Genomic DNA, 57,671 nt, shown 5'->3' on the forward strand with positions numbered 1-57,671 from the left:
GATAAGGCAGGAACCGGACAGCGTGAGAGAACTGGATATTGAAGAGGCGCGGGCCGGGCTGGCCGGGAATTACAGGAATATCGTGTATGTGTATTAACAATATTCCTGGGGATCCCTCAGCCCTACGATTGCCTGAGCGGGTTTTGTTGGACGCGCTACGCTGCAAAACGGCGTAGATTTGTGTATCCTTTGCCTGTTTTCCTTAACGAGTTTTCCCCCAATGAAAGAACAAGAAAAAGCCGAGATCAAACTTCTCAGCGATCAGCTAGATGCACTCAACCGCAAAGAAGCGCCGTTATTAGCGTCTGGCGATGCCGAAAAGCTCGGTGAACTGCTGCGTGAAAAAGAGAAGCTGGAGCTGGAAATTGAGCGCCTGCGCGGTGTGCGCACCGAAAAGCTGAGCAAAGAAGCGCAACAGTTACAGAAGCTGGGCTTTAGCCGCGAAATTACCAAGAAAGAACAGGCCAACATGGGCGCATTCAAGAAAAGCGTGCGCGGCCTGGTTGTGGTGCACCCAATGACCGCGCTCGGACGTGAGATGGGACTGAAAGTGATGACCGGCTACGCGAAGCAGCCGTTCTGATCCTGGGTTACGCGGCGTGTGAGACGTCGCGTATGATGCCCGCCGCCTGATGAACTTGTTCATTCAGACTGTCCAGCAAGGCATAGCGACGGCGATATTCGGCGCGCTTCTTGCTGGCAATCTCTTCCAAATCTTTACGCTCCGCGCGTAACGGCAACGCAAACAGCTCATCAGCACGCGCCATGCCCCCTAACGACAACCAGAATTCGCTGTAGCTGGCAAAGAACTTGTCACTTTTGCTGTGACGATAGCGCAGGCTGCGGAATACGTGCGTGGTATCGCCAACGGCGGTTATCGCCTCCACGCCACACAGTTGCGCCAGATTAAATACCGCTTCCATTAACAGACGTTTCGGGAATATGCCGTGTGCGGCTTTCGTGGCATCGCGAATCACATCGTTGGAAATATGTTTACGCGGCCCCTGCAATCCACCAATTAATAACGTGCGTTTCTGCTGTTCCTGAATAATCGAAAAGGAAAGTGAAGCAATTAACTGCGCTTCATAATGCAATTCCAGAGTAATTTCGCCTTCACGGTCAAAACGGCCTGGACAGCAGTGAATGACAAATGACTCATCATTTTTGCCGCTCAAAATAGCCAGCAGATTATCGCCCGGACTCTGCAATAAGTGGCGCAAAGCCGCACTATCCAGCCGGTCCATCAAGGTGTAGTGATCGATGATCGCCTGCGCGCGCTGTGCCACGCTGAAGCCTGCACGCAGGTAGGGGCGATGCGGTTTTGCTGGCAGCAAACCCTGAATGGTTAACAGCTGCGGCAGCGCAGACAATTGCGCTAACTGCTGCAGATAATTAAAGGTAGTAACCGGAAATACCAGCGACCTTAAGGCAAATTTCGCGCGAAATCTCCCGCTATTCCATAACTTATTTGGTCTGAACTTTCCGCTTATTAATGGCAAAAACAGTGGCGCAGACGAATCATTATTCGTCACAGAAGTCGTGATAGTAGACATGGTTATTTAGGCTATGCGAGACAAATTAGCGCTACTATATGCCCCAAATTATCAACGGAAAGTTAATAGCTTTCGCTGCGTAATCATCATGCCTAAAAATATTCTGGTCGTTTAGCCAGGGTTTATAAAGGCGAAAAAAAACCGGTGAGCAAGTCACCGGTTAGCCAGGTTGTGGACTTTTGCCTGAGCTTACTTAGCAGAAGCGAAACGCGCTGCTGCTTCGTCCCAGTTCACCACGTTCCAGAAAGCTTTGATGTAATCAGGACGTTTGTTCTGATACTTCAGGTAGTAAGCGTGTTCCCAAACGTCCAGACCGATAATCGGGAAGCCTGAAACGCCTGCAACAGCTTCACCCATCAGCGGGCTGTCCTGGTTTGCGGTTGAAACCACAGCCAGTTTGTCGCCTTTTTTCACCAGCCACGCCCAGCCTGAGCCGAAACGAGTGGTGGCAGCTTTCTCAAACTCAGCCTGGAAAGCTTCAACGCTACCGAAATCTTTTTCGATGGCCGCTTTCAGGTCGCCCTGCAGCGAGGTGCCCAGCTTCAGGCCTTTCCAGAAGAAGCTGTGGTTGGCGTGGCCGCCTGCGTTGTTACGCAGTGGACCTTTTTTGTCTGCTGGCAGCTGATCCAGTTTGGTGATCAGCTCTTCTACCGGCAGGTTTGCGAATTCGGTACCTTCCAGCGCGGCGTTAGCGTTGTTAACGTAGGTCTGGTGGTGTTTAGTGTGATGGATTTCCATCGTCTGCTTGTCGAAGTGCGGTTCCAGTGCGTCGTATGCATACGGCAGGGATGGCAGTGAATAACTCATGTTCATCTTCTCCATTTAGTGTTTTGCAGCACCACCTCACTGGGTGTGCCGCGTAAGCAGTCGGATCATTATAGTTAAAAACATGATCCGTAAAAGGGTTATCAATGCCTTAGAATTGATAAGGATTTGATGAATCTGGGAAAAGGTGCGCACATCGCGCTACACCTTGTGGGTGCTGGCGCGCAGTTTGAGCTGCACCGGTAGCTCATTGATGGCCGGCGGTTCATCACCCCTGAGCGCAGCCAGCAGACGTTTGCCCGCCATGCGCCCCATCTCTTCATACGGCAGCACAATGCTGGTAAGCGGCGGTGAACACACTGCGGCTAATGGGCCGCCACCGATGCTGGCAATCGCCAACTGGCTAGGAATGGCGATCCCCGCCGCATGGCACGCCATGATCGCGCCGCAGGCAACTTCATCGCTGGTGCAAATCAGCACATCCAGTTCCGGCCAGGTCAGGCGAATCTCCGCCAGCAGATTATGCCCTGCGGCAAAAGTCGGCATCCTCGGTGACGTCACCACGCGGTGCGGCGCCTGATTCATTGCCAACATGCCGCTGTGCCAACCATTTAGCAGCTGACGAAAGATGGTGTTGTTACTTTGGGTGCACAGCAACCCAGGATTACGATAGCCGCGCTCTACCAGGCTTTGCACCAGCTGGCGGATCGCTTTGGCGTAATCGACTCCAATGCTAATGCCTGCCGAATCCTGATGTACGCCGCCAATATCCATCACCGGCAGGCCGGAATTGCTCAGCAGACGATGCGCTTCCGCCGCGTTATCGAAATTGAAATGCACCATCGCCGCCGGATTATAGGAAAGCAGCATTTCGATCAGCTGGCTCTCTTCGGCGGCCGAATGGTTGGCTTCCGCCAGCATCATGTTGTAACCCTGCGGTCGCAGCACCTCTTGCAGCGCCTCCGACACAATCGCACTGCCCGGTGTGGCAAATGAAGGCACCACCATGGTAATCAGGCGTGATGTCGCCGACGCCAGATTACTGGCCTGCACGTTTGGCACATACGACAACTCAATAACCGCAGCATCAATTTTGGCGCGAATTTCAGGCGAAACCTTCTCCGGCATGCGCAGCGCGCGCGACGCGGTCATGGTGCTGACGCCCACCAAACGGGCAACATCGGCCAGGGTACTTTTGCCGGTACTGCGCCGTCGCTTCTCTGCCATTCCAGCTCCTATGTCTGCCCTTCATCATTCAAACTGCAGGTGCGTTGGCTGCGTTTCGAAGTATGAACGGCATTATTTATTACTTATGCTTTTTGCCAGGACGCAGCTTAAAACCAAATCTGTTAACGCGCCATGTGTAAAACCACAGATTCGGGCATCCCTTGCCCATAGATCTTTTCAGAATGGTTGAGCATGTCAGTTGCTTGCAACCAAGACAAACGCACAGCAAGGAAATGTTAGCGATAACACGTTTTTTAACAATAACTGTGTTAGCGCTAACTTTTGCGACAATCATCACAGAAAACGGGCGATAAAATAACCTACATTGCACTCCATCGACGTATAAACAGGAATTTCTGATGCTCACCCAATGGCTAACCCCACAACATATTCGTGTAGTCGAGCAAGTCAGTGACTGGCAGGAAGCCGTGCGTTTATCGGCAGAGCCCTTGCTGGCCGAAGGAGCGATCGGCCCGGCTTACCTCGATGCCATCTTCACCTCGCACGCAGAGCTTGGTCCTTATTACGTGCTGGCTCCGGGTCTGGCAATGCCGCATGCCCGCCCGGAACAGGGTGCGCGCAAAAACGGCCTGTCGCTGCTGCACGTTAAAAATGGCGTGAGTTTTCAGGCTGATGAAAACGACCCGGTTTATGTCGTCATCATGCTGTGTGCGGTATCTGGCGACGATCATATTCAGATGATCACCGCATTAGCGGACGTATTCAGTGACGAATCCCGCCTGCAGCAACTGCTGTCGGCTTCTACCCTGCCAGCGATTGAAGCTGTCATTCAAAGTTAATCACCAGAGAACCCTACGATGAAAAAAGTCCTGATTGTGTGTGGCAATGGTTTAGGTAGCAGCTTCATTGTTGAAATGAATGTGAAGAAGATTGTGGCGGAATTAGGTAAAGAAGCTGAAGTTGGCCACACTGATTTAACCTCAGCTAAATCTGAACATGCTGATTTAATTATTGCCGCGAAAGATATTGCCGATCAATTATCCGGGCACAGTGCGAAAGTGGTTGGCCTGACTAATTTGCTGGATAACGCAAAAATCAAAGAAATTCTGGCTGACAATATTTAAAACCCAAAGTCATTCGAGGCGCAGAAAGTGGCAAGGCTGTAAATCCTCGGGAGCTTACTTAAGTAAGTGACTGAGGTGAGAATATGCAGCCAACGCATCTGTAGCTGGAAGTATCAAGGGTATGCTCACCATGGAGTAAGTTATGCTGCAATTTATAATTAAGGATGTTCTTGGAACACCCGCTATACTTGTCGGCCTTTTTTCCCTGTTTGGTTTATTACTGCAAAAGAAACCGGTCTCTGATGTTATTTCCGGCACGCTTAAAACCATCATGGGTTTTGTTATTCTCATCGCCGGGGCCAATTTAATTGCGGCCACGCTGACCATCTTCAGCCAGCTGTTTGAGCACTCGTTTAATATTCAGGGTGTCGTGCCCAATACCGATGCGATGGCGGCGCTGGCGCAGAAAAGCTACGGCACCGAAACTGCGATGATCATGGTGTTCGGCATGCTGGTGAATATTCTGCTGGCGCGTATCACGCCGCTGAAATACATATTCCTCACCGGCCACCACACGCTGTATATGTCGGCGATGCTGGCGGTGATTCTGTCGGTAGGCGGCGTGCACGGCTTCTGGCTGGTGGTGATCGGTTCACTGATTCTCGGCACCATGATGGTGGTGTGCCCGGCGATTCTGCAGCCGTTCACCCGCAAAATCACCAACTCTGACGATCTGGCGCTTGGCCACTTCGGCTCCACCGGTTATCTGCTCTCCGCGCTGGTGGGTAAAGTGGTCGGTAAAGGCAGCCCGTCGATTGAAGAGCTGAAGGTGCCGAAAACCCTCAACTTCCTGCGCGACTCCTCGGTAGCGATTTCGCTGACCATGATGATTCTGTTCATCGCGCTGGTGTTGGTGGCGGGTAAAGCGTTTACCGAAAGCATCAGTGGCGGCCAGAACTACATTGTGTTCGCCATCATCCAGTCAATTACCTTTGCGGCGGGCGTTTACATTATCCTGGCCGGTGTACGCATGGTGATTGCGGAAATCGTGCCGGCCTTTAAAGGCATCGCCGATAAGCTGGTGCCCAACGCCAAACCGGCGCTGGATTGCCCAACCGTGTTCCCGTTCGCACCGAACGCGGTGATCATCGGATTCCTGTCGAGCTTCTCTGCCGGTTTGATCAGCATGTTCCTGTGCCCGCTGTTAGGTCTGAGCGTGATCGTTCCCGGCCTGGTGCCGCACTTCTTCTGCGGTGCTACCGCTGGCGTCTACGGCAACATTACCGGCGGACGTCGTGGTGCGGTGATCGGCGCCTTTGTGCAAGGCCTGCTGATCTCCTTCCTGCCAGCGATTCTGCTGCCGCTGATGGGCGACCTCGGCTTCGCCTCTACCACCTTCGGTGATGCGGACTTCGGCATTGTCGGTATCGTGCTCGGCCACATTATTTCGTTCTTCCATTGATGTCATCAACAGCGCCTGCGGGCGCTGTTTTTGTAATGAGGAAAAGTTATGAGAGCAAAATTTTCGCCGTCATTAATGTGTATGGATCTCACCCGCTTCCGCGAACAGGTTGAAGCGATGAATAGCACCGCTGCGTTTTATCATGTCGATATTATGGATGGCAGCTACGTCAAGAATATTACCCTGTCGCCCTTCTTCATTGAGAACCTGCGTAAAATTACCGATGTGCCGATTGACGTACATTTAATGGTGAATCATCCGGAAGATATTATTCCGATGTGCATTGAGGCGGGCGCAGACATTATCAGTTTCCATCCAGAAACCGCCAACAATAAAATATTTCGCCTGCTAACGCAGATTAAAGAAGCCGGTCGTCGCTGCGGCGTAGTTTTAAATCCGGCCACGCCGGCGGAAAGTATTCGTGAATATGCCCATCTGCTGGATAAAGTGACGGTGATGTCGGTGGACCCCGGTTTTGCCGGGCAGAAATTTATTCCAGAAACCTTAAATAAAATTCGCCAGCTGATCGCGATGCGTGCAGAGCACGGTTACCACTATCTGACCGAAATTGATGGTTCATGCAATGCGCGCACCTTCAGGCAGATTGCGGCATCGGGCGTAGATGTGTTTATCGTGGGGACGTCTGGATTATTTAATCTGGATGACGATGTAGCGCAGGCATGGCAGAAGATGGAGAGCATTTTCGCCGCAGAAACCGCTGCTTAAATACAAGCACATAACGTAGCGGCGCAATTTATTGCGCGATAAATCGCGCCGCTACAAAAATGTGCGCAATCTATGCTCAGCTATCGCCCCAGCTCACTCAGCGACTTATCCAGCGCACCCACCAGCCAATCGATATCCGCTTCCTGGAACGCCAATGGCGGACGCAGCTTCAGCACGTTGCCGTAAGGGCCTGCAACTGACGTCAGCACGCGGTGCTCACGCAGTTTCTCAATCAAATCCAGCGCCAGCGCTTTATCCGGCGTTTTGCTGGCGCGGTCTTGCACCAGTTCGAAACCAATAAACAGCCCGGCGCCGCGCACGTCGCCAATTGATTCATGACGATCCATCAGTTTCTGTAATTCGCTCAGCAGCTTAGCCCCGACTACGCGGCTGTGCTCCTGCAAGCCCTCTTCTTTAATCACCGTTAACACCGCCTGCGCTGCGGCCATCGCTACTGGATTACCGCCAAAGGTGTTGAAGTAAGGAATTTCATCGCTAAACGCGGCCAGCACATCACTTTTCGCCAGCAGGCCCGACACCGGAATGCCGTTGCCCATTGGTTTGCCGGTGGTGATCACATCGGGCACCACGCCGTGACGTGCAAAGCCCCAGAACGCATCGCCAGTACGACCAAAACCGGGCTGCACTTCATCGGCGATGAAAATCCCGCCGTTGGCATGTACCACATCGACGGCTTTCTGCAGGAAACCGCGCGGGTTCGGCAGCACGCCATCGGAAGAGAAGATGGAATCTGCGAGGAAGCCGGCAAACTTGATGCCGTGCGCTTTCATATCATTGATCTGCTGCTGGATTTCATTGGCAAACCATTCGCCGAGATCCGGTGCATTAACGCGATAAGCATCCGGCGGCGACACCAGACGCGTGGTCGCAGCTAATGGTTGTCCGCTGCCCAGCGCCGGCGAAACGCCCGACGTGAGATCGCTGGTGCCGTGATAAGCCTCTTGCGACACAATAATGCCGGTACCGCCGCTGAAGGCGCGCGCCACGCGGATCGCCAAATCGTTGGCTTCCGAACCGGTACACATGTACATCGCGCGGTCAATAGCCTCTGGCGTGGTGGCCAGCAGCTCTTCGGAGTAATCGAGAATGCGTTCGTGCAGATAGCGCGTATGGGTATTCAGCATCTTCATCTGCTGATTCACCGCCTCAATCACCGCCGGATGGCAGTGACCAATGCTGGCCACGTTGTTGTACACATCAAGGTATTTGTCGCCCGCGGCATCCCACAGATATTGCCCTTCGCCACGCACTAAATGCACCGGCTTGCGATAAAACAGGCGATACGACTCGCCCAACACTTTACTGCGCTTATCGGTTAGCTTGCGGGTCGCCGCATCCAGACCGTCGGCGTGCTCAGCACGAAAACTGTTGGTGTCCATGATGGTAGAACGTGTAGCCATGGTAACTCCCGTTGCGAAGGTGAAAGGGGTGCATGCGAAATCGCCGTTTGGCCCTATCATGCCTGCTTTAATAACAAATGCAACCAAATACACAAATACAACCAAATACACATGACGGCGTAATGACACTCAGGTAAGCTTAGGCCCAGGTTGAACACGCCACAGGGAAAAGTCATGCTGCAGGAAACTCGCTTACACCGCATTCGCGCGCTGCTGACCACGCAACATCAGGTCAGTACTGAACGCATCATCAAAGAGCTCGGTATTTCGCGAGAAACCGCACGGCGCGACATGATTGAACTGGAAGCGCAAGGATTTGCCCGCCGTGTGCATGGCGGTTTGGTGGCGGTCGATAGCCAGCCTGAGCCACCGCTGCAGGTACGTCGCAACGCGCAGGCGAAAGAGAAACGCGCGATTGCCGCCGCCGCGGCGCAACATCTGCAACCGGGCCAAACGCTGTTCCTGGATGCCGGCACCACTACCACCATGCTGGCGGAAGCACTGCGTAGCATGTCGGGTTTAACCATCATCACCAACAGCCTGCAGGCTGCACTGGCGCTCAGCGCAGCTGATGAGCATGAAACGTTGAATAATCAGGTTATTTTGCTGGGTGGCATGATGACGGCGGGCGCACAGCAAACGCGCGGAGAAATGACCATCGGCGAGATTTATCGCTATCGCGCCGATATAGCGCTGCTTTCGCCGGTCGGCATCGATGCCAAAAACGGTGCCAGTAGTTTTCATCCCCACGAAGCCGCGATTGCCCGCGCCATGGTGCATCAGGCGAACCGCACCTTTTTACTGGCGGATCACAGCAAGCTCGGTGTGATTAGCCGTTCGGTGTACGCACCGGTTGCAGAGGTCGATCTGCTGATTTGCGACGGCGGCCCGGCAAAACCCGGCGCGCTGGCAGCGCTGCAACAGGTATTGCCGCAGGTGCAGGTGGTTTAACGCAGACGCTGCGGATGGCTATACACCGTGGCGCGTCCCGGTTTACTGAAGCCAACCAAGGTTAAATTGCAACGCTCAGCCACCTCAACGGCGAGCTGGGTCGCAGCCGAAACCGCAAACAGAATCTCCACGCCGCACATGGCGGATTTCTGCACCATCTCATAGCTAGCGCGGCTGGAAACCAGCACCGCGCCCTGCTGCCACGGTTGTTGGCTACGATTGCCGAGCAGTTTATCCAGCGCCACGTGGCGGCCAACATCTTCGTAGCCGCCCTGCAGCTCACCCTGCGGCGACATCCATGCCGCCGCGTGCGTACAGCCGGTGAGGTTGCCGATCGGTTGATAGTCGCGCAGCTGCGCCAGGCCCTTATCAAGATTGGCCAAATCAAAAGTTTGCGTGAACGGCAGCGGCTGCAGCGGCTTGCCAATTTGATCGAGTTGCTCCACGCCACACACGCCGCAGCCGGTACGACCGGCCATCGCACGGCGCTGCTCTTTCAGCGCCATAAAGCGGCGGCTGGAGAGCTCAATCTGCACTTCAATGCCATTGCAACCTGGCACCACATCCATGCCGAAAATCTCGTTGGGCTTATCGATTATCCCTTCAGATAAAGAAAACCCCAGCGCAAACGCTTCGAGATCGTTGGGCGTCGCCATCATCACCACGTGCGAGATACCGTTATACACCAGCGCGATCGGCACTTCCTGCGCCAGCCAGTCACTTTCCGCGTCGTCGATAGTACCGCGTTGCCACACCTGCGATTGCACCGCACCTGAGATCTTATTCACACTCTCGTTACATTCTGGCTGATTAGCTTTCACTTTTTTCGTCTCGCGCAACAACCACATTAAAGCTGTGGTAATATTTGGCCGCTATTGTCACAAGTTTAGTCGGGTCATTCTTGCCCCATACATCGCAAGAATATAGAGGGATGATAATCCATGAATGTCAGCCGAAGAAAATTCTTCAAAGTATGTGCTGGCGGTATGGCAGGGACAACGGCAGCACTGCTCGGCTTTGCGCCGGAAGTGGCATTGGCGGAAACACGACAGTACAAACTGCTGCGTGCCCGCGAAACCCGTAATACCTGCACTTACTGTTCAGTCGGCTGTGGCTTGTTAATGTACAGCCTTGGTGACGGCGCGAAAAACGCCAAAGAGACCATTTTCCATATTGAAGGGGATCCGGACCATCCGGTGAGTCGCGGCGCATTGTGCCCAAAAGGCGCTGGCCTGCTCGACTTTGTCCACAGCGACAGCCGTCTGCAATTCCCGGAATATCGCGCGCCAGGCTCAAATAAATGGCAGCGCATTAGCTGGGACGATGCGTTTGATCGCATCGCAAAACTGATGAAAGCCGACCGCGATGCAAACTTTGTCGCGCAGAACGCCGCAGGCGTGACGGTAAACCGTTGGCTCTCGACCGGCATGTTGTGTGCTTCGGCATCCAGCAATGAAACCGGCTATTTAACCCAGAAATTTACCCGATCGCTCGGCATGTTAGCGGTCGACAACCAGGCACGCGTTTGACACGGACCAACGGTAGCAAGTCTTGCTCCAACATTTGGTCGCGGTGCGATGACCAATCACTGGGTCGACATCCGTAATGCCAATCTGATCGTTGTGATGGGCGGGAACGCGGCTGAAGCGCATCCTGTCGGTTTCCGCTGGGCAATGGAAGCCAAGATTCACAACAAAGCCAAACTGATCGTTATCGATCCGCGCTTTACGCGTACGGCATCGGTCGCTGATTTCTATACCCCGATTCGCTCGGGCACCGACATCACCTTCCTGTCGGGCGTACTGCTGTGGCTGCTGCAAAATGACAAAATCCAGCATGAATATGTGCAGGCGTATACCAATGCCAGCCTGATCGTGCGTGAGGATTATCATTTTGAAGATGGCTTGTTCAGCGGCTACGACGAAGAGAATCGCAAATACGACAAAACCAGCTGGAACTACGAGCTGGGCGATGACGGCTTCGCTAAGCGCGATACCACGCTCACCCATCCACGCTGCGTGTGGAACCTGCTCAAGCAGCATGTCAGCCGCTATACGCCGGAGATCGTCGAACGTATCTGCGGTACGCCAAAAGCGGACTTCCTGCACGTTTGCGAACTGATTGGCGAAACCAGCGCGCGCGACCGCACCACCTCGTTCCTGTATGCGCTCGGCTGGACGCAACACTCGGTAGGTGCGCAGAACATCCGCACCATGGCGATGATTCAGCTGCTGCTCGGCAACATGGGCATGATTGGCGGCGGCATCAATGCGCTGCGCGGCCACTCCAACATTCAGGGACTGACCGATCTTGGCCTGCTGTCGCAAAGCCTGCCGGGTTACATGACCTTGCCGTCGGAGAAACAAGCCGACCTGCAAACCTATCTGGCTGCCAATACGCCAAAAGCGCTGCTGCCGGATCAGGTGAACTACTGGAGCAACTACCCGAAATTCTTTGTCAGCCAGATGAAAGCCTTCTTCGGCGATAAAGCCCAGGCGGAAAACAGCTGGGGCTTCGACTGGTTGCCGAAGTGGGATAAAGGTTACGACGTGCTGCAGTACTTCGAGATGATGTCGCAAGGCAAGGTCAACGGCTATCTGTGTCAGGGCTTTAACCCGGTGGCGTCGTTCCCGAACAAGCGTAAAGTGATCGCTTCGTTATCGAAGCTGAAGTTCCTGGTCACCATCGACCCGCTCAACACCGAAACCGCCACCTTCTGGGAGAATCACGACGAGTTCAACGATGTCGATCCGTCGCAGATTCAAACTGAAGTGTTCCGCCTGCCGTCCACCTGCTTCGCCGAAGAGAACGGGTCGATCGTTAACTCCGGCCGCTGGCTGCAGTGGCACTGGAAAGGCCAGGATGCGCCGGGCGAAGCGCTGAATGATGGCGAAATCCTCTCGGGGATCTACCTGCGTCTGCGTGAAATGTATGCGCGCGAAGGCGGTGCGCTGCCAGAGCAGGTGCTGAACATGAGCTGGAACTACAAAACGCCGGACAATCCTGCGCCAGAAGAAGTGGCGATGGAGAACAACGGTAAAGCGCTGGCCGACGTGTTCGATGACAAAGGCACGCTGCTGGTGAAGAAGGGCCAACAGCTCAGCACCTTTGCCCATCTGAAAGATGACGGCAGCACCAGCAGTGGCTGCTGGATTTTCGCCGGTAGCTGGACGCCGGATGGCAACCAAATGGCGCGCCGTGACAACACTGACCCAACCGGACTTGGCAATACGCTGAACTGGAGCTGGGCGTGGCCGCTCAACCGCCGCATCCTCTACAACCGCGCCTCGGCGGACCCGCAAGGCAATCCGTGGGATGCGAAACGCCAGATCCTGAAGTGGGATGGCAGCAAATGGGGCGGCATGGATGTGCCGGATTACAGCGCCGCCGCGCCAGGCAGCGATGTCGGGCCGTTCATCATGCAGCCGGAAGGTCTCGGCCGCCTGTTTGCGCTCGACAAAATGGCCGAAGGTCCGTTCCCGGAGCACTACGAGCCGTTTGAAACGCCGATTGGCACCAATCCGCTGCATCCGAACGTGGTGTCCAATCCAGCGGCGCGCGTGTTCAAGGACGATTTGGCGTCGATGGGCCAGGCGGAGCAGTTCCCGTATGTCGGCACCACCTATCGTCTCACCGAGCATTTCCATTACTGGACCAAACACGCGCGGCTCAACGCCATCGCGCAGCCGGAACAGTTTATTGAGATCGGCGAGAAGCTGGCCAACAAGCTCGGCATCGCGCAGGGCGATACGGTGAAAGTGAGCTCCAATCGCGGCTATATCAAAGCCAAAGCGGTGGTCACCAAACGCATCCGTCCACTGAACGTCGACGGCAAAATCGTCGATACCATCGGCATTCCGATTCACTGGGGTTATCAGGGCGTGGCGAAAAAAGGCTTTATCGCCAACACCCTGACGCCATTTGTCGGTGATGCCAACACGCAAACGCCAGAATTTAAGGCGTTCCTGGTCAACGTCGAGAAGGTGTAAGGAGAACGAATATGGCTTATCAATCTCAAGACATTATCCGCCGCTCCGCGACCAATGGACTCACGCCTGCCCCGCAGGCGCGTAACCATCAGCAGGAAGTGGCGAAACTGATCGACGTGACCACCTGCATCGGCTGCAAGGCCTGTCAGGTGGCGTGTTCGGAGTGGAATGACATCCGCGACGAGGTGGGACATAACGTTGGGGTGTACGACAACCCCGCCGATTTAACCGCCAAATCCTGGACGGTGATGCGCTTCTCAGAAGTGGAGGAGAACGGCAAGTTAGAGTGGCTGATCCGCAAGGATGGCTGCATGCACTGCGCCGATCCCGGCTGCCTGAAAGCCTGTCCATCTGAAGGTGCGATCATTCAGTACGCCAACGGCATCGTCGATTTTCAGTCGGAACAGTGCATTGGCTGCGGCTACTGTATTGCGGGCTGTCCATTCGACGTGCCACGTATGAATAAAGACGACAACCGCGTGTATAAATGCACGCTGTGCGTCGATCGTGTCAATGTGGGCCAGGAACCAGCATGCGTGAAAACCTGCCCGACCGGTGCGATTCACTTCGGCAGTAAAAGCGATATGCAGGCGCTGGCGGGTGAACGCGTAGCCGAACTTAATACGCGCGGTTATGCCAATGCGGGCTTGTACGATCCAGCAGGCGTGGGCGGCACGCACGTGATGTACGTGCTGCACCATGCCGATAAACCGCAGCTCTATCACGGTTTGCCGGAGAACCCGAGCATCAGCCCAGCGGTGACTTTCTGGAAAGGTATCTGGAAACCGCTGGCAGCCATCGGCTTCGCCGCCACTTTCGCTGCCTCGGTGTTCCACTACGTCGGCGTAGGTCCAAACCGCGTGGAAGAGGATGAAGACGAGAACCTGCACGAAAAAGAGGAGCGCGAATAATGAAAAAACGCGATCGTCTGGTGCGCTACAGCGCACCGGAACGCATCAATCACTGGATTGTGGCGTTCTGTTTTGTCTTCGCCGCGTTAAGCGGACTGGGTTTCTTTTTCCCTTCGTTTAACTGGCTGATGCACGTCCTTGGCACGCCGCAGCTGGCGCGCATCCTGCATCCGTTTGTCGGTGTGGTGATGTTTGCCGCCTTTATCATCATGTTCTTACGTTATTGGAAACATAATCTGATTAATCGTGAAGACCTGGTGTGGGCGAAAAACATTCACAAAATCGTACAAAACGAAGAGGTCGGCGATACCGGCAAATACAACTTCGGGCAGAAGTGTGTGTTCTGGGCTGCTATCATCAGCTTAGTCTTGCTGCTGGTGAGCGGAATTGTTATCTGGCGCCCGTACTTTGCCGGGGCCTTTACCATTCCGCTGATTCGCATCGCGCTAGTGGTGCATTCGGTCTCAGCTGTGGCGCTGATCATGGTGATTATGGTGCACATCTACGCTGCGTTGTGGGTGAAAGGCACCATTACCGCCATGGTTGAGGGCTGGGTTCCGGCCGCGTGGGCGAAGAAACATCATCCACGCTGGTATCGCGAGCAGCGCCAACGCCAAACACAACAGGAAAAACGTCCCTGATGAGTATTCGCATCATCCCGCAGGACCAGCTGGAGAAAGGCGAAAAGCACACGGCGGAGCAGGTTCCGCCGTTACTTTTCCCCCGGCTGAAAAATCTGTATAGCCGCCGAGCGGCGCGTTTGCGCGATTTGGCCGCGAAGAATCCGCTGGGTGATTACCTGCGCTTTGCCGCGGTGATCGCCGAAGCGCAGGAGATCGTGCTGTATGACCATCCGCTGCAGCTTGATCTGCAGCAGCGGCTGGTGCAGAGCGCCGAACAGGGCAAACCGCCACTCGATATTCACACCTATCCGCGCGATGCGCACTGGCAACGTCTGCTGCATTCACTGATTGCCGAGCTAAAGCCCGAAATGAGCGGCCAGGCGCTGGCGGTGTTAGAGAATCTGGAGAAAGCCTCCACCAGCGAACTGGAAAGTCTGGCGCACGCGCTGCTGGAGGGCGATTTTGCGCAGGTCAGCAGTGATAAATCGCCGTTTATCTGGGCGGCATTATCGATTTACTGGGCGCAGATGGCGGCGTTGATTCCCGGCAAAGCGCGTGCGGAGTATGGCGAGCATCGCCAGTTCTGCCCGGTGTGCGCCAGCGTACCGGTCACCAGCGTGGTGCACATGAGCGTTGGCCAGCAGGGCTTGCGCTACTTGCACTGCAATCTGTGTGAAAGCGAATGGTATGTGGTGCGCAGCAAGTGCTCCAACTGCGAACAAACAGGCGATTTGCATTACTGGTCGCTGGACAGTGAAAAAGCGGCGGTGAAAGCAGAAAGCTGCGGCGACTGCGGCACCTACCTGAAGATGCTGTATCAGGAGAAGGATCCCGCCGTGGAGCCGGTCGCTGATGATTTGGCGTCGCTGGTGCTGGATGCCCGCATGGAGCAGGAAGGATTCGCACGCAGCAGTTTGAATCCGTTTATGTTTCCCGGCGATTAAACGTTCCGTTTGTAGGGTCGTCATTCATGGCGGCCTTCTCATGAATTCATTCAACACGGAGGCGAACGATGAAACTGATTGGCAGCTACACCAGCCCTTTTGTGCGCAAAATTTCAGTGATTTTGCTGGAAAAAGGCCTGGTCTTCGAATTCATCAACCAGTCACCGTGGACCGATGACAGTCACGTGCCGCAATACAATCCGCTGGGTAAAGTCCCGGCGTTGATTGATGACAATCAGCTCACCTGGTTCGACTCCTCCATCATTGCGCAGGTGATTGAACTGCGTGGCGATGCGCCAGCGTTACTGCCCACTGATGCCTTGCGCGCCTTACAAATCCGTCAGCTGGAAAAATTGGCCGACGGCATCAATGACGCAGCGGTGATGATCGTGCGCGAGCAAATGCGTCCTGGCGATCAGCAATCGGAAGAGGTGCTGCTACGCAATCGTGACAAAATCCAGCGCGGCCTTGATGCGCTGGAAACCGCCGCCGCGCAGGGCGAACTGCTGAATAGCGGTACGTTAAATCTGGCGGATATCGCCACCGGCTGCATGATTGGCTACCTCAACTTCCGCCGCGTGCTGCCAAACTGGTGCGTGAATCGCCCGGCGCTGGTGAAGCTGGCGCAAACCCTGTTTGAACGGGAGAGTTTTGCCCGCACCGTTCCGCCCACTCGCTAAGTCACTTGATGAAAAACCTTTATAGTCAATTACCTGCTATTGATAGCCTGCTGCGCGATCCCGCATTGCAGCCGCTGGTTGCCGATCTCGGTACTGCCTTTGCCACCCGTCAACTGCGTGCAATGCAGCAGGAAGCGCGTGAACACATTCAGCAGCAGCAAACGTTACCCGCCTGGCACGCCAGCTGGCCGGACGAAGCATTGCGGCGCTCTCAGCACCAGCAGCAAAGTGCGCTGCGTCCGGTGTTCAATCTCACCGGCACCGTGCTGCACACCAATCTCGGCCGGGCGCAACTCAGCGATCGCGCCATCGACGCGGTGGTTAACTGCTTGCGCCAGCCGGTGACGCTGGAATATGCGCTGGATGACGCCACTCGCGGCCATCGCGATCGTGCAGTCAGCGCGTTACTGTGCGAGTTAACCGGCGCGGAAGCGGCATGCATCGTCAATAACAACGCGGCGGCGGTTTTATTGATGCTGGCGGCCTTAGCGCCGGGCCGTGAAGTGATTGTCTCGCGCGGCGAACTCGTTGAGATTGGCGGCGCCTTCCGTATTCCTGACGTGATGCGCCAGGCAGGCTGCAAATTAGTCGAAGTGGGCACCACCAATCGCACTCATCTGAAGGATTATCGCGCCGCGATCGGAGAAAATAGCGGCCTTTTGATGAAGGTGCATACTAGCAACTATCAAATTCAGGGCTTTACTCATGCGGTAACAGAAGCGGAGTTGGCTGAACTGGGAGATGCGTATCAATTGCCGGTGATCACCGATCTTGGCAGCGGTTCGCTCATAGATATGACCGAATTTGGCCTGCCAGCAGAGCCAATGCCGCAGCAACTGATTGCTGCCGGTGTAAGTTTGGTGAGTTTTTCCGGCGATAAGCTGCTGGGCGGTCCACAGGCCGGGATTATCGTCGGCAAACAGGCGCTGATTGACCAGCTGCAGTCGCATCCGCTGAAACGTGCGCTGCGCGTCGACAAAATGACGCTCGCTGCGCTGGAAGCCACATTACAGCTCTATCGCCAGCCGGAAACCTTGCGTGAAGCGTTACCCACGCTGCGCCTGCTGACGCGTTCTGCGCACGATATTCTGCAGCAGGCCGAGCGCCTGATGCCAGCACTGGAACACGCTTATAACCAGCAGTTTTCACTGGCGATAGCGCCCTGTTCATCACAAATCGGTAGCGGATCGCTGCCGGTTGAGCGTCTCCCCAGTTTCGCCATCACCTTTACGCCACGCGAGGGACGCGGCAGCCAACTCACCAATTTGTCACAACGCTGGCGCAGCCTGCCGCGTCCGGTGATTGGTCGTATTCAGGAAGGCAAACTGTGGCTCGATTTGCGTTGCCTCGATGATGAAGCCGCCCTGATTCAGGCCTTAGTACCATGATTATTGCCACCGCTGGACATGTCGATCACGGCAAAACCGCGCTCTTGCAGGCGTTAACCGGCGTCGATGCCGATCGTCTGCCAGAAGAGAAACGGCGTGGTATGACCATCGATCTCGGCTACGCCTACTGGCCGCAGCCGGATGGGCGCGTGCTCGGCTTTATTGATGTGCCGGGCCATGAAAAATTCCTCGCCAATATGCTGGCGGGCATCGGCGGCATTCATCACGCGCTATTAGTGGTGGCCTGCGACGATGGCGTGATGCCGCAAACCCGTGAACATCTGCAACTGCTCAGCCTGGCTGGACAGCCGCCGCTGAGCGTGGCGCTGACCAAAGCGGATCGCGTGGATCAGGCGCGCATCGCCGAAGTGCAGCAGCAGGTGGCGCAGCTCACGCAACAGCTTGGCTGGCTCGCGGTGCCGCAGTTTGTTACCAGCAGCCACACGCAACAGGGCATCGACGCGTTGCGCCAGCATCTCAGCACGCTGGCTGAACCTGTGTTCGACGACCGCTACCGTTTTCGCCTCGCTATCGATCGCGCCTTCACATTAAAAGGCACCGGTTTAGTGGTGACCGGCACCGCGCTGTCGGGGGAAGTCAACGTCGGTGACACGCTGTGGCTTAGCAGCCTGAATCTGCCGCTGCGCGTGCGTGCGCTGCATGCGCAGAACCAATCGGTGACGCGGGCGCAGGCCGGTGAACGCATCGCGCTGAATATCGTCGGTGACGTCGAGAAAGCGCAGATTGCGCGCGGTGACTGGCTGCTGGCGCAACAACCACCGCCAGGCTCCACGCGATTAACCGTGGCGCTGCGCTTGCTACAGCCATTGAAAAACAACTCGCAGCCGATTCATCTCCATCACGCCGCCAGCCATGTCACCGGACGCGTCACGCTACTGGCCGATGACATAGCGGAAGTGGTGCTGAATGAGCCGCTGTGGCTGGCGGAGAACGATCGGCTGATTATCCGCGACAGCAACGCCCAGCAAACCCTGGGCGGCGCGCGCGTGGTGCTGCTTAACAGCAAAAAGCGCGGCAAACATCAGGCGGATTACCTTGCCTGGCTGCAACAACTGGCCGCAACGGAAGATGATGGCACCAGCATGCGCGCGCATCTGGCGTATCAACCGACCGAATCGGCTGAGCTGGGCTGGGCACGCCAGCTCACCGCTCCCGCACTGAACGCATTAATCGCAAAGATTGCACCAGTGCAGCTCGGCAACGCGCTCATGAGTGCCGAACAGGCCGCAGCGTGGCAGCAGACGCTGCTGGCGTCGCTGGCGCATTTTCATCAGCAGCATCCGGAAGTGCCGGGCATCGGGCACGATCGCTTGCGCCGCGTGGCACTGCCGCACCAGCCTGCTGAATGGGTGCTAGCGCTGATTGATCAGCTGCTGACACAAGGAGACCTGCAACAGCGCCAGGGTTGGCTGCACCTGCCCGATTTCGAACCGCGCTTTAACCCGCAGGAAGAAATAGTGTGGCAGCAGGTTGGCCCGCTGTTTAGCGACCAGCCGTTGTGGGTGCGCGATATCGCGCTGACGTTACAGCAGGATGAACAGGTAATCCGCTCGCTGCTGCTTACCGCTGCCCGCCTCGGGCACATTACGGCGATCGTGCGCGATCGCTACTATCGCAGCGACCAGATCCAGATCTTTGCCGATCTGATTCGTCAGCGTGCCACGCAAGGTGGCAGCACCAGCGCCGCCGATTTCCGCAACCAGCTCGGTACCGGGCGTAAAGTGGCGGTACAAATTCTCGAATTCTTTGACCGCAGCGGCTTCACCCGACGTCGTGGCAACGATCATCTGCTGCGCGACGCGCGCCTATTCCCCGCCTCTTCTGCTTAAAATCTCTCGCGTTGCCTCGCAGTTCTCGCTGTAACTGCGCTGCAACGCGCATTCCCAGTTGTGCAAAAAAGTGCCAGAATGTAAGAAATACTCTTACATTGGATAACGATGATGGCACGTACCATGACGATCGATTTAGGCGATGAACTGCGCGAGTTTGTTGAATCTCTGGTTGAGTCCGGCGACTACCGTACGCAAAGCGAAGTGGTGCGCGACTCGCTGCGCTTGCTACGAGAGAAGCAGGCGGAATCGAAACTGGAGAATTTGAAAAAACTGATTCAACAAGGATTGGATAGCGGGGTGGCAGAAGATTGGGATGGAGAAACTTTTCTTAAAAAAATGAGAGCCAGGGTAGGCATCGATGAAGAGAACGATACAGGTAATGCAGGAAGCTGATGCAGATTTAAAGTCGATTTGGTTTTACGGATATTGGAATTTTGGCATCAACAAAGCCGAAGATTATGCAAGGAAGCTATATCAACGGTTTTATCATCTGGAAGAAAATGAGTTAGGTCGGAAACGCGTAGATTTGGGCAACGCAATATTCTCCATGCCACATCGTGAGCATGTAATTTATTATCTTGTAGAGTCTGAAAACGTATTTATTATGCGCGTCCTCCATCATTCACAGGATGCATTATCACAGATATCGATTCCTATATGGTTCTGAATAAAAAAAAGGGACGATTTATCGTCCCTTTTGATTTATCCGGCCCGCCTATAACGTAAGGTCGCCATTCATGGCGACCGGGCCAATTACTGCAGCAGCGAAATGTCCGCTACCTGCAGGAACAGCTGGCGCAGCTGTGCCAGCAGCGTCAGACGGTTAATACGCACCGCCTGATCGTCAGCGTTAACCATCACCTTATCGAAGAAGTTGTCCACCGCTTCACGCAGTTGCGCCAGTTCCACCAGCGCATCCTGATAACGACCTTCTGCAAAGTACGGCTGCAGCTTGTCGCCCAGCGCGGTCACGAAGGTCGCCAGTTGGATCTCTTCGTTCTCTTTCAGCAGGGAAGCCTGCACGCTGTCATTCAGGGTTTCGGTCGATTTCGCCAGGATATTCGACACGCGTTTGTTAGCAGCGGCCAGTGTGGCTGCGGCTTCGAGCGTACGGAAGTGCGAAACCGCCTTCATGCGCGCATCGAAGTCTGCCGGACGAGTTGGACGACGCGCCAGCACCGCCTGAATGGTGTCAACGCTGTGGCCCTCTTCCTGATACCAGGTACGGAAACGGCCCAGCATAAAGTCGATCACTTCATCGACCACTTTAGCGTTGCTCAGCTTGCTACCGTACAGACGCACCGCTTCTTCGGTCAGCGTTTGCAGATCGAGCGGCAGGTTTTTCTCAACGATGATGCGCAGCACGCCCAGCGCCGCGCGACGCAGTGCGAACGGGTCTTTATCGCCTTTCGGATGCTGACCGATACCGAAGATACCCGCGAGGGTGTCCATCTTGTCGGCAATCGCCACGGCACAGGCCACAGGGTTAGACGGCAGATCGTCACCGGCAAAGCGCGGCTGATACTGCTCGTTCAGCGCAACGGCCACATCTTCCGCTTCGCCATCGTGGCGCGCGTAGTGCATGCCCATCACGCCCTGCGTGTCGGTGAACTCGAAGACCATGTTGGTCATCAGGTCACATTTCGACAGCAAGCCAGCGCGGGTCGCGTGATTCACATCGGCGCCAATCTGCGCCGCAATCCAGCCGGCCAGCGCCTGAATACGATCCGTTTTGTCACGCAGCGTACCCAGCTCTTTCTGGAACAGTACGGTTTCCAGACGCGGCAGATTATCTTCCAGACGCTTTTTGCGGTCAGAGTTAAAGAAGAACTCCGCATCCGCCAGACGCGGGCGCACGACCTTCTCGTTACCGGAGATGATCTGCTGAGGATCTTTGGATTCGATGTTGGTGACGAAGATGAAATTCGGCAGTAACTTGCCCGCCGCGTCGTACACCGGGAAGTACTTCTGGTCACCTTTCATGGTGTAAACCAGCGCTTCAGCTGGCACCGCGAGGAACTTCTCTTCGAATTTCGCCGTCAGCACCACCGGGAATTCCACCAGCGAGGTCACTTCTTCCAGCAGGCTTTCGCTCAGATCGGCGATGCCGCCAATCTTCTGTGCCGCTGCTTCCGCATCCGCTTTGATTTTGGCTTTACGCGCGGCGTAATCCGCCACCACTTTGCCGCGCTCCAGCAACAGCTGCGGATACTGATCGGCGTTGTCGATGGTGAACTCTGGCTCGCCCATAAAGCGATGGCCGCGAATCACACGATCGGATTCAATACCGAGAATCTTCGCGGGAATCAGCTCGTCGCCGAGCAGCAGCGTAACGGTGTGCACCGGACGCACAAACTGCACGTCGCTTGCGCCCCAGCGCATCAGCTTAGGAATCGGCAGCTTGCTCAGCGCAGTCGCGACCATCGCGGGCAGCAGCGCCTGCGCGCTTTCGCCGGTGATCGCGGCACGATGCACCAGCCATTCGCCTTTATCGGTGCTCAGACGTTCAGCCTGAGCAACGGTGATGCCGTTGCCACGCGCCCAGCCTTCGGCCGCTTTGGTCGCATTGCCGTCGGCATCAAACGCAGCGGCAATCGCCGGGCCACGTTTTTCAACTTCGCGATCCGGCTGCGCAGCTGCCAGGGTAGCCACTTTCAGCGCCAGACGGCGCGGAGCAGCAAACCAGCTGACTTCGCCATGCGTCAAACCGGCGCTATCGAGTTCAGCGGTGAAGTGCGCAGCAAAGGCTTCTGCCAGGCTGCGCAGCGCTTTCGGAGGCAACTCTTCGGTGCCAATTTCCACCAGGAAAGTTTTATCGGTCATGGCTGCCTCTTACTTGTTTTTATTGCACAACGGGAAGCCAAGCGCCTCACGTGACGCATAATAGGCTTCCGCCACGGCTTTCGTCAGGGTGCGGATACGCAGGATATAGCGCTGGCGTTCGGTAACCGAAATCGCCTTGCGTGCGTCCAGCAGGTTAAAGCTGTGCGCCGCTTTCAAAATGCGCTCATAAGCCGGCAGCGGCAGCGGTTTTTCCAGCGCCAGCAGCTGCTGTGCTTCTTTCTCATACTGCTCGAAGCAGGTGAAAAGGAAGTCGACGTCAGCGTATTCGAAGTTGTAGGTCGACTGTTCCACTTCGTTCTGATGGAACACTTCGCCGTAGGTGGTTTTACCAAACGGACCGTCGCTCCACACCAGATCGTAAACGCTGTCTACGCCCTGAATGTACATCGCCAGGCGCTCTAAGCCGTAAGTGATCTCGCCGGTCACCGGCTTACACTCAAGGCCGCCCACCTGCTGGAAGTAAGTGAACTGCGTCACTTCCATGCCGTTTAGCCACACTTCCCAACCGAGTCCCCATGCGCCAAGCGTAGGGTTTTCCCAGTTGTCTTCGACAAAGCGAATGTCGTGGATGGTGGGATCCATACCCAGCTCTTTCAGCGACCCAAGGTACAGCTCCTGAAGATTGTCCGGGTTGGGCTTAATCACCACCTGGAACTGGTAATAGTGCTGCAAACGGTTCGGGTTTTCACCGTAACGTCCGTCAGTCGGGCGACGAGATGGCTGCACATAGGCGGTCGCCATCGGCTCTGGGCCTAAGGCGCGCAGGCAAGTCATCGGGTGAGAGGTGCCGGCGCCCACTTCCATGTCCAACGGTTGGACAATGGTGCAGCCTTGACGCGCCCAGTAATCCTGCAAGGTCAGGATCAGGCCCTGAAAGGTCTTGGTATCAAACTTTTGCATGTTGAATTCGCACGCGATACGGATCGGTTAAAAAAAGAGTGCGCCAGTATACCCTTTGACCGCGGATTGTGCAGCCGGAAATCCTGGCCAGCGATGAGGCGTTAACGACCATGTTTACCGGGTTAACACGGAGCAATAAGAAAATCGTATACGATTCATTCACCCCCTCAACTTTTGCCATCACAAAGCCAATAAAATCATTAAATTCAATATCTTGATCGATATATCAGCAAATCCTATTACGTGACGCACATCACCTTTTTGACCCAATGGTTAAAAATCGCACATTGACACTTGTATAATCGTATACGAAATTGCGGTGAAACAGTTTTACCTGAGATTTCACCATGAAGATTGCGCTTAGTTACCCCGGAATGAACGCCAGCGACCGCCCAATGGGGCCCGCGCCGCTCTCCGCCGCCGTGCTGCACGAACCGATGCTGTTTATTTCCGGCCAGGTGGCGATGGATCCCTACAGCGGCGAGATTGTTGGCCATGACATCGCCAGTCAGACGCGCCAGGTGCTGAAAAACGTCGGCGACCTGCTGAGCGAAGCGCAAATGACCTTCGACAACGTGGTACGCGTAACGATCTACCTCACTGACCTCAGCACCTTCAGCGAGATGAATGCTGCTTACAGTGAATTCTTTCAGTTCCCCTTCCCGGCACGCGCCACCGTGGGTATTCAGCTCAACCATCCTGACCTGCTGGTCGAGATGGAAGTGACGGCGATGCGCTAATGCATATCCATATCGAGAACGACGCCAGCGCCCCGCACGCGCTCCATCTTTCGCTCGAGCAGTTGCAACAGCAGCTGAATGCGCATGCGCAACTGCGTAATCACTTCACGTTGAGCGAAAACAGCGATGCGGCGCAGACCGCCAGCTTCCTTGCCCGCTGCGACATTCTGTGGAGCGGCCGCAAGCTGGCGCTCGACCAGTTCAGCACGCCGCGCCTCGGCTGGGTGCAGGTGATGTCCGCTGGCGTTGAGCAGTGGCTGGCGCACTGGCCACAGGGCGTAACGCTCACCAATGCTTCTGGCGTGCACGGCGATAAAGGGGCCGAGTTCATTTTGATGGCGGCGCTGATGTTTAACTTCGGCATTCCCGGTTTTCTGCAGGATCAGGCGCAGCGTCTGTGGCGTCCGACGTTTGGCGGCTGCGCACGCGGAAAAACCGTGCTGCTGCTGGGCGTGGGCGGGATTGGTGCGGCAGCAGCGAATCTGCTGAGCGCGCAAGGGTACCGCGTGATTGGCGTGACGCGCAGCGGCCAGTGCGATGCCAACGTGGCGCGCTGCATCCGCATTGATGCCGTAGATGAAGTGTTGCCGCAGGTCGATGTAGTGGTTTCGACCCTGCCGCTGACGCCACAAACGCACAACCTGTTCGATCGCCAGCGTCTGGACCGGCTGCCCACGCGCGCCGGTATCGTGATTGTCGGTCGCGCCGATGTATTCGATTACTCCGCGCTGCGCGAAAAACTGCAGTCAGGTGAGCTGGCGGGCGCGGTGCTGGATGTGTATCCGCAAGAGCCATTACCGGCCGACGATCCGCTGTGGCACACGCCCGGCGTGGTGATGACACCGCACTGCAGCCTCGACGATCACAGCGCTTACCTCGCCGGTTGCCTTGAGGTGTTTCTCGATAATCTGGCGCGTTACCGCCACGGACAACCGCTGCGCAACCAGGTTGATGCGGCAAGAGGATACTGAGCCTCGCCATTTTCGTAGGGTCGCCATTCATGGCGGCCACCTAAAAAAGCACCAAAGACGTTCATAAATCACAAGGTCATCGCTTTTTCATTTACCAGCATCAGGGGAACCTTCTTATGAAATTTGCACGCACTGCTTTGTTAATCTCTGGACTCACCGGCAGCTTACTGGCGGGCATCTCCAGCGCTCACGCCGCCAGCACCGATCCCATCACGCCCACCGCCAGCGACTTCGCCGCCATGGCGCAGTGTAAAGCGCTGCAAACCAAGTATCCCGCGCTAAAAGGCAAAGATCTGGTGGTTGGCCTCGGCGGCTACACCAAAGGCTTTGAAGCGCCCTCGGAAAAAGATCCCAGTATCATTGAAGGTCTCGATCCCTCCCTGTTCGAGCGCATCAGCAGCTGCCTCGGTGCGAAACACAGTTATCAAAGCGGCTCGTTCAACGTGCTGCTCACCTCGATCTCCAGTGGACGCGCCGACATCGGCCCGATGCTGTACGTCACTGAAGAGCGCATGAAACAGATCGCTTTCGTGGCTTCCATGCAGGTGCAAGACGGTTCGATTCTGGCCCAAGGCAACCCGAAGAAAATCAACAGTGTTGATGACCTGTGCGGCAAAACCGTCGCCGCTGCTGCCGGTTCCTACGAAGCCAACAAGCTGGTGCCAGAGCAGAGCGCCAAATGCAGCGCCGCCGGTAAACCGGAAGTGAGCATGCTGATGGTGCAGAACACCGACAACAGCATTCAGGCGGTGAAAAGCGGTCGCGCCGATGTGTATCTAACCGAAGCCGGTTCAGCCATCGCCATCGCTAAAGCGGACAAAACGCTGCAGAGCGGCTTCACCGTGGACCTGCCAATCATGGTCGGCTTCCCGATTGCCAAAGATAACGCCACGCTGCGCGCTGCGGTGCTGGACGCGATGAAGGTGATTCAGGAGAGCGGCGCACAGAAAAAACTGCTGGATTACTGGGGCCAGGGCAGCGCTGCCGAACGCCCAGTGGTTGCGCGTGGTTAATGCATAAACTCAGCTGCCTCGTTTGGGTAAACCCCGCAAACGAGGCGTTGAGGAGGATAACGCCTTGGATGATTTTCTTAAGTACCTGACTTTCCCCTACCTCTGGGAAGGTGCCGTAATTGCCGTGCAGCTGTTGGTTGGTGCGCTGGCGGGCGGCATTTTGATTGGCTTTTTCCTGGCGTTAGCCAGCAGCTCAAAGCACTGGTTTATCCGCGTGCCGGTGAAAATCTACATCTATACGCTGCGCGGCACGCCGGTGTTGCTGCAGCTGATTCTGCTGTACAACGTGCTGCCGGAATTCGGCCTGCGTTTAAGCCCGTTCACCAGCGCGCTGGTCGCCCTGATGATCAACGAAACCGCCTTCTGCGCTGAAATTATTCGCGGTGGCATTATGGCGACCGATCGCGATCAGAGCATGGCGGCGCAGGCGTTCGGTTATTCGCGCAGCAAAGAGATGATCCACGTGGTGATTCCGCAAGCGTTGCGCGCCATTCTGCCCACCATGGGTAATGAAACCGTTGGGCTGCTGAAATCCACTTCGCTGGCGTCGGTGGTGGGCGTCAATGAGTTGACGATGCGCGGCCAGGCAATTGTGTCGCAAAACTTCCTGTTTATTCCGGTGCTGGTCGCGTCAGGCGGCATCTACCTGATTCTTTCCACCTTGCTGGCGGGCGGCCAATGGTGGCTGGAGAAGTTCTACAACCTGGATGAACGTGCACGTCGGGCACGCGCACGCCTGGCGAAACTGCCGCCGGAAGCAGACGTGATGCCGATGCAACTACCGAAACGGCGCTGGGATACCCAAACCGCCGCGCCGGTGCTGGAAGTGGATCAGCTGTGCGTCGAGTATGCCGGCAAAGCGGTGCTGAAATCGCTGTCGTTGACCGTGCGCCGTGGCGAAGTGGTGGTGCTGCTCGGTCGCTCCGGTTCGGGCAAAAGTACGCTGCTGAAATCCATTCTGGCGCTGACGCCACGCAGCAGCGGCACCATTCAAACCGAAGGCCATTTCATGGGCAGCGACGAAAAAGGTCGCGCGCTGGCGCAGCGTCATCTGCCGGTGAACCGTGCTAAATCAGGCATCGGCATCGTATTTCAGCATTTCGCGTTATTCGATCACCTCACCGCGCTGGAAAACGTGATGAGCATTCTGCTGCGCGTGCAAGGTGCACAGCCGGAAATCGCCCGAGCCAAAGCGATGCGCGCGCTGAAGATGGTAGGACTCGGTGATTTCGCCGCCTCGCTGCCGCATGAGCTCTCCGGCGGACAAAAACAGCGCGTTGGCATTGCGCGTGCGCTGGCGGCCGAACCGCAAATCCTGCTGTTTGATGAGCCAACCTCGGCGCTCGATCCGGAACTGGTGCGCGAAGTGAACCAAACCATGCGCAGCCTGGCGCAAACCGGCATCACCATGATCATCAGCACTCACGACATCGCCTTTGCGGCGGGCGTTGCCGATCGCGTGGTGTTTCTGCAAAACGGCGCGCTGATTGAAGAAGGCCCACCAGAAATTCTGCAAAATCCGCAAACGCCGGCTTTCGCCACCTTCCTTGAACATGAAAATGCCGCGGAGGTGCAGCATGCCAACGCCTGAACTGCCGTTTGAACTGACCGCGCGCGAGCGCCTCGGCGATGCATTGTTCCGCTATATGCAAGGCCAGCCTGCCGATGCGCGCGGTAACGAAGCGGATGCCAATCAGCAGGCTTTGCGCCGCTATCGTCTGCTGCCGCGCGTGCTGCAAGGCAATGACAGCATCGACACGCAGATTGCGCTGCATGAACAACGCTGGGCCGCACCGATTGGCGTCGGCGCCTTTGCCGGTGACCGCATTTTCCACCAAGAGGGTGTGCTGCCGATTGCCCGCGCCTGCAAACGCCTGCAGCTGCCGCTGGTGATCTCCGAGGAGACCGTCACGCCGCTGGAGCAGATTGGCGCGGAGTATCATCGCTGCTGGCTGCAACTGCGTGCAGCAGGCGATGTCGGCCGCATCAAAGCGTTAATCGATCAAGCGGCGCAGGCCGGATTTCAAAACATCGTGCTTACGGTGCTGGCACCGGTGCATCCGGTGGCCGGATTACAGCCCGGCGGCTTCTCGATTGGCGACGCATTAAAACAGCGCGGCTGGCACACCATCGGCGGCACGCAGCCGGGCGTTGAGCCACTGCAGGCTTTTCCGGTGTGGCGCTGGCAGGAGATTGACGAGGTGGCGGCGCACTGTGCCAATCATCACTTGCCGCTGTGGCTGAAAGGCGTTCTGCATCATGACGATGCCGCGCAGGCGGCACAACACGGCGTCAGCGGCCTGATTGCTTCGAATATCGGTCTGCGCCAGAGCGCGCGCTGGGCCACACCGGTCGATCAGTTGCCCGATTTGCAGGCGGTAACGCGGCTGCCGCTGTTGCTGGATGGCGGCGTACGCTGCGGCAGCGATGCGGTGGTGGCGCGTTGTCTCGGCGCGTCGCTGTCTCTCAGCGTGCGACCGATCATCAGTGCCTTAGTCGCCGGTGGCGAGAGTGCAGTATTCGAGCTGCTCTCCGGTTGGATCAATGAAATTACCGCCATCAGCCACTGGTGCGGCGTCAGCGACATGGCGGCACTTAACGGCAGTTTTCTCACCGAGGTACGCAGCTGATGCAGACCTTAATTTTCAATCAGGGCGATGCCAGCGAATCACGCATCTATTACTGCGCCCACTATCTGGCGCACAGCCTCGGCCTGTTTGCCGCGCAGCAGCTGCAGGTGCATTTCACTACCAGCGAATCAGGCGGACACACCGTGCAGGGCGGACAGGTGCCCGCGGTGTTAAGCCGCGCGGCCGATCTGACGCTCGGCGGTCCGATGGTGGTGATGAAGCATTTCCAGCAGCACGGCGCGGAGCTGCAGTGTTTCTGCGCCTCGGTGGCCGCCAATCCGTGGTTTCTCGCCGCCGCACAGCCGCAGCCGGATTTTCAGCTCAGCGACCTGCGCGGCAAGCGCGTGCTGGATGTCGGCAATGTCGGCACCGCCACGCTGACCTTCCGCTGGTTACTGGCGCGCCACGGTTTGCAGGATGAGGTTGAGTTGATCGCGGGCAGCGGCGATCAGGCGCGTGATTTCGCCGCCGTTGCCAACGGTGACGCCGATTATGCGCTGCACGCCATGCACATGCTGGCACCCGCCATCGTCGCCGGACAGCTCTGCAGTATCAGCAGCCTTGCCACCTTGTGCGGCCACGTGCCGTGGAGCGCTTACATTGCGCGCGCCGATGTGTTGCGCGAGAAAGCGCCCGCCTTCGCCGCGTTTTCCCGGGCGATAACCCAGGCGCTGGCGTGGATGGCTACGCATGATGCCGCCGAACTGGCAGAAAAAGTGCAGGCGTTTTATGCCGATTATCCGCGTGATGCGCTGGAACGCGGCCTCGCCGCCTATCAACAGGCCCGCGTTTTTGCGCCAGGCAGCATCATTCCGCGCGCTGAGTTTGCGCATTTCAGCCAGCTGTTAGGCGCGATTGGCTGGCTGGATCCTTCACAACCGGTGCCCTATGCGGCGCTGGTGACGCAGGCAGGAGCAGAGCAATGAAACAATTAATTATTAACGGCTTGGTGGTGAGCGAACATGCTACCGCCCTCGCCGATCTGTTAATCGAAGACGGCAAAATCAGCGGGTTATTAACGCCTGGCGCGATGAGGGACGGCGTTGACGCGGTGATCGATGCACGTGGCCTGATCATCGTGCCTGGCGCCATCGATGTGCATACCCATTTCACCGGTTCGCACGACTTTCCCGAGCAGGAGCTGCGCGAAGGCACGCGCGGCGCGGCGGCGCACGGCGTGACCACCATCGTTGAGATGCCGCACTCGCTGCCGCCCGCGACATCTTTGGCCAACTTCAGCGCTAAAAAACGCTGGCTGGCCGACAACTGTTCGGTGGATTACGCCATGTGGGCCGGCCTCGATGGCCGCAACGTGCACGAACTGGCGGCGCTGGATCAGGCCGGTGCGCTGGCGTTCAAAGCTTTCCTGTGCAGCGGCGCGCCCGGCGGTGAAGCCACCGACGAGAAAGGTTTGCCGCGTCTCGACGACGATGGTCTGCTGCGCGCTATGCGCGAGCTGGCAACCTTCGACGGTCTGATTGGCGTGCACGCCGAGAACCACGAGATTCTCATCGGGGCCGGCAACGAACTGCGCCGCGCCGGACGCAAAGATACGCGCGCCCATGCGCAGGCCGGTCCGGAAATTGCGGAGATTGAAGCGGTGGGCCGCGTCTTGGCCATCGCCGAAGAGACCGGCGCACGCTGCCATATCGTGCACGTCAGCTCGGCGCGCGCCGCAGAAACCATCGTTGCCGCCAAAAGCCGCGTACGCGCCAGCTTCGAAACCTGTCCGCACTATTTACTGCTCGACGAAGATGATTTGGTACGCATCGGCCCCAATGCGCGCTGCGGCCCGCCGATCCGCCCGCGTCCGGTGGTGGATGCGCTGTGGCAGGTGCTGCTGCGCGGCGACGTCGACATGATCGCCTCCGACCATTGCCCGTATACACCCGCGCAAAAACAGGCCGGTGAAGCCAGCATCTGGGAGGCGGGCATGGGCTTGAGCGGCGTGGAAACGCTCAGCCCGATGTTCTTCAGCGCGGCACATGGCGATCGCGGCGTAGCGCTCAGCGAGTTCGCGCGTATGACCGCCAGCGGACCGGCCAAAGCCTTCCAGCTGTGGGGTAAGAAAGGGGCGATTGCACCCGGGTTTGACGCTGATTTGGTGTTCTACGACGCCAGCCAGAGCTGGACGGTAAAAGGGGCGAATTTCCAGGGACTCGGCAAGTGGAGCGCATTTGAAGGGATGCGCTGTCAGGGTAAAGTGGTGCGCACCATGATTCGTGGCGTCACGGTATTCGAGGATGACCAGATGCAGGTTGAGCCCGGCTTCGGTCAGTTCGTGACCCGACAGGTTGAAACAGGAAAATAACATGGCAGGAAAACCGTCTACCGCTAGTCGTAAAAATAGCGCCCCGCTGGCGCAGGAAGCTGCAACCGATAACAGCTGGAGTGCGGCGCGTCCGCGCACGCTGGTCGATCACGCCGTGGATGCGATTCTCAGCGCCGCATCGCGCGGCCTGATTTTGCCCGGCGACCGCATCGCCGAACCGGAACTGGTGGCCAAGCTGGGCATGAGCCGCGTGCCGATTCGTGAAGCGCTGCGCATTCTCGAGAGCCAGGGCATCGTCACCAGCGAGCCGTACAAAGGCATCCGCCTGATGGAGATTTCGCATCAGCGGCTGGAGCAGATTATTGATGTGCGCATCCCGCTGGAGACGCTGGCCTGTCGCCGTGCCATTGAGGCTGGACGCAACGGCGCCGAGCAGCTTAACCAGCTGTATCAGGGCGTGGCGCAGATGCAGGCGATGATGCAAAACGATGACGTTTACGGTTTTGCCTCGGCCGATACCGATTTCCACCGCACGCTGTGCAGCTTTGCGCACAACCCGGTGCTGAGCAACTTGTGGGAGTCAATTGCCCGTCAGCTGACGGTGATTTTCGGTCTCTCCACCATGGGCAAATCGATGAGCGACATCATTGAGGAGCACCAACGACTGATCAATGTCTTTGCCGATGGCGACGTCGCCAAAATGACCGACGAGGTTGAGAACCACATCCGCATTCAGGCGCTGGACGTGGATTACGAAACCCTGATAACACAGCGCCGACAGCACCGTTCCGCTCTCGGCTAATTTTGAAGTGCCTTTACACCAGGGAAAACACCATGAAAATCATTAACGTTGAGGCGTTTTACCTGCGCCTGCCGGTGATTGAGCAGCGTACCGACAGTTCTCAGGATGCTCTGCTGATCAAAATTACCACCGACGCCGGCATTACCGGCTGGGGCGAAGTGGATGGCAGCCCGTATGTCACTAAAGCCATCATCGAAGCGCCCTATTCGCACACCATGGTAACCGGCCTGAAATCGCTGCTGATTGGCGAAAACCCACTGGAAACTGGCCGTTTGTGGAAGAAAATGCACCGCGCCACCATCTACTACGGACGCAGCGGCGCGGTGTTGCAGGCGATGGCCGGCATCGACATCGCGTTGTGGGACATCAAAGGTAAAGCGCTCGGTAAGCCGATCGTCGAACTGCTGGGCGGCGCGCTGCGCGACAAGATGCGCGTTTACTCCTCCAACATGTTCCAGTTCAGCGTGGAAGAGACCGTGGCCCGCGCCCAGCACGCCATTGATACCGGCCATAGCGGCGTGAAGTTTGGCTGGGAGCCGTTCGGCACCGACGAAGCACTGGACCTGCGCTATCTCGACGCGCTGCGTAACGCGATGGGCGATAACGTGGATCTGATGCTGGATGTCGGTCACGTGTGGGATGCCAAAACCACTATCCGTCGCAGCCAGCGCTACGAGCATCTCAATCTGTTCTGGATCGAGGAGCCGCTGCATCCGGATAACTACGCCGGTTACGGCCAGGTTTCCGCCGCCTGCCAGCAGCATATCGCCGCCGGTGAGCAAGAGTGTTCCGTCGTCGGTTTCCAGCGCCTGATTGATGAAGGCGGCATCGATATCGTGCAGATCGATCTGACGCGCACCGGTTTCACCCAGGCGATGGAGATCGCCAGCTACGCGCACAGCCGTGGCCGCAAAGTGTGTAATCACAATTTCACCACTGACATCAATACCGCCGCCTCGCTGCATTTCCTCTGTGCGATTGAGAATGCGCTGGTGATGGAGTACTGCGTTGAACCGGGCGAAATCAGCCGCTCGCTGGCGAAAAACCCGGTGCGCATCGCCGATGGCTACGCGTGGCTGCCAAGCGAGCCGGGCCTTGGCGTTGAACCCGATGAAGCGGTGATCGAGAAGTTTCTCGTGCGCGATTAAAGTCTGTTACCGCATAACACCGATGCACACATCGTAGCAGCGCAATTTATTGCGCGATAAATCGCGCCGCTAGGGCATGTGCGGTATTTGAATTCTGTACCAAACATCAGAGCGATCTGAATTACATCGCAAAAGGTTGTTGGCGCGCGGCTCACTGGCTACCCTTCTTCGCAGTGAATGCAAGAGGACGCCATGCAGCAAAAAATCTACTGGATCGACAACTTACGCGCGGTTGCCTGCCTGATGGTGATCGTCATCCACACCACCACCTGGTACATCACCGGACCGATGGCGGTAACCGGCACAACCTGGGATGTGGCGAATCTGCTCAACTCGGCGTCACGTGTCTGCGTTCCGCTGTTCTTTATGATCTCGGGCTATCTGTTTTTCGGTGAACGTAGCGCGCAGGGGCGACATCTGCTGCGCATCGTGCTGTGCCTGCTGTTTTACAGTGCGGTGGCGCTGGCATATATCACCTGGCTAACGCCGATTAGCGAAGGGCGTTCGCTGCTTAAGCTGCTGCAAAAACCGGTGTTTTATCACCTGTGGTTCTTCTTCGCCATTATCGGCATCTATCTGTTGTCACCGCTGATTCAGGTGAAAAGTGTGGCGCCGCGCTATGTGGCAATGTTGGTGATTGTGCTGGCGGTGCTGGCCAATCCGAATACCGTGAGTCAGTCGCTGGGGCCGTTCCACTGGCTGCCGGTGAATCTGTATGTCAGCGGCGACAGCATTTACTACCTGCTGTATGCGCTGCTCGGACGCGCGATTGGCTGCATGGAAACGGATAAACGTAGCGTGAGCTGGCTGGCGGGATTGGGCTTTATCGCCTGCGTGATAGGCATTGCGCTTGGCACCAAACAGATGCTGAAAATCAACGGCGCGTTCAACGATACCTGGTACCTCTACTGCGGCCCGCTGGTGTTTATTGCCGCCATCAGCCTGTTGATATTGTTCAAAAACACGCTGAATCAGCGCGCGCTGCCGGGACTCGCCACCATTTCGCGCTATTCGCTGCCAATTTATGGCTTTCACGCGCTGTTTATCCACTTTCTGCGCACCCATCACTACGACGACATGTCGCGGCCATGGCTCGATTTGCCGTGGGTGATCGGCGTTACATTAATAGGCAGTCTGCTGCTGGCGATGGGGTTAAAACGCGTGGATAAACGTCATCTGGTGAGCTGATCGTCCCAGCGTTGATGCGCGCGACGCAGCTGGCGCGCCGAGGAGAATCCGGCCGCCAGCGCCGCTTTTTCCGCCGCTTCGCCCTGCTGCTGACGCTGACGAGCAATCACTAAACGCAGCTGTTCATGATATTCGCGCACGCTAATGCCCAGATGCTGGCGAAACAGCCGCGTAAGATGACGTTCGCTAACGTGTGCCCGCTCGGCTAACGCGCTAAGCGACCAGTCATGTTCGGGATGAGCAATCATCACATCCTGCGCGCGGTGAATTGCCGGATGCATATGGTTGCGATAGCGCAGCCACGGCGACAGCTGGGGATCGTCACCAGAACGGCGGAACCACACCACCATTTCACGCGCCACTTTCAGTGCCTGCGGCGCCCCGCACAGCCGATTGATCAAATGCAGCGCCAAGTCGATGCCGGCGGTAATGCCTGCGCTGGTCCAGATGCCGCTATCTTCGACAAACACGCGGTTATCTTTCACTAAAGCTGCCGGCGCCGCCGCTTTCAGGCGCGCTAACACGTCGTGGTGCGTGGTGCACTGCACGCCATCCAGCAATCCCGCCTGCGCGCAGAGCAGTGCGCCGGAACAGATGCACACCAGCGTGATGCGCTGGGCATCAATCGCCGCCTGCTGCTGGCGCAGCCAGTCACGCGCTAATGCTGCCGGTTCGGTGTCAAAACAGACACGCGAATCGTAGACGCCAGGCACCACCAGCAGGCTGTTGTCGGGCAGCTGCGCGGGCAACGGCGCGATATCGGCGATGGTCATGCCAGTGGAGCACAGCGCGCTGGGCTGCGGACCGATGTAGTGCAGCGCGAAGTGGCCATCAGCCAGCTGCAGAGTTTCCGCCGGGCCGGTGAGATCCAGCGCCATCACGCCGGGAAGGACAAGGAAGAAGACGTGTTGTGGCATGGTGGGCTCCGTGGGATGGGTGCGTCGTTCGGCCAGGGCGGCATGAATGCCGCCCCTACAGTAGGATCGCCATTCATGGCGACCAAATCAGGCCAAACTATCTGACATGACTCGCACATCATACCTGACAAAAAACCTCACATCCTGCCAAATCCAGCCATCATCAAGACATCAACGGCTTTAACTGCTGATACAAGCGCGCAAACTTGTCGCGCTGCGGCTGATACGTCTGATGTCGTGCCGCGTCCGGCTGATGCCGCTGCGCCAATTCCAGCGCGGGCCAGTGGCTATCTGCATCAATCGCCAGCTGCGCTAATCGCGCCGCACCCAGCGCCGGGCCAACTTCACCGCCGTGACAATAATCCAGCGTCAGCCCGCTAATATCCGCCAGCATTTGACGCCAGTAGGCACTCCGCGCGCCGCCGCCAATCAGCATCACCGTTTTCGGCTGCACGCCGCACTCATGCACCGCATCCATACCTTCGGCCAGCGCAAATCCGACACCTTCCAGCACCGCGCGCGCCAGTTCAGCTCGGCCATGCTGATGCGTTAAACCAAAAAACGCACCCTGCGCTTGCGGATTGTTGTGTGGCGTGCGCTCCCCGGAGAGATACGGCAGGAACCATACCGGCGGCACATCGTTGCGCGCTTTTTCCGCTTCACTCAGCAACTGCGGCACATCCTCGCAGCCAGTCAATGCCGCCGCCCAATTGAGACAGGAAGCCGCGCTCAAAATTACTGACATTAAATGCCAGCGCTGCGGCAGGGCATGACAGAAGCTGTGCACCGCCCGCTGCGGATTGCTGAGATAACCATCGCTCACCAGGAAATAGACGCCCGAGGTACCGAGCGACAACATGCCTTGTCCCGGCTCAACCATGCCGACGCCCACCGCGCCCGCCGCGTTATCGCCACCGCCCGCCACCAGCGGCACCGTTTTCATCCCCCAACGTGCGGCAACGTCCGGCAACAAAGTGCCGGTCATTTGATTGCCCTCAAACAGCTGTGGCATCTGGCTGCGCTGCAAATCGCAGGCGTTGAGCATCACATCACTCCAGTCGCGCTGCGCCACGTCCAGCCACATCGTTCCGGCCGCATCCGACATATCACTGGCGAAATCGCCGCTCATGCGCCAGCGCAGATAATCTTTCGGCAGCAGGACTTTCGCGATTTGCGCAAACAGCTGCGGCTCATGCTGTTTCACCCACAACAGCTTGGGCGCGGTAAAGCCGGGCATCATCAGATTGCCGGTGATGTGCCGCGCATCCGGCACGCGCTGCTCAAGTTCGCGGCACTGCTCGCCGCTGCGTCCGTCATTCCATAAAATCGCCGGACGCAGCACCTGATTATCGCGATCCAGCAAGGTGGCACCGTGCATCTGGCCGCTTAGGCCAATCGCCTCTACACCGCTGAGATCGTGCTGCCGCGCCAGCGCCTGCATGGCGCGATCCGTCGCCTGCCACCAGCTTTCAGGATCCTGCTCGCTCCATAGCGGCTGAGGGCGTGAAACCTCCAGCGGCGCACTCTCCACTGCTGTCACCTTGCCGTGCGCATCCAGCAGCGCCACTTTCACGCCGGAAGTGCCCAAATCAATGCCGATCACCATGCTGCGCTCCTGATGAGTTAATAATCTCAGATGACAGAGTTCTAGTCGGTATTTAAGCATCCTGCTAAACCGCATGCGCCAAAGTCTCGGCAGGAACGTGCGTTCAAGCACAGGTGAGATCAAGATTTTGCTGTGGATTGCCGCTATACTCCTGCGGCATCTTCAAAGGAAGATCGTCGTCTCCGGTGAGGCGGCCGGATTTCAAATCCGGTTGGGGCCGCCAGCGGTCCCGGGCAGGTTCGACTCCTGTGATCTTCCGCCACTTTAGTTCATTACCCTCTAACGTCCTCAATAAAATAAACGCCAATCAGCTGATAATCCTCTTACGAATCTTTGACGATGCAGTGAGGCCATAAAGTAGAAAATTAATGCGACCATCAGCGAGCAAATCGAGAACATCCTGTTTAAACAGTGAATAAGTTAAAAGTTGAGTTGTTCGGTTTTACCGAACAACTCAACTTTCATTGCACATCCCAGTAATCCACTCCTCAACCTGCATCAACCCGCGCTCAACAATCGCTCTTAAGGGAATATCTGCATTTGGCTGCTGCTCCAACCGCGCGCAGGCTTGCCAGGCGGTTAGCATCCCTAAACTGCCGCAGCTGCTTTTGAGCTGATGCGCCAGCCGCGACACGGTTTCGCCCTGTTCTGCGGCTTCAATCTCATCCAGCAATGGCATGGCATGCTGGCGAAATAGTGTTAGCCAGCTTCGCAATGTATCAGCGCCCAGCTCGGTATAATCCTGTTTTAACTGTGCCACGTTGAGATCTGTCGACGATGTGGAGGTGAGAAAGCGTACAATCTGCCAACACAGCATGTCACCGTGCACCGGTTTTTGAATGATGCCGCAGAAAAGTCCATCGGTGCCAAGCTGCATTTCATCAGGTACGCTGGCGCTAAAACCGATGCGCCGCATAGCGGGATAACATTCCGCCAGCTTTTGCGCTAGCTGCACGCCATCGGCATCCGGTAACGCGAAGTCCACTAGCGCGCAATCAATATCATCACTCTGCGCCAGCAATGCCAGCGCCGCCGCCGCACTGCCAGCAATGCTGATCTGCGCCCCCTTGCGCGTTAGCGTCTCCACTGTGATCTGCTGCGTTAGCGGGTTATCTTCGATAATCAGCAGATGCCAACCGGTGAGATCCACGGACGCAGAATCCGGCAGCGACGCCATGGTCGAGGCATTTACCCGCGGTAAGGTCAGCCGGAAGCAACTGCCGCTATTTAGCTGGCTGGTGAGCGTTAATCTTCCCTGCATCGCCTGCGCCAGGCCGCGGCAAATCGCCAGCCCCAATCCCGTACCGCCCTTGCCCGCTTGTAGTTGCACGAAAGGTTCGAAAATCGCCTGCTGATCCTCAGGTGCAATGCCGCAGCCGTTGTCGTCGACCTCGATAAACCACTCACATTCATCACTATCAATACGCAGCACGATGTCGCCCTGTTCAGTGAATCTCAGCGCATTAATTAGCAGATTCATCACTATCTGCCGCAAGCGATGTACATCACCTTGCAGCCATTCCGGCACCCGCGCATTCACTTCGGCTTTTAATTGCAATCCTATGCTCTGCGCCCGCCCGTTCATCAAATGGGTGACGCTGCGCAACAACTGACGCGGTTCAAACGGCGCATTGTGCAGGGTGATTGTTTTTGAACTGGCCTCGATTGCCGAATAATCGAGGATGTCATTGAGGATAAACAGCAGGGTTTCCCCGGAATCATTAATTGCCTGTACATAGCGGCGATCGCTATCGCTCAAAGGCCGATCGGCGAGCAGCTGCGCGGTGCCGAGAATACCGTGCAACGGCGTGCGGATTTCATGGCTCATTGCCGCCAGAAACGCCGATTTGGCGCGGTTGGCTTGCTCGGCATCAGCACGCGCCTGATGATGTTGAATCACCAGCGCCTGTAACGCCTCGGTGCGAGTTTTCACTAGCTCCGCCAGGTGCTGCTGCTGGTATTGGAGTGCGCGCACATTGTTGCGAAATGCTTCCATCAGGCGGCTAATGGTATTGAGTTCGCGGGCATTTCCGCTAGATGGGAAAGGCGAGTCGAGGTCGCCTTCGAGCAAACGTTGCAGCGCATCAGTTTGCCGTGCCAGCGGCAGCGAGATCGAACGATAAACCAAGCGCCACAGTACTAACGATAACGTCAGCAAGGCCATCACACCCAGCAGCGCCAGCATTAGCGTGCCGAATACTCGCTCGCGATTGACCCGGCTCAGCGCATCCGCATTGCGCTGCTCAATCTCGCTTACCTGGCGTTCCATTTCACGGCTAAAGCGGCCGAATAAGGTCAAATTTTGCTGCGCTAAGCCTTCCAGCTGCGCATGCAAACGCTGCTGCTGCCCGCACATTGCCAGCAACGTTTTATAACGCGCAACAACCGCCAGCGCCTCACCAATATCAGCCCGAATACGCGGATCTTCCACCCGCTGCTGGCGTCGTTGTAAAACCTGTATTAACTCCGCCAGCGGCGCCGCAGTGAGGTCCGGCGCACCGTTATACCACTTCAGCGTCATAACAATCTGCTCAACGCGCAGCGCGATGAGCCGCAGCTCACCCATCTGGTTGAGGTATTCGAGATCGACATCAATCAACCGATCCAGTGCCTGACCGGCAGCGGCGCGCTGTTGGTGTTCGATGAGATCGTAGATGCCCGCCTGGGTGGCGCCCGCCGCTGTCGCGGCGTTGCTGGCCTGACCGTGTGCCAAATCCGCAATGCGATGTGCGGCGGCAGCGATATCGTCACTCAACTGATGCTGCTGCTGCGTCAGTTGCAAACGCTGATGTACCACATCGCCCTGCTGCATAATTGCCTGGCGATTGGCGGTTTCCAGCTGCGCCATCGCACGCGTATCAAAGCCCTGTGCACTGAGCTGGTTGAGCAGCTGAGCGATACTCTGGCCCTGCTTGCCCAGCATAGTGCGCTGCGTCTGCCACTCCTGCTCATCGCGCGCGTTAAGCAGCTGCTGTGCCGAAAACAGCGCTTTGGCACTGGCGACACTCAGATGGCGCGCCATATTCATACTGGAGAGTAACGATTGGGTGTTGGCCTGTTCCACGCGTCCGACAAAGCGCAGGTTTATCCAGCCCGTGGCGACGCTCAGCAGCGTAAGTAACGCCATCAGGGCAAAGGCCAGCCACAGCCGACGAATTAAGGAGGTATTAGCCATGCGATTCCGCGCTAAAAACAGTTGAGTCTGGCGGACGATTGCCACTAGCATTAGCCGCACTTTGTTTGAGGTTATTTATGCGCACACTTTTTTTAATGCTGTTGTTGCTGAGTTCGCCCTTGCTTGCGACGCAGCCTCTGCTGCATTGGCAGGAGAATCACAGCGCACCAGCGGCGAAATTGCCGGCGCTTAGCGCCTCGCGTGCCTGGAAATTGTGCGCACTTTATCCCAATCTGAAAGACGGTTACTGGCTCTCGATCAACTATGGAATGAGTAAGGCGGCAGCACGTTTGGGAGTCACACTCAATGTTTTTGAAGCCGGTGGTTATCGTCAGGGCGAAGTGCAGCAAAATCAGCTGCAAGCCTGCCAGCGGTGGGGCGCCGACGCGATTTTACTCGGCAGCAGCGTGGCGCAATTTCCTGGCGCGGTCTTATTCGCGCAACATACGCCAGTGATTGAGGTAGTGAATGCTATTCGTGATGTGCCGGTGCGCACGCGTGTTGGCGTTCCCTGGTACCAAATGGGCTATCAAATCGGCCGGTATCTGGTTACGCATCAACATGGTAAGCCGTGGCGTATTCTGTTGCTGCCGGGTCCGGTTGATGCAGGCGGCAGCCAGGAGATGAGCAGCGGTTTCCGTGCGGCGCTGGCAGGTAGCCAGCTGCATATCGTCGATGTCGCCTATGGTGATAATGACATCGAGGTGCAACGCAATTTGTTGCAGGATCGTCTGGAGCGCTATCCAGAAATCAATCTGGTGGCGGGCACCGCGCTGGCGGCAGAAGTAGCGATGGGAGAAGGTCGCAGTCGGGCAGCGCCGCTGGATATAGCCTCATTTTATCTGACGCATCAGGTGTATCGCGGATTGAAGCGCGATCGCATCGTAGTCGCCGCCAGCGATCAGATGGTTTGGCAAGGCGAATTAGCCGTAGAGCAAGCCGAGCGAGTGCTTGAAGGCCAGCCCGTTCCAGATAATATCAGCCCACCCATTCTGATTTTGACCGCGAAAAACAGCAGCAGCACAGCCGTCGCGCTTTCGCTCTCGCCACCAGGATTCCGCCCGGTTTACTTGTTTCAAAGCACCTCGGCAGCCAGTAAATAACCTTCGCCATGCTGGGTGACAAACAGCTCGCTGCGCATTTTGCTGCGCAGACGGCGAATTAACACATCAACGGTGCGTACATCGGGTTGGTCGACGCGGCTTGACGTTAACATACGCAGCAGGCGTTCGCGGCTGAGGATCTGGCCGGGATTGGTGACAAACGCCACCAGCATTTCGTATTCGGCGCGCGTCAGTTTGATTAACTCGCCCGCATGCTCCAGCGTATGGCGGGAAATATTCAGGCTGTAACCGGCAAATAGATAGCTATTCTCCTCACGCAGCGGCTGCGCCTGACGCGCCAGATCGATGCGCCACAGCAGGTTTTTCACCCGCACCACCAACTCGCGCAGTTCCAGCGGCTTAGTCACATAATCATCGGCACCCATTTCCAAACCAACGATGCGATCAATTTGATCGCTGCGCCCCGTCACCAAAATAATGCCGACCGTCGATCGCTCGCGCAGCGCACGCGTCAGTTGCAGCCCATTCTCACCGGGCAGATTGATATCGAGCAGCACCAAATCCACCGGCTGCAACAGCATGTGTTCACGCAATCCGGCCCCGCTGGCGGTCACTGAAACGCCATAGCCCTCCTGCAGGAAGTAATCACGCAGTCGCGCCTGCGTCACGACATCATCTTCAACAATCACTATGTGATGTGGCATCGCCAGCCCGATCCTGTCTGTTCATAACTGTTCATATTCTGCTGCATCCTGTTCATACCGCCCGCTGACCTTGTTCATATCTCATCCCTAAAATTGCCGCGCGATATAGACCATAACAACAACAGGGTTATAGCAATGAAAACACTATGGAAGCGCTTACGCCGACCCAGCGCACGCTGGTCGGTACTGGCGATCCTGCTGGTCGGGATCGTCATTGGATTGGCGGTAATTGTGGTGCCCCACACCGGGATTACACTCACCAGCTCAACCGAGTTCTGCATTAGCTGCCATGGCATGCAGCAACCTTACAAAGAGTATAAGCAGTCCACCCACTTCAGGAATCCATCAGGCGTGCGCGCTGAGTGCCGCGATTGCCACATCCCGCGCGATATTCCGGGCATGCTAAAGCGCAAGTTGGAAGCGAGTAATGATCTCTATCAGGCTCTGATTGCGCGGTCGATTGATACGCCAGAAAAGTTTGAAGCGAAGCGCTTAATCCTTGCCGAGCGTGAATGGAAGCGCATGAAAGAGAGCAATTCCGCCGTGTGTCGCGGTTGCCACAATTATGACGCGATGGACCATACGCGTCAGAAACCCGAAGCCGCGCGCCAGATGAGCGCCGCCGCGCTGGAAAATCGTTCCTGCATTGATTGCCACAAAGGCATTACCCACCAGCTACCGGATATGAGCAGTGGTTTCCGCAAACAGTTCGAAGAGATGCGCAAAACCGCCGACGCCAACAGCAGCGGCGACACCTTATTTGCGCTCGATATGAAACCGATTTTTGCCAACAAAACCGACAGTGCGCCAGCGGGTTCACTGCTGCCAGCCTCCGAAGTTCAGGTACTGAAACGCGACGGCGACTGGCTGCAGGTGCAGATCAGCGGATGGACTGAAACTCAGGGTCGCCAGCGCGTGCTGTCGCTGATGCCAGGCAAACGTATTTTCGTTTCATCGATTCGCGATGATCTGCAAAAAAACGCCAAAACGCTGGAAACCACTACCGTTGCCGCCACCAACGTGGAGTGGAGCAAGCTGCAAACCACCGCGTGGATACAGAAAGGCGACATGGTTAACGACAGCAAACCGATTTGGGCCTACGCCAGCGCGCTGTATAGCGGCACCTGTAATCAGTGTCACGGCGCGCCTGATAAAGCGCACTTTGATGCCAACGGCTGGATCGGCACCCTCAACGGCATGATCGGCTTCACCAGTCTGGACAAGCGTGAAGAACGTACCTTGCTGAAATATCTTCAGCTAAACGCGTCCGATACCGGCGGCGCACAGCAGAAACACTAAGGAAGCGAGCATGGAAAATACCAATTCATTTAACCAATCACGCCGCCGCTTTCTGGTTCAGTTGGGCGGACTCAGCACGCTGGGTATGTTGGCACCTTCGCTGCTGGTGCCACGCCGGGCGCAGGCGGCGCAACATGCCGCACAAGGCATTCTCACCGGCTCGCACTGGGGGGCAATTCGCGCCACGGTGGTAGATGGCCGTTTTGTAAAAGCTATGCCATTCGAAAAGGATAGCTATCCCAGCAAAATTATCGCCGGCTTACCGGATCACGTGCACAGCACCGCGCGCGTGCGCTATCCAATGGTTCGCGTCGACTGGCTGCGCAAACGTCATCAAAGCGATACGCGTCAGCGCGGCGATAATCGCTTTGTACGCGTTAGCTGGGACGAAGCACTCGACTTGTTCTATCAGGAGTTAGAACGCGTGCAGACGACTTACGGCCCCAGCGCATTACTGAGCAGCAGCGGCTGGCAATCCACTGGCATGTTCCATAACGCCGGTGGCATGTTGAGTCGCGCGCTGGCGCTGCATGGCGCATCCGTTGGCAGCGGCGGCGACTACTCGACCGGTGCGGCGCAGGTAATTCTGCCGCGCGTGGTCGGTTCGATGGAAGTCTACGAGCAGCAAACCTCATGGCCGCTGGTGCTGGAAAACAGCAAAACCCTGCTGCTGTGGGGTTCCGATATGGTGAAGAACCAGCAGGCCAACTGGTGGTGCCCGGATCACGACGTCTACGGCTATTACGCGCAGCTAAAAGAGAAGGTGGAGAAAGGTGAAATCCGCGTGGTGAGCGTGGATCCAGTGATCTCCAGCACCCACGAATATCTGGGACGCGATAAGGTGCAGCACATCGCATTGCATCCACAAACTGACGTGCCACTGCTGCTGGCATTGGCGCATACGCTCTACAGTGAGAAGCTGCACGACAGCGCGTTTCTCAGTACCTATTGCGTCGGCTTTGAGCAGTTCCTGCCGTATCTCAACGGTACAACCGATGGCCAGCCGAAAGATGCCGAGTGGGCTGCACGCTTGACCGGTATTGATGCACAGACCATTCGTGCACTGGCGCGTCAGCTGGCAGCCGACCGCAGCCAGATTATCGCCGGCTGGTGCGTGCAGCGTATGCAGCACGGCGAGCAATGGGCGTGGATGGTGGTGGTAGTGGCCGCGATGCTGGGCCAAATTGGTCTGCCCGGTGGCGGCTTCGGTTTCGGTTGGCATTACAACGGTGCCGGTACGCCAACGCGTAACGGTATCATCCTCAGCGGCTTTTCCGGCTCAACCTCAACGCCGCCACGCCACACCAGCACCGATTTCAAAGGCTATAGCAGCACCATTCCGATCGCGCGTTTCGTCGATGCCATGCTGGAACCAGGCAAAGTGATCAACTGGAACGGCAAAAAAGTCACCTTGCCGCAGCTGAAGATGTGCGTGTTTGCCGGCACCAACCCATTCCACCGCCATCAGCAGACCAACCGCATCATTGAAGGCTGGCAGACGCTGGAAACCGTGATATCGATTGATAATCAGTGGACCGCCACCTGCCGCTTCGCCGATATCGTGCTGCCCGCCACCACGCAGTTTGAGCGCAATGATATCGATCAGTACGGCAACCTCTCAAATCGCGGCCTGCTCGGCATGAAGCAAATTGTGCCGCCACAGTTTGAGGCGCGTAACGACTTCGATATTTTCCGCGACCTTTGTCGGCGCTTTGATCGCGAACAAGCCTTCACCGAAGGGCTGGATGAGATGGGCTGGCTAAAGCGCATTTATCAGGATGGCGTTAAACAGGGCAAAGGCCGTGGCCTGCAGCTACCCACATTTGACACGTTCTGGCATGAGCGCGGCTATATCGAATTTAACGATCCGAAGCTGTTTGTCCGTCATCAGGCGTTCCGCAACGATCCCGATCTGGAACCGTTAGGTACGCCGAGCGGCTTAATCGAAATCTATTCGAAAAGCATAGCCGACCTGAACTATGACGATTGTCAGGGTCATCCGATGTGGTTTGAGAAAGCCGAGCGCTCGCACGGTGGACCCGGATCTGCGCGCTATCCGCTGCATCTGCAGTCAGTGCATCCCGATTTTCGCCTGCACTCGCAGCTGTGTGAATCGGAAACGCTGCGTGCGCAATACAGCGTCGCGGGCAAAGAGCCGGTGTATATCAGCCCAGAAGATGCCAGCGCACGCGGGATTCGCAACGGTGATGTGGTTCGCGTATTCAATGCGCGCGGACAGGTGCTGGCCGGCGCGGTGATCAGCGATTGCTATAAGCCGGGTGTGATTCGCATCCATGAAGGTGCATGGTACAACCCGGATCGGGGCGGCGTGATTGGCGCGCTGTGCAAATATGGCAATCCGAATGTTCTGACGCTGGATATCGGTTCTTCCCAACTGGCGCAGGCTACCAGTGCGCATACCGCGATTGTGAACATTGAGAAGTATCAGGGGGATATCGCACCGGTCACCGCGTTTACCGGTCCCACTGAGATGATCGCCAAATGTGACTACATTCCCAAGCCTGAAGAGGCGGATGCCCAATGATGCCAGGCCAGTTAACCCCTCATCACTATGCTTGTTTGTATAGCTGGTTCGCCGGGCTGTTTGCCCGCGAGCTGGACGACCAACATCTGGCGCAGCTGCAGAGCCCGGATGTGACGTTATGGCTGGACCATCTGGCGGCGCTGCCGGCAATGCAGGATGGCGTGCTGGCTTTACGCAACAGCATCGCCGCGCTGCAACTGCGGCCCGATGCACGTCTGGAGCTGGCTGCGGATTTTGCCGGTCTGTTTTTGATGTCGCAAAAACAGGCGGCGCTGCCTTATGCCTCCTGCTATCAGCCAGGTGATGCACGCTTGCGCCAGGATGCCTGCGAAGAGATGCAAACGTTGTTGATGGAAGCGGGTTTGGAGCGTCATCAGGCCTTTCCTGAGCCCGAAGATCATCTGGCGATTAACCTGGAGTTACTCAGCCACCTGAGTTTCGCGGTCAGTGAAAATATGGTGAAGGCGGCCGCCTGCCTTGAGCTGCGCGATAAAGCCCTAAACCTGTTGTGGCGCTGGCTACCTGCATTCACCGCACACTGCAGTGAGCATGACCCATTTGGTTTTTATGCGGCACAAAGTCAGCTACTGCTGGCGCTGGTTAAACATGATCGGATGGTGCTAAGCCAACGTTAATCCCCACTAAGCAGGCGTGGACGGTGAAAGCGCCTTCTGGCATCTTCGCCACTTTAACGTTGTCGCTTGTGCATCTGAGTGCAAAGCCTATGAGAACCAAGGGAGAAAAAGATGACAGGAATTTATCAGGCACAAGAGTCTGATTTTGAGGCGATAACTGCGGTGTGGGAGGCATCGGTGCGGGCAACGCATGATTTCTTACAGGAAGCCGATATCCTCGCGCTGCGGCCGCAGGTGCGCATGCACTATTTACCGATGGTCAAGCTGCGGGTTTACCGCGATGAGCAGCACACCATTGTCGGCTTTCTTGGCGTAGCGGAAAACCGACTGGAGATGCTGTTTGTCACGCCGCAGGCGTTTGGGCAGGGCATTGGGACGCAGCTGTTGCGCTATGCCACCCAACACCTTGGCGTCAACGAACTGGATGTGAATGAGCAAAACCCGCAGGCGTTAGGATTTTATCAGCGTCAGGGATTTGTCATTACGGGTCGCTCACCTCTTGATGGCCAGGGAAATCCCTTTCCCCTGCTGCACCTGCGTTACCAGCCGTGATCGCTATGGCTTGACCAGGCTTGCCTGCCAGTCGCTAAACAGCGTCGGCCAGTTTTTGGCGGGGATATTCTGTTTCTGGCCAGTGCCGAAACCATGTCCGCCCTGCTGGAAGAGATGCATCTCCACATTCACTTTGTTTTTGCGCAGCGCTTCAAACATGCGTAGCGAGTTTTGTGGTGAGGCGGTGCCATCGTTTAGCGCCTGGGCGAGGAAAGTCGGCGGCGTACGGGAGGTGACGCGATCTTCCTGTGAGTTTTGCTCAATCACTTCAGGCGTGACATCTTTGCCGTACATCGCCGCGCGCGTCCCCACGTGGGTGACTCCCTCCTTGAGCGACACCACCGGATAGATCAGCGCGGTGAAATCCGGACGCGCTGAAACCTGGTCCTGCGCATTAGCCGCAGGATAGTTAGCTGCATCCGGATTATTACTGACGTTGGCCGCGAGGAAAGCTCCGGCAGAAAAGCCCATCACGCCAATTTGATTAGGCGCAATGCGATAATTAGCAGCATTACTACGAATCAGCCGCATTGCTCGCTGTACATCAGCAAAAGCGTTATTGCGATTAACCTCAGAACCGCCGTGCGGCATACGGTAAATAAGCACAAAGGAGGAATATCCCTTCTGGCTCAATATTTTTGCCACATCCAAACCTTCAAGATCTTTCATAATATAAGAAAAACCGCCACCGGGAATGATTAGCACCGCCGAATGATTATTCTTTCCGGTGGGGGGAACATAAATCATTTCTGGAGATTCGACATTTGTGACAGCGCGATTATTACTGGCTGGGTTTTTACTAAAATTAATAAATTTATTATTCCCTGACATTTCCTTTGGCCAGATAGGAATTTCCTTATTGGCAAACGATGCAGGAAGATAAAGCATAAAAAGCAAAACAGATAATCGTGGAAACTTCATTGCGCTGGCTCCAAATCCTGAGTAAAAACAGTGACAAAAACAGTTCGCAACCACGGGCCGCGCACTTTGTTACATTACACTTACCCATGAGATATCGAAAACAAAACCGGGGGAAAAGATTTATCCTGGAACGTTAGCAAATAATATTACTTCGTGGCACCAATATAATACCGGGCCAGTAAAAATTAGACTTTTCTCATGTTTACGTTACCAAGGCCATATGTTATAAGTAAATTTTAAACTATAAGAATATGTGACCATGGGAATTTACTGGATCATAAGTCTTAGCCTGAGTTTCGTCGCTATTGTCGAAACCATGTTAAGTAAAAATGAAAACACAGCACAAATCAGGACCTATCTTTATTTTGTCGCCGTTGTAGTACTTTTTACTTTCGGCGGTATTCGTGGCCTGGGAACCGGCCTGGATGACTTCCAGTATCGTGACTTCTTTGTTCAGTTTGTTGATAAAATTGTTATCGAAGGCTTTTGGCGCACCGTAGAGGAGTTCCGCTACGAACCCGCTATCTACGCCATTGCGGGCATCACCCGTCTGTTTACGGCGAATCCCGATATCTTCATCTTTGTCTTTGCCGTGATTTCGGTTGGCGTTAACGCCCACTATTTCCGCAAGCTCACGCCGCTGCCGCTGGTGGCGCTGGCCGTGTATTCCGCACACTTATTTATCAACAAAGACATGAACCAGATTCGCTTCGGATTATGTTCAGCCTTCCTGATGGGCTTTGTTTATCATATGTCCCGCCGCAGTAAATCCGGGATGTTTACCACTTTTATTCTTTCCTTTATTAGCCATGCGACCGCGATTGTTGCCATCCTTATTCCGCTGGCGATGATTGTTCGAAAAAATAAATACATTCCTATTTTTATCGTGCTGGCCAGCCTACCGCTTGCCTTTATGGGCAGTTCGGCGCTGATTGCCTTGCTCTCCAGCCATCTTGGCGGTTTAGGCGACAGGGCAATGGGCTATGCCAACCAGGATTCCACCCAGGATCAGGGGATTCTTACCCTCTCCAACCTGAAAAACATCGGCTTTGTGTTTATTTTTAGTTTTGTTCTGCTGAGCGACAAAATTAAGAACGTTGATGCTGAGAAGTTTAACACCTACTACATTCTGGTGATTACGTTCGCAATTGGTAGTGGTCTGAGGATGGCGCTGCAGGATTACGCTTCTGGTGGGCGTTTGGCAAACTATCTATTACAAGTTGAACCGGTACTGATCTCCCTGTGTATTTGGGAATGCAAAAAGTTAAAGAAAATCGCTGCCGTGGCAATTACGATATTAATGGTGTTGTATTACCTTTATTACAATACCGTTTCCAGCAAGCAGTCGATTACCGGTTATCAGGTTTCACAAAGCTTCAAAATTTTCCGCTAGATCCAGAAAACGCTAACTGATGACAGTTAGCGTTTTTTATTTCTCAGATAACACTGATAGACGCATAGCGAAATTCTGAATATTTTGCCTCTTTCTGGCAGCAGTTGCATTTTGCTTTGTTTGAATCTCTAATAGGTTACATCTGTGCCAGCAGAGGTCGGAATATTCCTAACTATCTATTCACGCGAAGTCTTAATGACTTTACTGGCGCTTCGTCACTCAATGTAAGAATGCAGACATGAACGAAAAAAACAACTTTGACATAGTACGATTCTCTCTCGCCTTTATCGTCATGCTGGTGCATGCCGCCGAGGTGACACGGAATACTGACATTCGTTTTCTTGCTCATTTTCTAAATAGTGACTTTGCAGTAAAAGGGTTTTTCGCAATAAGTGGCTTTCTTATTGCGAAAAGTTACTTAAGAAGTAAATCGCTCAAATCCTATTTTATTAAACGCGCGCAACGAATTTTACCGGCGTATATATTCGTTATTATTCTGTGTTTTGTCATCGGTATGTGCCTGACCACGCTGCCACTGATGGATTTCCTGAAGAACAAAGAGACCATCAAGTATCTGATCGCTAACTTCTCGTTCCTGAACTTCATTCAGGCTTCGTTACCGGGCGTGTTCACCAGTAATCCCAACCAGCCGATGGATGGCTCGCTGTGGACCATTAAGGCCGAACTGACGCTGTATGTGCTGCTGCCGTTTATCGTGCCGCTGATGAAGAAAAATCCGCTGAAAGTGTGGGGCGTGATTTTTGTTATCTCTTGCGCCTGGTTCTTCTACTTCACTTCGGTGTATACCGGCGCGAAAGCCGATACGCTGGCTAAACAATTTATCTCGCTGTCGTCTTATTTCTTCTTTGGCAGCCTGCTGGCGGTCCACCAGCCCATTTTTGAGCGCCTGAAAGAGATTACGATTGTTTCGCTGGTGCTGTTCCTGCTGTTTAAGAGCACCGATTATGCGTTCATCATTGAGCCTGTGGCGTTCTCATCGGTGGTGATCCTGTTTTGCACCAATCTGTGCAAAGAGGTGAAGATCAGCCAATACGGTGATTTGTCATACGGTATGTATCTCTATCACTGGCCGATTATTCAGGTGCTGCAGCACTTTGGCGTGTACGATTCCAACGCCTTTGTCGGATTGTTGCTAACCATTGTGATTACGCTGGCGCTGGCTTACACCTCGTGGAATGTGCTGGAGAGTCGCTTCCTGAAGCGCGCGCATCATACGCCGCCACCGATTGTTCCAACCACCACAGCGCGCGACTGAGTTCGTCAGGCTGTAAAAAAACCCGCTTCCGGTGCAGCCTGAAGCGGGTTTTGTTTTTTCAGATGGTCGCGCCCATTGAAAGCCGGTAGTGCAAATTCACCTGCTCAATAGTCGGCTGCTGATTAATCTTTTTCAGGATGATTTCCGTCGCCACTTTGCCCATCTCAAAGCGTGGTGTGATCACGCTGGCTAGTCGGGGCGTCGTCGCCTGACCAATATCCAGCCCGTGGAAACCGGCAATCGCCATCGTCTGCGGCACGGCAATTCCTACTGCCTGACACTCCTGCAGCACGCCAACGGCCAAATCATCATTAGTGCACAAAATCGCGTCCATCTCTGGATAGAGCTGGCGCGCCAGCGTCATCATGCCGGTACCAATCGATACCGAAGAGACCTTATTCGGCACAATACGGCCGGCAGGCAAACCGGCCGCTTCCACCGCATCGCGATAGCCGGCATAGCGCTGCTCGTCGCGACGATCGGACATTGAACCAAAATAGATGACGCGCTGTTTGCCACTGGCCAGCAGCATCGCCGTCATATCGTAGCCAGCGCGATAGTTATCGAAGCCAACGTTGATGCGGCCATTCGCTTCCGTTATTCCCATCACCTCCGCTACCGGAATATTCGCGGCATTAAGATACTTTTCCGCCCGCACGGTGTGTACCGATTCGGTCAGAATTAACCCTTTGATATTAAAAGCCAGCACCGTGGCAATCTGCTCCTCTTCACGCTGCGCATTGTAGTCGTAATTGACCACCAGCGTTTGATAGCCGTGCGCGCTGGTAACCGATTCGATTCCGGCCAGCAGATCGGCAAAGATTTGATTATTAAATGAAGGGATTAACACGCCGATACGCGGCGGATTTTGTTTGGTCGCTGCCACATTGTCGGTATCGGCGACGTAGCCGATCTCAGCGATTACGCTCGCGATTTTCTCCGCCGTTTCCGTTTTGACCTTTTCTGGCGTGCGTAAATAACGGCTTACCGTCATTTTGGTGACGCCCGCCAGAGTAGCAATATCGTCCAGAGTGATGCGCTGCGTTTTCATTACGGCGTCCGCAAATAGGGGCTGAGAATCAACGTATTATGCCCGTTGATGGCTAAAAAATGAAACGCACCAATGCGGTCAGCCGGGTGAAATAAAAAGGAAAATTTTCGCACTCAACAGAATGAAAATTCTATTCTATCGCAAGTTTTGCAATCTCCTTACAAAGTGAGTTGATGAAAAACCTATCAATTCATTGAGCTATAAAACTTCCCCTGACCAGCTAAGCAGCAATTTTCGCAACCCCCTTCACACTTTTCGGAAAAAATGATCCAAAAACCATCATTTAGAACATATATTCCATAGCGAAGACCTCGCGTGCATAAAAGTTGAACATCGAAACCTACATAACACCTCTTTCTGAACACGTAATGTTCAGGCCGTAGAGACAAGGGGCTATAACAATGGATACCAGGCAAAAACGCTACAACATGAAGTATGTCATTCTCTGCTGTACCGTCGCGGCATTTGGCGGTCTGCTAATGGGTTATGACTCTTCCATTATCTCCGGGGCAATCGAACCCTTAAGTGAATATTTCCAGCTAACGCCTGCCGAAACAGGCTGGGCGGTTTCCAACATTCTGCTTGGCAGTTTGGTCGGCTGCTTTATGGCGCCGCGCCTCAGCGACAAGCTGGGACGCAAAAAATCCCTCGCCATCACCGCTCTGCTGTTTACCGTTTCGGTGGTCGGTACGGCAATCGCCCATAACTTCACCGTCTTCGTCATCTTCCGCATGATCGGCGGCCTGGCGATTGGCCTGGCGTCGGTGATTTCGCCGATCTATCTGGCTGAGCTGTCGCCTTCTAAGTTTCGTGGCCGTACCACCGCGCTGTATGCCGTGTGCTGCGTCGGCGGTCAATCGGTGGTGTTGCTGACTAACTACTTCATCACCAAATCCACCTTGCCGGATGTGATGATCAACATGGGCTGGCGCTACATCCTCGCGACGGCGCTGGTGCCGTGTGCGCTGTTTATGTTGTTCATCGCCTTTATCCCGGAGTCACCGCGCTGGAACGTGCTGAAAGGCAAATATGATGAAGCGCTGGATACGCTGACCAAGATCTCAAACCGCGAGCATGCCGAGAGCGTGTTCAACGAAATCAAACATTCGTTTTCTGATAAAACCGCGCAGCAACACAAATCGCGTTTGCGTCTGGATAAGACCACCATTCCATTGCTGATTGTCGGTATCGGTTTGGCGGTAGGTAACCAGATTAGCGGCATCAACGTAATTCAGTACTTTGGGCCAACCTTGCTGAAAAACGTCGCGGGCAGCACCGATTCAGCGCTGCTGCAAACTTTCTGGCTGTCGATTTGTCAGTTTATCGGCGTACTGGTGGGCATGATGCTGATCGATAAAGTGGGTCGTCGTAAGCTACTGCTGCTGGGCGCCATCACCTCTTGCGTGTGCCTGACCTACTCCTTCATCGCCTTCTATTACCATTTACCGGGCATGCTGGCGGTGGTGGGCTTGTTCGCCTATATGATTTTCTTTGGTATGACGTGGGGCCAGATTGTGTGGACGGTGTTGGGCGAAGTGTTCCCGACTGAGATTCGTTCAATTTGCGTCGGGATTTCCATCTGTGCGATGTCGATGGCCAACTTTGTTATCAGCAGCACCTTCCCGATCATGAACAGCAGCCCGATGCTGCTGGATATGTTCCACGGTGGCTTCCCGCTGCTGCTGTTCGCCATCTTCTCACTGGGAATGTACTTCTTTACCTTCCGCTATTTGCCAGAAACGGCGGGCGTGTCACTCGAGAAGATCCACGCTTTGGTACTGCGCAAATTTAACGTCGAAGCGGACCTGCCTGAGAGCACCGCAACTGGCAAGCCGAGCGAGTCGTTTGATATTCCAAGACATTAATTGTTAAGCATGCGGCAACAGACCTGAAGGGGCGCCATTTATGGCGCCCTTTTTAACTCAGGCGTTCGTACTGCTCAATCACCGCCAGCGCTAAGCCGTTAGCGGGATCGATACGCATTGGCAGGAAATGCAGCGCGGTGTGGGCGAAGGTAAAGGCCAGCGTTCCGGACTGCGCCGCCTGCTGCACCGCCTGCACAAATGCCGGCTGCGCATTCCACGGCCCATCAATAATAATGCTGGCCGGATTGACCAGCTGCATCACCTGGCTCAGCGCGGTGCCCAAATAGGTGCCCGCCTGCGTCATCACTTCCTGCAAGATTTCCGGCTCACTTTCACCGTTCTGCCAGCGCAGGCCGGGTTTGCGCTTAGCCAGCTGCTGCTGAATTGCCGGCTTGCTGACCAGCGTTTCCAGACAACCGAGACGTCCACAGCTGCAGCGCTCGCCGTTGGGCTGCACTGTAAGATGGCCGATTTCGCCCGCCGTCCAGCTGCTGCCGGTAAACACTTCACCCTGCTCCACCAGCGCACCGCCCAGCCCTTCTGAGATACGCAAATAGAAATGGCTTTGCGACTTGTCCAGTTCGAGCTGTTGTACCGAGAGCAGCGCTGCCGCTTTCACATTGTTCATAATGCGCAGCGGCAGCGGAATTTCGCGGCGCAGCAGAGTGATGACATCAACATCCTGCCAACCGAGATGGGCGGAGAAATGCACCCAGCCGCGCAGCGGATCGATGATACCGGGGAAGCCAATCGCGACGCCCAGTAATTCAGGATGCGCGGCGTGCAGGGTTTGACACACTTCCACCAGCTCATGCAGCAGATGTTCGGGATCGCGGGTTTCCGTACGCCAGGTTTGTTCGGCAATTACCTGCGAGAAATAGTCGCAGACGCGCCAGTGAATCGCCTGGCGCTCCACCATAATGCCCGCGCTTTTCAACTTTTCTGCGCGCAGCGAAATTTCGATTTTGGGTCGACCGGCGGTGGCGACGCTCACCGGGCCAAGCTCATTGATCAGCCCCTGCTCGAGCAAATCATCGACGATCAACGAAACGGTGTTTTTGCTCAGTTCGAGCGCTAATGCCAGATCCTGGCGGGAGGTGATGCGGGTGGTACGCAGTTGCGTCATCACCCGCTTCAGGTTATTCAGGCGAAGTAATGCTGGACCTTTACCGGCTGCTTTCATAGCACCCCTCAATACTCGTCACCGCGCACACGGCTGCGATAACTTTCCCAGTCAAAGCGCACCCATAAACTGTTGCCGAGGCGCATACGGTCCATCACACGTTCACCCAGCAGCGAATTCATCCCGGCGGGATCGAGGTTCGATAACATGCCGGTTGGGCGTTTCGACGATGAGCGGCGATCGACAATCTGATTAATGATCACTTTTTCATAGCGCGATTCACTCTGCATGCCGATCTCATCGATCACCAGCAGATCGACATGGCTAAGATCGTGCAGCAGACGCTCTTCGGTTAAATCGCTGCCGCCGCTGAACGTGCCTTTCATGCTCGACATCAAATCCGCCACGGTAACAATCAGCACGCTTTTGCCGCGGATAATCAGATCGTTACCAATCGCCGCCGCCAGGTGGTTTTTTCCGGTGCCGGGACGACCGGAAAAAACAAAGCTGGAGATGCTATTTTCAAATCCGGCGGCATATTCGCGCGCCATGGCCAGCGCTTTGCGCTGCCCATCATTTTCCACGCGATAGTTGTCGAACGAGCAGTTCATGTGCAGCTCACGAATGCCAGAGCGCCCCATAATGCGCTGCATTTTCATCGCGCGGTTTTCACGCACAATCGCCTCCGAGCGCAAGCGGCCCTGCTCCTGATTCCAGGCCAGCAGCTCCGCGCCGTTTTTGAATTTCGGCTGCACTTCGGACGGCATCATTTTTTTCAGGCGGCTAAAGAGATCGTTCGGCGTTTTCATTACTCACCTCGGAATCCATCGGGAATATCATAATCAGTATTACTGATTTGCGTGAGATCGCGCTTTGGCTGTCCACCATTGGCGGCGCGATTCATCTGCACGCTGCGTGCTAACTTCTGCTGCCACTGCACGTGATGGAACAAACGACCTTCCGCCTGCCAGTAAGCGATAAACGTCGCCAGCTCAGCAGCGGTAACAGGTTCACTCAGCGCCACACCCCAGATGGCTGCCTGCCGCTGAAAATCGCTATCTGGTTGCCAGCCTTCATACATCGCGAACTTGCCAACCGGCGTGGCGATGGGCGCGCTGTCCGTTTGAAACAGACTTTCATCCAGCGTGACATCATTAGGCTGCTGCGCGGCGGATTCCAGCGCCAGCAGCTGCGCCAGACGTTGTGGCGTCAGCGCATAAAACGCCGGTGCATTGTTATGCAGCACCGCCAGCGTGCCGTTATCGGCCTGCTGCAGCACCGCGAGCGGGTCATGGCAAAAGCCATCCAGCCCCACCAACGTTGAAGATAAGATTTTGACTGACATGAAGAAACCTGACGTTAACCAGCATGATGCGTCGGGCGGCAAATTCAGCCCGACGTTATGCGGTAAGTGTACCTGTTTTAGGGCAAGGGATCGCCAAAAAGGTCGCAGGTATTAGCGTGATGCAGACAGCGGTTCAGCGTGTTTCACATGGCGTGAAACCTGCGGTGCCTGAACCGAGACAGGCTGTGGTCGGGTTTGCCACAAATAGCGTGCAGAGGCGATCAGGCACAGGCTGTAGCCGAACATCTCGCTGCCCTCTTCCGCCATGTTTTTCACCACGCGGTTATAACCGTCCATCATCAGATGTTCCCACAGCTGATGCATGCCAAATAAGCGCGAAAACACCAGCACAGCCAGTAATCCTGCGGCCATCATCTGCCAGCTGCGATGCTGAACCAGCGATACCAGACCGGGCAGAATCTGACGCGGCTGGCGCAATGCCATGGCCAGACTGGCAGCCGTTGTCGCCAGCGCAAACCACAGCCAGGATCCGTGTCTAATGAAATCGAACAGGAAGTCCATCTCGCGAATCAGCATACAGCTATAAAAACCGCCGACCAGGATCAGCACGCTGCGCTGCTGCGGCCGTTGCCAGGCGCAGAGGAAATAGCAGGAAGCGATCAGCAGCAGCATTACCTCCTGCGTGATTTCGGTGAAAGAGGTTTCGTGCAGTGCATCGTTCATCCAGTTGACGTCGATATAGACCATCGCCATACAGAAAACCAGCACCAATCCACTGATGATAAATGCCGTAATTTCACGGCTAATAAGAATAATATTGTTGCGCATATTGTGACCAAAGTAATGATTAGCGCGCTTAGTATATTGACCTCACTTTTTAACACTTCTCTTTTTATGCCGATTAGAAGCTGGCGCTGACGCCAAGGCTATAAATAAACTGCTCGCCGTTACTGACCGCACCGGTTTGCGCGAACGACGCGAAGGCGGCCATATTTTGCCCCAGCGGCAGATTGGCACCGACGCTGACATCCACCCATTTGTTGTCACGACCGTTGATATCCTCTGCATGCTCGCGGCTGGGTGATGGGAATTCTTCATTCACCAGATGGCTATAACTCACCTGCGCCCACGGCGATATCCAGCCCAGACTGGAATCCACGCGCCAGCCTAATGACGCAATATGCTCGGCATTATTGCTATCAACCCGTTCACATTTAGGACAGCTCAACGTTGAATCATCCACCGCGAACTGTGCCACTGGCCCGGTGCTCACCGCTGCACTCATCGGCATCGACCAACCGGCCGAGTAGCGATTTACAAACGGCGCGGCCCCGACGCTGGCGCTTTCGCTGTGCATCACTATGGCATTATCGTTGGGCGAATTAAGGGCCGCATCAAACAAATTGGCATCCGCGTTTTCTGTCAACATCAGATGATTACTGGAAATCTTTTCGGCAAGTATCGCATTGTAATCTGGCGCACTATTCTGGCCTGACTGATCAAAGGCATAGGCATTCCCGGCCAGAAAAAATAGCCACAAACCGCCAAAAGCCAGCGCAATTTTGTGCTGGCCTGTCCGCTGACTTTTCTGCAACATGAAAGACTCCTGACGAGCCGGGAAGAGATTGGGCGTTATCTTTTTATGAGATCTTTATCGACACTATTTGTTTAACTATTAATCGATTTTGTAAAACGTCAAGGGAACTATCACTTTTTCATCTGCTAAGGGAGTGAAGCAATGCAACGTTGTGGCTGGGTAACTCAGGATCCGCTCTACCTCGCGTACCACGATAAAGAGTGGGGCGTACCGCAAACCGATAAGCGAGTCTTATTCGAAATGGTCTGCCTCGAAGGCCAGCAGGCTGGGCTTTCATGGATTACGGTGCTTAAAAAGCGCGAAAATTACCGCCGCGCTTTCCATGAATTTGATGCCAATGCTGTGGCCCTGATGGATGAAGACGATATGGCGCGCCTGATGCAGGATGCCGGCCTAATCCGCCATCGTGGCAAGCTGGAAGCCATCATCAACAATGCGCGCGCATTATTAGCACTGGAAGCGAGCGGAGAGGACTTTTCCCGCTTTATCTGGTCATTTGTCGACAACGCGCCGATTTTGCATCATTACGCCGATTATAAACTGGCGCCCACCACCTCCGAGCCTGCGATTGCGCTGTCGAAGGCGCTGAAGAAGCGTGGTTTTAAATTCGTCGGTC

The 57,671-nt window shown here is 55.8% G+C and carries 52 protein-coding genes and 1 tRNA gene (1 of these 53 running past the window's edge); 35 read left to right on the forward strand and 18 right to left on the reverse strand.

The window, feature by feature from the left end; genetic code table 11:
• The first annotated feature begins 220 nt into the window (after positions 1-220).
• Positions 221-583, forward strand: a complete 363-nt coding sequence (locus tag AC790_RS15480) for a YibL family ribosome-associated protein (protein WP_007893377.1) — start codon at positions 221-223, stop codon at positions 581-583.
• A 7-nt stretch (positions 584-590) separates the two neighbouring features.
• On the opposite strand, the gene AC790_RS15485 is transcribed toward AC790_RS15480, so the two are convergent.
• From AC790_RS15485 to AC790_RS15495, 3 genes are all read right to left on the reverse strand, one after another.
• Positions 591-1,553, reverse strand: coding sequence for a VirK/YbjX family protein (locus AC790_RS15485; protein WP_049852349.1), 963 nt, complete (start codon positions 1,551-1,553; stop codon positions 591-593).
• A gap of 189 nt (positions 1,554-1,742) precedes the next feature.
• Positions 1,743-2,360: a superoxide dismutase [Mn] gene (gene sodA, locus AC790_RS15490; RefSeq protein ID WP_007893384.1), complete on the reverse strand. Its 618-nt coding sequence runs from the start codon at positions 2,358-2,360 to the stop codon at positions 1,743-1,745.
• Positions 2,361-2,519: 159 nt separating this feature from the next.
• Positions 2,520-3,545 (reverse strand): LacI family DNA-binding transcriptional regulator, encoded by a 1,026-nt coding sequence (locus AC790_RS15495; RefSeq protein WP_007893387.1) that lies wholly within the window; start codon positions 3,543-3,545, stop codon positions 2,520-2,522.
• A gap of 359 nt (positions 3,546-3,904) precedes the next feature.
• Between AC790_RS15495 and AC790_RS15500 the strand changes: the two genes are divergently transcribed.
• The 4 genes from AC790_RS15500 to alsE all read left to right on the forward strand — a co-directional run bounded on the left by AC790_RS15500 (position 3,905) and on the right by alsE (position 6,758).
• Positions 3,905-4,345, forward strand: coding sequence for a PTS sugar transporter subunit IIA (locus AC790_RS15500; protein WP_007893389.1), 441 nt, complete (start codon positions 3,905-3,907; stop codon positions 4,343-4,345).
• An 18-nt stretch (positions 4,346-4,363) separates the two neighbouring features.
• Positions 4,364-4,630, forward strand: a complete 267-nt coding sequence (locus AC790_RS15505; RefSeq protein ID WP_007893392.1) for a PTS sugar transporter subunit IIB — start codon at positions 4,364-4,366, stop codon at positions 4,628-4,630.
• Positions 4,631-4,772: 142 nt separating this feature from the next.
• Positions 4,773-6,032, forward strand: coding sequence for a PTS ascorbate transporter subunit IIC (locus AC790_RS15510; protein ID WP_049852350.1), 1,260 nt, complete (start codon positions 4,773-4,775; stop codon positions 6,030-6,032).
• Between the two features lie 48 nt (positions 6,033-6,080).
• Positions 6,081-6,758: a D-allulose 6-phosphate 3-epimerase gene (gene alsE, locus AC790_RS15515; RefSeq protein ID WP_007893398.1), complete on the forward strand. Its 678-nt coding sequence runs from the start codon at positions 6,081-6,083 to the stop codon at positions 6,756-6,758.
• 80 nt (positions 6,759-6,838) lie between these two features.
• Here the strand turns inward: alsE and AC790_RS15520 are convergent, their stop codons facing one another.
• Positions 6,839-8,179, reverse strand: coding sequence for an aspartate aminotransferase family protein (locus AC790_RS15520; protein ID WP_049852351.1), 1,341 nt, complete (start codon positions 8,177-8,179; stop codon positions 6,839-6,841).
• Between the two features lie 174 nt (positions 8,180-8,353).
• Here AC790_RS15520 and AC790_RS15525 point away from each other — a divergent pair, with 174 nt between their 5' ends.
• Positions 8,354-9,130 carry a DeoR/GlpR family DNA-binding transcription regulator gene (locus AC790_RS15525; protein ID WP_007893403.1) on the forward strand — a complete coding sequence of 259 codons (777 nt, stop codon included), beginning with the start codon at positions 8,354-8,356 and terminating at the stop codon, positions 9,128-9,130.
• Here AC790_RS15525 and fdhD read toward each other — a convergent pair.
• On the reverse strand, positions 9,127-9,951 hold the full coding sequence (fdhD, locus tag AC790_RS15530) for a formate dehydrogenase accessory sulfurtransferase FdhD (RefSeq protein WP_049852420.1): 825 nt from the start codon (positions 9,949-9,951) through the stop codon (positions 9,127-9,129). The two genes, AC790_RS15525 and fdhD, sit on opposite strands and share 4 nt — an antisense overlap.
• Positions 9,952-10,071: 120 nt before the next feature.
• Between fdhD and fdnG the strand changes: the two genes are divergently transcribed.
• From fdnG to AC790_RS15580, 9 genes are all read left to right on the forward strand, one after another.
• The gene (gene fdnG, locus AC790_RS15540) at positions 10,072-13,119 is read left to right on the forward strand and encodes a formate dehydrogenase-N subunit alpha (RefSeq protein WP_152929137.1); all 3,048 of its coding nucleotides are present in this window, start codon (positions 10,072-10,074) and stop codon (positions 13,117-13,119) included.
• A gap of 11 nt (positions 13,120-13,130) precedes the next feature.
• Entirely contained in the window at positions 13,131-14,030 is a 900-nt protein-coding gene (gene fdxH / locus AC790_RS15545) for a formate dehydrogenase subunit beta (protein WP_007893414.1), read from the forward strand.
• Positions 14,030-14,671, forward strand: a complete 642-nt coding sequence (gene fdoI, locus AC790_RS15550) for a formate dehydrogenase cytochrome b556 subunit (RefSeq protein WP_049852352.1) — start codon at positions 14,030-14,032, stop codon at positions 14,669-14,671. The genes fdxH and fdoI overlap by 1 nt, the downstream gene beginning before the upstream one ends.
• Positions 14,671-15,597, forward strand: a complete 927-nt coding sequence (gene fdhE / locus AC790_RS15555) for a formate dehydrogenase accessory protein FdhE (RefSeq protein WP_007893419.1) — start codon at positions 14,671-14,673, stop codon at positions 15,595-15,597. The genes fdoI and fdhE overlap by 1 nt, the downstream gene beginning before the upstream one ends.
• A gap of 68 nt (positions 15,598-15,665) precedes the next feature.
• A complete protein-coding gene (locus AC790_RS15560) occupies positions 15,666-16,277 on the forward strand; it encodes a glutathione S-transferase (RefSeq protein ID WP_007893420.1) in 612 nt (203 codons plus the stop codon).
• Positions 16,278-16,285: 8 nt separating this feature from the next.
• Entirely contained in the window at positions 16,286-17,665 is a 1,380-nt protein-coding gene (selA, locus tag AC790_RS15565; RefSeq protein WP_049852353.1) for an L-seryl-tRNA(Sec) selenium transferase, read from the forward strand.
• Positions 17,662-19,515 carry a selenocysteine-specific translation elongation factor gene (gene selB / locus AC790_RS15570; RefSeq protein WP_049852354.1) on the forward strand — a complete coding sequence of 618 codons (1,854 nt, stop codon included), beginning with the start codon at positions 17,662-17,664 and terminating at the stop codon, positions 19,513-19,515. The genes selA and selB overlap by 4 nt, the downstream gene beginning before the upstream one ends.
• 111 nt (positions 19,516-19,626) lie before the next feature.
• A complete protein-coding gene (locus AC790_RS15575; protein WP_007893423.1) occupies positions 19,627-19,911 on the forward strand; it encodes a type II toxin-antitoxin system ParD family antitoxin in 285 nt (94 codons plus the stop codon).
• Positions 19,898-20,185, forward strand: coding sequence for a type II toxin-antitoxin system RelE/ParE family toxin (locus AC790_RS15580; protein WP_235440742.1), 288 nt, complete (start codon positions 19,898-19,900; stop codon positions 20,183-20,185). The genes AC790_RS15575 and AC790_RS15580 overlap by 14 nt, the downstream gene beginning before the upstream one ends.
• Before the next feature lie 86 nt (positions 20,186-20,271).
• Here the strand turns inward: AC790_RS15580 and glyS are convergent, their stop codons facing one another.
• Positions 20,272-22,341: a glycine--tRNA ligase subunit beta gene (gene glyS, locus AC790_RS15585; RefSeq protein ID WP_049852355.1), complete on the reverse strand. Its 2,070-nt coding sequence runs from the start codon at positions 22,339-22,341 to the stop codon at positions 20,272-20,274.
• A 9-nt stretch (positions 22,342-22,350) separates the two neighbouring features.
• Positions 22,351-23,262 (reverse strand): glycine--tRNA ligase subunit alpha, encoded by a 912-nt coding sequence (gene glyQ / locus AC790_RS15590; RefSeq protein WP_007893431.1) that lies wholly within the window; start codon positions 23,260-23,262, stop codon positions 22,351-22,353.
• 347 nt (positions 23,263-23,609) lie between these two features.
• Here glyQ and AC790_RS15595 point away from each other — a divergent pair, with 347 nt between their 5' ends.
• The 10 genes from AC790_RS15595 to AC790_RS15640 all read left to right on the forward strand — a co-directional run bounded on the left by AC790_RS15595 (position 23,610) and on the right by AC790_RS15640 (position 34,026).
• Positions 23,610-24,002 carry a Rid family detoxifying hydrolase gene (locus AC790_RS15595; RefSeq protein ID WP_049852356.1) on the forward strand — a complete coding sequence of 131 codons (393 nt, stop codon included), beginning with the start codon at positions 23,610-23,612 and terminating at the stop codon, positions 24,000-24,002.
• Positions 24,002-24,973 (forward strand): D-2-hydroxyacid dehydrogenase, encoded by a 972-nt coding sequence (locus tag AC790_RS15600; RefSeq protein ID WP_049852357.1) that lies wholly within the window; start codon positions 24,002-24,004, stop codon positions 24,971-24,973. The genes AC790_RS15595 and AC790_RS15600 overlap by 1 nt, the downstream gene beginning before the upstream one ends.
• A gap of 116 nt (positions 24,974-25,089) precedes the next feature.
• Positions 25,090-25,986, forward strand: a complete 897-nt coding sequence (locus AC790_RS15605) for a transporter substrate-binding domain-containing protein (RefSeq protein ID WP_049852358.1) — start codon at positions 25,090-25,092, stop codon at positions 25,984-25,986.
• 64 nt (positions 25,987-26,050) lie between these two features.
• Entirely contained in the window at positions 26,051-27,577 is a 1,527-nt protein-coding gene (locus AC790_RS15610) for an amino acid ABC transporter permease/ATP-binding protein (protein WP_049852359.1), read from the forward strand.
• On the forward strand, positions 27,564-28,616 hold the full coding sequence (locus AC790_RS15615; RefSeq protein ID WP_049852360.1) for an alpha-hydroxy acid oxidase: 1,053 nt from the start codon (positions 27,564-27,566) through the stop codon (positions 28,614-28,616). Before AC790_RS15610 ends, AC790_RS15615 begins: the two co-directional genes overlap by 14 nt.
• Positions 28,616-29,542, forward strand: coding sequence for an ABC transporter substrate-binding protein (locus AC790_RS15620; protein ID WP_049852361.1), 927 nt, complete (start codon positions 28,616-28,618; stop codon positions 29,540-29,542). The genes AC790_RS15615 and AC790_RS15620 overlap by 1 nt, the downstream gene beginning before the upstream one ends.
• A complete protein-coding gene (locus tag AC790_RS15625) occupies positions 29,539-30,927 on the forward strand; it encodes a dihydroorotase family protein (protein WP_049852362.1) in 1,389 nt (462 codons plus the stop codon). The genes AC790_RS15620 and AC790_RS15625 overlap by 4 nt, the downstream gene beginning before the upstream one ends.
• A 1-nt stretch (position 30,928) precedes the next feature.
• Positions 30,929-31,690 (forward strand): GntR family transcriptional regulator, encoded by a 762-nt coding sequence (locus AC790_RS15630; RefSeq protein ID WP_049852363.1) that lies wholly within the window; start codon positions 30,929-30,931, stop codon positions 31,688-31,690.
• Between the two features lie 32 nt (positions 31,691-31,722).
• Entirely contained in the window at positions 31,723-32,838 is a 1,116-nt protein-coding gene (locus AC790_RS15635) for a mandelate racemase/muconate lactonizing enzyme family protein (protein WP_049852364.1), read from the forward strand.
• A gap of 192 nt (positions 32,839-33,030) precedes the next feature.
• Positions 33,031-34,026, forward strand: a complete 996-nt coding sequence (locus tag AC790_RS15640; RefSeq protein ID WP_007893451.1) for an acyltransferase — start codon at positions 33,031-33,033, stop codon at positions 34,024-34,026.
• On the opposite strand, the gene AC790_RS15645 is transcribed toward AC790_RS15640, so the two are convergent.
• Together AC790_RS15645 and xylB are read right to left on the reverse strand one after the other, a co-directional pair.
• Complete coding sequence (locus AC790_RS15645) at positions 34,011-34,943, reverse strand: GlxA family transcriptional regulator (protein ID WP_049852365.1); 933 nt, start codon at positions 34,941-34,943, stop codon at positions 34,011-34,013. The genes AC790_RS15640 and AC790_RS15645 overlap by 16 nt on opposite strands.
• A 163-nt stretch (positions 34,944-35,106) precedes the next feature.
• Positions 35,107-36,549, reverse strand: coding sequence for a xylulokinase (gene xylB, locus AC790_RS15650; RefSeq protein WP_049852366.1), 1,443 nt, complete (start codon positions 36,547-36,549; stop codon positions 35,107-35,109).
• A gap of 167 nt (positions 36,550-36,716) precedes the next feature.
• Between xylB and AC790_RS15655 the strand changes: the two genes are divergently transcribed.
• A tRNA-Sec gene (locus AC790_RS15655) sits at positions 36,717-36,811 on the forward strand.
• Between the two features lie 192 nt (positions 36,812-37,003).
• On the opposite strand, the gene torS is transcribed toward AC790_RS15655, so the two are convergent.
• Positions 37,004-39,724, reverse strand: coding sequence for a TMAO reductase system sensor histidine kinase/response regulator TorS (gene torS, locus AC790_RS15660; protein WP_049852367.1), 2,721 nt, complete (start codon positions 39,722-39,724; stop codon positions 37,004-37,006).
• 77 nt (positions 39,725-39,801) lie between these two features.
• Between torS and torT the strand changes: the two genes are divergently transcribed.
• Positions 39,802-40,827, forward strand: a complete 1,026-nt coding sequence (torT, locus tag AC790_RS15665; protein WP_049852368.1) for a TMAO reductase system periplasmic protein TorT — start codon at positions 39,802-39,804, stop codon at positions 40,825-40,827.
• Here torT and torR read toward each other — a convergent pair.
• Entirely contained in the window at positions 40,800-41,492 is a 693-nt protein-coding gene (torR, locus tag AC790_RS15670; RefSeq protein ID WP_049852369.1) for a two-component system response regulator TorR, read from the reverse strand. The two genes, torT and torR, sit on opposite strands and share 28 nt — an antisense overlap.
• Positions 41,493-41,627: 135 nt before the next feature.
• Between torR and torC the strand changes: the two genes are divergently transcribed.
• The 4 genes from torC (at position 41,628) to AC790_RS15690 (ending at position 46,523) form a co-directional block, all read left to right on the forward strand.
• Positions 41,628-42,791: a pentaheme c-type cytochrome TorC gene (gene torC / locus AC790_RS15675; protein WP_049852370.1), complete on the forward strand. Its 1,164-nt coding sequence runs from the start codon at positions 41,628-41,630 to the stop codon at positions 42,789-42,791.
• Between the two features lie 10 nt (positions 42,792-42,801).
• Positions 42,802-45,336 carry a trimethylamine-N-oxide reductase TorA gene (gene torA, locus AC790_RS15680; RefSeq protein WP_049852371.1) on the forward strand — a complete coding sequence of 845 codons (2,535 nt, stop codon included), beginning with the start codon at positions 42,802-42,804 and terminating at the stop codon, positions 45,334-45,336.
• Positions 45,333-45,971 carry a molecular chaperone TorD gene (gene torD / locus AC790_RS15685; protein ID WP_235440743.1) on the forward strand — a complete coding sequence of 213 codons (639 nt, stop codon included), beginning with the start codon at positions 45,333-45,335 and terminating at the stop codon, positions 45,969-45,971. Before torA ends, torD begins: the two co-directional genes overlap by 4 nt.
• Positions 45,972-46,082: 111 nt before the next feature.
• On the forward strand, positions 46,083-46,523 hold the full coding sequence (locus tag AC790_RS15690; RefSeq protein ID WP_049852372.1) for an acetyltransferase: 441 nt from the start codon (positions 46,083-46,085) through the stop codon (positions 46,521-46,523).
• Between the two features lie 3 nt (positions 46,524-46,526).
• On the opposite strand, the gene AC790_RS15695 is transcribed toward AC790_RS15690, so the two are convergent.
• A complete protein-coding gene (locus AC790_RS15695; RefSeq protein ID WP_049852373.1) occupies positions 46,527-47,444 on the reverse strand; it encodes an alpha/beta hydrolase in 918 nt (305 codons plus the stop codon).
• A gap of 259 nt (positions 47,445-47,703) precedes the next feature.
• On the opposite strand from AC790_RS15695, the gene AC790_RS15700 reads away from it, so the two are divergent.
• Together AC790_RS15700 and AC790_RS15705 are read left to right on the forward strand one after the other, a co-directional pair.
• Entirely contained in the window at positions 47,704-48,837 is a 1,134-nt protein-coding gene (locus tag AC790_RS15700; RefSeq protein ID WP_007893462.1) for an EpsG family protein, read from the forward strand.
• A 238-nt stretch (positions 48,838-49,075) separates the two neighbouring features.
• Entirely contained in the window at positions 49,076-50,113 is a 1,038-nt protein-coding gene (locus AC790_RS15705) for an acyltransferase (protein WP_049852374.1), read from the forward strand.
• Positions 50,114-50,171: 58 nt separating this feature from the next.
• Here AC790_RS15705 and AC790_RS15710 read toward each other — a convergent pair whose 3' ends face one another.
• Entirely contained in the window at positions 50,172-51,164 is a 993-nt protein-coding gene (locus tag AC790_RS15710) for a LacI family DNA-binding transcriptional regulator (RefSeq protein ID WP_007893465.1), read from the reverse strand.
• Between the two features lie 401 nt (positions 51,165-51,565).
• Between AC790_RS15710 and AC790_RS15715 the strand changes: the two genes are divergently transcribed.
• Positions 51,566-53,029, forward strand: coding sequence for a sugar porter family MFS transporter (locus tag AC790_RS15715; RefSeq protein ID WP_049852375.1), 1,464 nt, complete (start codon positions 51,566-51,568; stop codon positions 53,027-53,029).
• 52 nt (positions 53,030-53,081) lie between these two features.
• Here AC790_RS15715 and AC790_RS15720 read toward each other — a convergent pair whose 3' ends face one another.
• The 5 genes from AC790_RS15720 to AC790_RS15740 form a co-directional block, all read right to left on the reverse strand.
• Positions 53,082-54,212, reverse strand: a complete 1,131-nt coding sequence (locus AC790_RS15720; protein WP_049852376.1) for an ROK family protein — start codon at positions 54,210-54,212, stop codon at positions 53,082-53,084.
• 8 nt (positions 54,213-54,220) lie between these two features.
• Entirely contained in the window at positions 54,221-54,961 is a 741-nt protein-coding gene (gene dnaC / locus AC790_RS15725) for a DNA replication protein DnaC (RefSeq protein ID WP_007893471.1), read from the reverse strand.
• Complete coding sequence (gene dnaT / locus AC790_RS15730; protein ID WP_007893473.1) at positions 54,961-55,497, reverse strand: primosomal protein DnaT; 537 nt, start codon at positions 55,495-55,497, stop codon at positions 54,961-54,963. Before dnaT ends, dnaC begins: the two co-directional genes overlap by 1 nt.
• Positions 55,498-55,608: 111 nt before the next feature.
• Positions 55,609-56,286, reverse strand: a complete 678-nt coding sequence (locus AC790_RS15735; protein ID WP_049852377.1) for a hypothetical protein — start codon at positions 56,284-56,286, stop codon at positions 55,609-55,611.
• 73 nt (positions 56,287-56,359) lie between these two features.
• Positions 56,360-57,055, reverse strand: a complete 696-nt coding sequence (locus AC790_RS15740) for an autotransporter (RefSeq protein ID WP_049852378.1) — start codon at positions 57,053-57,055, stop codon at positions 56,360-56,362.
• 141 nt (positions 57,056-57,196) lie between these two features.
• Here AC790_RS15740 and AC790_RS15745 point away from each other — a divergent pair, with 141 nt between their 5' ends.
• On the forward strand, positions 57,197-57,671 hold the 5' portion of the coding sequence (locus tag AC790_RS15745) for a DNA-3-methyladenine glycosylase I (RefSeq protein ID WP_049852379.1). Its footprint extends 86 nt past the window's final position; the window shows 475 of its 561 coding nt (coding positions 1-475); the start codon lies at positions 57,197-57,199; the stop codon falls past the right edge of the window.

Origin of the sequence: Pantoea sp. RIT-PI-b (assembly GCF_001187905.1) — a bacterium.
GTDB lineage: Bacteria > Pseudomonadota > Gammaproteobacteria > Enterobacterales > Enterobacteriaceae > Pantoea > Pantoea nemavictus.

Excerpts from the sequence above, each read along its gene's own strand:
- AC790_RS15735 (WP_049852377.1), bottom strand. The coding sequence starts at position 56,286 with ATGCGCAACAATATTATTCTTATTAGCCGTGAAATTACGGCATTTATC.
- AC790_RS15630 (WP_049852363.1), top strand. The coding sequence starts at position 30,929 with ATGGCAGGAAAACCGTCTACCGCTAGTCGTAAAAATAGCGCCCCGCTG.
- AC790_RS15595 (WP_049852356.1), top strand. The coding sequence starts at position 23,610 with ATGAAGATTGCGCTTAGTTACCCCGGAATGAACGCCAGCGACCGCCCA.
- torC (WP_049852370.1), top strand. The coding sequence starts at position 41,628 with ATGAAAACACTATGGAAGCGCTTACGCCGACCCAGCGCACGCTGGTCG.
- AC790_RS15640 (WP_007893451.1), top strand. The coding sequence starts at position 33,031 with ATGCAGCAAAAAATCTACTGGATCGACAACTTACGCGCGGTTGCCTGC.
- torR (WP_049852369.1), bottom strand. The coding sequence starts at position 41,492 with ATGCCACATCACATAGTGATTGTTGAAGATGATGTCGTGACGCAGGCG.
- AC790_RS15705 (WP_049852374.1), top strand. The coding sequence starts at position 49,076 with ATGAACGAAAAAAACAACTTTGACATAGTACGATTCTCTCTCGCCTTT.
- AC790_RS15505 (WP_007893392.1), top strand. The coding sequence starts at position 4,364 with ATGAAAAAAGTCCTGATTGTGTGTGGCAATGGTTTAGGTAGCAGCTTC.
- torD (WP_235440743.1), top strand. The coding sequence starts at position 45,333 with ATGATGCCAGGCCAGTTAACCCCTCATCACTATGCTTGTTTGTATAGC.
- AC790_RS15560 (WP_007893420.1), top strand. The coding sequence starts at position 15,666 with ATGAAACTGATTGGCAGCTACACCAGCCCTTTTGTGCGCAAAATTTCA.
- AC790_RS15480 (WP_007893377.1), top strand. The coding sequence starts at position 221 with ATGAAAGAACAAGAAAAAGCCGAGATCAAACTTCTCAGCGATCAGCTA.
- AC790_RS15715 (WP_049852375.1), top strand. The coding sequence starts at position 51,566 with ATGGATACCAGGCAAAAACGCTACAACATGAAGTATGTCATTCTCTGC.
- torS (WP_049852367.1), bottom strand. The coding sequence starts at position 39,724 with ATGGCTAATACCTCCTTAATTCGTCGGCTGTGGCTGGCCTTTGCCCTG.
- AC790_RS15605 (WP_049852358.1), top strand. The coding sequence starts at position 25,090 with ATGAAATTTGCACGCACTGCTTTGTTAATCTCTGGACTCACCGGCAGC.
- AC790_RS15485 (WP_049852349.1), bottom strand. The coding sequence starts at position 1,553 with ATGTCTACTATCACGACTTCTGTGACGAATAATGATTCGTCTGCGCCA.
- AC790_RS15645 (WP_049852365.1), bottom strand. The coding sequence starts at position 34,943 with ATGCCACAACACGTCTTCTTCCTTGTCCTTCCCGGCGTGATGGCGCTG.
- torA (WP_049852371.1), top strand. The coding sequence starts at position 42,802 with ATGGAAAATACCAATTCATTTAACCAATCACGCCGCCGCTTTCTGGTT.
- AC790_RS15635 (WP_049852364.1), top strand. The coding sequence starts at position 31,723 with ATGAAAATCATTAACGTTGAGGCGTTTTACCTGCGCCTGCCGGTGATT.
- AC790_RS15520 (WP_049852351.1), bottom strand. The coding sequence starts at position 8,179 with ATGGCTACACGTTCTACCATCATGGACACCAACAGTTTTCGTGCTGAG.
- AC790_RS15625 (WP_049852362.1), top strand. The coding sequence starts at position 29,539 with ATGAAACAATTAATTATTAACGGCTTGGTGGTGAGCGAACATGCTACC.
- torT (WP_049852368.1), top strand. The coding sequence starts at position 39,802 with ATGCGCACACTTTTTTTAATGCTGTTGTTGCTGAGTTCGCCCTTGCTT.
- AC790_RS15575 (WP_007893423.1), top strand. The coding sequence starts at position 19,627 with ATGGCACGTACCATGACGATCGATTTAGGCGATGAACTGCGCGAGTTT.
- xylB (WP_049852366.1), bottom strand. The coding sequence starts at position 36,549 with ATGGTGATCGGCATTGATTTGGGCACTTCCGGCGTGAAAGTGGCGCTG.
- glyQ (WP_007893431.1), bottom strand. The coding sequence starts at position 23,262 with ATGCAAAAGTTTGATACCAAGACCTTTCAGGGCCTGATCCTGACCTTG.
- AC790_RS15700 (WP_007893462.1), top strand. The coding sequence starts at position 47,704 with ATGGGAATTTACTGGATCATAAGTCTTAGCCTGAGTTTCGTCGCTATT.
- AC790_RS15580 (WP_235440742.1), top strand. The coding sequence starts at position 19,898 with ATGCAGGAAGCTGATGCAGATTTAAAGTCGATTTGGTTTTACGGATAT.
- AC790_RS15740 (WP_049852378.1), bottom strand. The coding sequence starts at position 57,055 with ATGTTGCAGAAAAGTCAGCGGACAGGCCAGCACAAAATTGCGCTGGCT.
- dnaT (WP_007893473.1), bottom strand. The coding sequence starts at position 55,497 with ATGTCAGTCAAAATCTTATCTTCAACGTTGGTGGGGCTGGATGGCTTT.
- AC790_RS15600 (WP_049852357.1), top strand. The coding sequence starts at position 24,002 with ATGCATATCCATATCGAGAACGACGCCAGCGCCCCGCACGCGCTCCAT.
- AC790_RS15620 (WP_049852361.1), top strand. The coding sequence starts at position 28,616 with ATGCAGACCTTAATTTTCAATCAGGGCGATGCCAGCGAATCACGCATC.
- AC790_RS15495 (WP_007893387.1), bottom strand. The coding sequence starts at position 3,545 with ATGGCAGAGAAGCGACGGCGCAGTACCGGCAAAAGTACCCTGGCCGAT.
- AC790_RS15510 (WP_049852350.1), top strand. The coding sequence starts at position 4,773 with ATGCTGCAATTTATAATTAAGGATGTTCTTGGAACACCCGCTATACTT.
- alsE (WP_007893398.1), top strand. The coding sequence starts at position 6,081 with ATGAGAGCAAAATTTTCGCCGTCATTAATGTGTATGGATCTCACCCGC.
- AC790_RS15500 (WP_007893389.1), top strand. The coding sequence starts at position 3,905 with ATGCTCACCCAATGGCTAACCCCACAACATATTCGTGTAGTCGAGCAA.
- fdoI (WP_049852352.1), top strand. The coding sequence starts at position 14,030 with ATGAAAAAACGCGATCGTCTGGTGCGCTACAGCGCACCGGAACGCATC.
- AC790_RS15695 (WP_049852373.1), bottom strand. The coding sequence starts at position 47,444 with ATGAAGTTTCCACGATTATCTGTTTTGCTTTTTATGCTTTATCTTCCT.
- selA (WP_049852353.1), top strand. The coding sequence starts at position 16,286 with ATGAAAAACCTTTATAGTCAATTACCTGCTATTGATAGCCTGCTGCGC.
- AC790_RS15710 (WP_007893465.1), bottom strand. The coding sequence starts at position 51,164 with ATGAAAACGCAGCGCATCACTCTGGACGATATTGCTACTCTGGCGGGC.
- selB (WP_049852354.1), top strand. The coding sequence starts at position 17,662 with ATGATTATTGCCACCGCTGGACATGTCGATCACGGCAAAACCGCGCTC.
- fdhE (WP_007893419.1), top strand. The coding sequence starts at position 14,671 with ATGAGTATTCGCATCATCCCGCAGGACCAGCTGGAGAAAGGCGAAAAG.
- glyS (WP_049852355.1), bottom strand. The coding sequence starts at position 22,341 with ATGACCGATAAAACTTTCCTGGTGGAAATTGGCACCGAAGAGTTGCCT.
- AC790_RS15525 (WP_007893403.1), top strand. The coding sequence starts at position 8,354 with ATGCTGCAGGAAACTCGCTTACACCGCATTCGCGCGCTGCTGACCACG.
- AC790_RS15690 (WP_049852372.1), top strand. The coding sequence starts at position 46,083 with ATGACAGGAATTTATCAGGCACAAGAGTCTGATTTTGAGGCGATAACT.
- AC790_RS15720 (WP_049852376.1), bottom strand. The coding sequence starts at position 54,212 with ATGAAAGCAGCCGGTAAAGGTCCAGCATTACTTCGCCTGAATAACCTG.
- dnaC (WP_007893471.1), bottom strand. The coding sequence starts at position 54,961 with ATGAAAACGCCGAACGATCTCTTTAGCCGCCTGAAAAAAATGATGCCG.
- AC790_RS15615 (WP_049852360.1), top strand. The coding sequence starts at position 27,564 with ATGCCAACGCCTGAACTGCCGTTTGAACTGACCGCGCGCGAGCGCCTC.
- fdxH (WP_007893414.1), top strand. The coding sequence starts at position 13,131 with ATGGCTTATCAATCTCAAGACATTATCCGCCGCTCCGCGACCAATGGA.
- sodA (WP_007893384.1), bottom strand. The coding sequence starts at position 2,360 with ATGAGTTATTCACTGCCATCCCTGCCGTATGCATACGACGCACTGGAA.